Source organism: Streptomyces chisholmiae (assembly GCF_031845445.1).
Lineage (GTDB): Bacteria > Actinomycetota > Actinomycetes > Streptomycetales > Streptomycetaceae > Streptomyces > Streptomyces chisholmiae.
The window spans coordinates 115,344-173,014 of sequence record NZ_JAVREO010000003.1 but is presented as its reverse complement, the minus strand read 5'-3'; the positions used below and the strand labels follow the sequence as shown (position 1 = coordinate 173,014).

General features: G+C 75.0%; 24 protein-coding genes (2 of these 24 cut by a window edge). 8 read left to right on the top strand and 16 right to left on the bottom strand.

Annotated features, from left to right (window positions below; translation table 11 throughout):
- Positions 1–42 carry the beginning of a hypothetical protein gene (locus RM844_RS05835; RefSeq protein WP_311665529.1) on the bottom strand. It extends 456 nt beyond the left edge of the window, so only the first 42 of its 498 coding nucleotides appear in the window; it begins with the start codon at positions 40–42; the stop codon falls past the left edge of the window.
- A gap of 85 nt (positions 43–127) precedes the next feature.
- Positions 128–556, bottom strand: coding sequence for a Rid family hydrolase (locus RM844_RS05830; RefSeq protein ID WP_311665527.1), 429 nt, complete (start codon positions 554–556; stop codon positions 128–130).
- 158 nt (positions 557–714) lie between these two features.
- On the opposite strand from RM844_RS05830, the gene RM844_RS05825 reads away from it, so the two are divergent.
- The 5 genes from RM844_RS05825 (at position 715) to RM844_RS05805 (ending at position 4,421) form a co-directional block, all read left to right on the top strand.
- Positions 715–1,203, top strand: coding sequence for a MarR family winged helix-turn-helix transcriptional regulator (locus RM844_RS05825; RefSeq protein WP_311665525.1), 489 nt, complete (start codon positions 715–717; stop codon positions 1,201–1,203).
- A gap of 175 nt (positions 1,204–1,378) precedes the next feature.
- The gene (locus RM844_RS05820; RefSeq protein ID WP_311665523.1) at positions 1,379–2,215 is read left to right on the top strand and encodes a helix-turn-helix domain-containing protein; all 837 of its coding nucleotides are present in this window, start codon (positions 1,379–1,381) and stop codon (positions 2,213–2,215) included.
- Between the two features lie 88 nt (positions 2,216–2,303).
- Positions 2,304–2,777, top strand: a complete 474-nt coding sequence (locus tag RM844_RS05815) for a cupin domain-containing protein (protein ID WP_311665521.1) — start codon at positions 2,304–2,306, stop codon at positions 2,775–2,777.
- Positions 2,774–3,493 (top strand): SGNH/GDSL hydrolase family protein, encoded by a 720-nt coding sequence (locus RM844_RS05810; protein WP_311665519.1) that lies wholly within the window; start codon positions 2,774–2,776, stop codon positions 3,491–3,493. The genes RM844_RS05815 and RM844_RS05810 overlap by 4 nt, the downstream gene beginning before the upstream one ends.
- A gap of 628 nt (positions 3,494–4,121) precedes the next feature.
- Positions 4,122–4,421, top strand: a complete 300-nt coding sequence (locus RM844_RS05805) for a DUF6087 family protein (RefSeq protein WP_311665517.1) — start codon at positions 4,122–4,124, stop codon at positions 4,419–4,421.
- 51 nt (positions 4,422–4,472) lie between these two features.
- Here the strand turns inward: RM844_RS05805 and RM844_RS05800 are convergent, their stop codons facing one another.
- From RM844_RS05800 to RM844_RS05785, 4 genes are all read right to left on the bottom strand, one after another.
- Positions 4,473–4,913, bottom strand: coding sequence for an NUDIX domain-containing protein (locus RM844_RS05800; protein ID WP_311665515.1), 441 nt, complete (start codon positions 4,911–4,913; stop codon positions 4,473–4,475).
- Between the two features lie 34 nt (positions 4,914–4,947).
- Entirely contained in the window at positions 4,948–5,328 is a 381-nt protein-coding gene (locus RM844_RS05795) for a DUF7848 domain-containing protein (RefSeq protein WP_311665513.1), read from the bottom strand.
- A 192-nt stretch (positions 5,329–5,520) separates the two neighbouring features.
- Entirely contained in the window at positions 5,521–5,907 is a 387-nt protein-coding gene (locus tag RM844_RS05790) for a hypothetical protein (protein WP_311665511.1), read from the bottom strand.
- Entirely contained in the window at positions 5,904–6,368 is a 465-nt protein-coding gene (locus tag RM844_RS05785; protein ID WP_311665509.1) for an ATP-binding protein, read from the bottom strand. Before RM844_RS05785 ends, RM844_RS05790 begins: the two co-directional genes overlap by 4 nt.
- A gap of 278 nt (positions 6,369–6,646) precedes the next feature.
- Here RM844_RS05785 and RM844_RS05780 point away from each other — a divergent pair, with 278 nt between their 5' ends.
- From RM844_RS05780 to RM844_RS05770, 3 genes are read left to right on the top strand one after another with little or no spacing between them, the layout of a single operon-like run.
- Positions 6,647–7,531: a helix-turn-helix domain-containing protein gene (locus tag RM844_RS05780; protein WP_311665507.1), complete on the top strand. Its 885-nt coding sequence runs from the start codon at positions 6,647–6,649 to the stop codon at positions 7,529–7,531.
- Positions 7,532–7,535: 4 nt separating this feature from the next.
- Complete coding sequence (locus tag RM844_RS05775; RefSeq protein WP_311665505.1) at positions 7,536–7,754, top strand: DUF397 domain-containing protein; 219 nt, start codon at positions 7,536–7,538, stop codon at positions 7,752–7,754.
- Positions 7,751–7,957 (top strand): DUF397 domain-containing protein, encoded by a 207-nt coding sequence (locus RM844_RS05770; RefSeq protein WP_311665503.1) that lies wholly within the window; start codon positions 7,751–7,753, stop codon positions 7,955–7,957. The genes RM844_RS05775 and RM844_RS05770 overlap by 4 nt, the downstream gene beginning before the upstream one ends.
- A gap of 78 nt (positions 7,958–8,035) precedes the next feature.
- On the opposite strand, the gene RM844_RS05765 is transcribed toward RM844_RS05770, so the two are convergent.
- The 10 genes from RM844_RS05765 to RM844_RS05720 form a co-directional block, all read right to left on the bottom strand.
- The gene (locus tag RM844_RS05765; RefSeq protein ID WP_311665501.1) at positions 8,036–8,995 is read right to left on the bottom strand and encodes a hypothetical protein; all 960 of its coding nucleotides are present in this window, start codon (positions 8,993–8,995) and stop codon (positions 8,036–8,038) included.
- A 14-nt stretch (positions 8,996–9,009) separates the two neighbouring features.
- Positions 9,010–9,474, bottom strand: a complete 465-nt coding sequence (locus tag RM844_RS05760; RefSeq protein ID WP_311665499.1) for an NUDIX domain-containing protein — start codon at positions 9,472–9,474, stop codon at positions 9,010–9,012.
- A 269-nt stretch (positions 9,475–9,743) separates the two neighbouring features.
- A complete protein-coding gene (locus RM844_RS05755) occupies positions 9,744–10,592 on the bottom strand; it encodes a helix-turn-helix domain-containing protein (protein ID WP_311665497.1) in 849 nt (282 codons plus the stop codon).
- Positions 10,593–10,606: 14 nt separating this feature from the next.
- A complete protein-coding gene (locus RM844_RS05750; RefSeq protein ID WP_311665495.1) occupies positions 10,607–11,131 on the bottom strand; it encodes a DUF6879 family protein in 525 nt (174 codons plus the stop codon).
- A complete protein-coding gene (locus tag RM844_RS05745; protein WP_311665493.1) occupies positions 11,103–11,345 on the bottom strand; it encodes a hypothetical protein in 243 nt (80 codons plus the stop codon). Before RM844_RS05745 ends, RM844_RS05750 begins: the two co-directional genes overlap by 29 nt.
- A gap of 198 nt (positions 11,346–11,543) precedes the next feature.
- A complete protein-coding gene (locus tag RM844_RS05740) occupies positions 11,544–12,314 on the bottom strand; it encodes a thioesterase II family protein (RefSeq protein WP_311665491.1) in 771 nt (256 codons plus the stop codon).
- A gap of 59 nt (positions 12,315–12,373) precedes the next feature.
- Positions 12,374–23,974, bottom strand: a complete 11,601-nt coding sequence (locus tag RM844_RS05735; RefSeq protein ID WP_311665489.1) for a type I polyketide synthase — start codon at positions 23,972–23,974, stop codon at positions 12,374–12,376.
- 85 nt (positions 23,975–24,059) lie between these two features.
- Positions 24,060–44,126: a type I polyketide synthase gene (locus tag RM844_RS05730; RefSeq protein WP_449657321.1), complete on the bottom strand. Its 20,067-nt coding sequence runs from the start codon at positions 44,124–44,126 to the stop codon at positions 24,060–24,062.
- A gap of 4 nt (positions 44,127–44,130) precedes the next feature.
- Positions 44,131–51,951: a type I polyketide synthase gene (locus RM844_RS05725; RefSeq protein WP_311665485.1), complete on the bottom strand. Its 7,821-nt coding sequence runs from the start codon at positions 51,949–51,951 to the stop codon at positions 44,131–44,133.
- A 60-nt stretch (positions 51,952–52,011) separates the two neighbouring features.
- Positions 52,012–57,671 carry the final stretch of a type I polyketide synthase gene (locus RM844_RS05720; protein WP_311666148.1) on the bottom strand. 23,653 nt of this gene lie beyond the right edge of the window, so 5,660 of the gene's 29,313 nt are visible here — the last part of the coding sequence; its start codon lies off the right edge, out of view — the gene reads right to left on this strand; the stop codon is at positions 52,012–52,014.

Sequence of the window (57,671 nt, the reverse complement as noted above, 5' to 3'; positions counted from 1 at the left end):
GGCCAGCGCCCGCCAGTCGACCGGTTCGTCGCGGCCTGTCACACACCCATGTTCGCAGCGCCTCAGGGCGCCGAGCAAGCGGTCACGTCTTGGTGGTGATCCGGGCCCGAACCCGGCCGCCCCCCGGTCAGTCGCCGGAACCGGCGATGGCGGTGACGCGGATCTCGACGCGCATGGCGGGGAGGCCGAGGACGGTGACGCCGGTCTCGGTCCAGACGGGGGCGCGGCCGCCGAGGCGGCGGCGGAACTGGTCGGCCATGACCGCGTTGTGGTCGTCGCCGATGGCGTCGTCGCCCGGGGCGACCTTGTGGTACGAGTTGACGTGGATCACGTCCTTCCAGGTCGCGCCGACCGTAGCGAGGGTGCGCTCGACGTTGTCGAAGGCCCGGACGATCTCGTCCTCCAGCGCGTCGGGGATGACCAGGTCGTCGTCCACCCCGGCCTGGCCCGAGATCTCGACCCGGTCGCCGACGCGGACGGCCCCGCTGTAGCCGAGGGCCGCGTGCAGCTTCTCGCCGTAGCCGGGGACGATGCCGAAGGTGACAGTGTCGCTCATGGTGTTACCGCTTCCTGTTCGTGAGGGGTTCCCCCCGCCATCACTTCATGCGTGAATTCACGCATGAAGTGACACTAGCAGGCGATGACTTCACATGTAAAGTGATAGCCGGCTTCGCCGGAGCGGCGGGCAGGTCCATCAGCGGCGACGGAGGGTCCATGAGCGGCACGGCGGAGCACGGGGGCGACGACGAGCCGCGCTGGCTCGACGAGCAGGAGAAGGCGGCGTGGACGGGGCTGATCTCGCTGGTCCTGCTGCTGCCCGGCAAGTTGGAGTCGCCGCTGCGGCAGGAGCACGGCCTCACCCTGTTCGAGTACCTGGTGCTCAGTCACCTCTCCGAGGCCCCCGGACGCACGCTGCGGATGGGCGAGCTGGCCTTCCTGGCCAGCGGCTCGCTCTCCCGCCTGTCCAACGTCGTCAAGCGCTGTGAGCAGCGCGGCTGGGTGGTGCGGAGCCCCGACCCGGCCGACGGCCGCTACACCCTCGCCGCCCTCACCGACGCGGGCTTCGAGCTGGTGCACGAGGCGGCGCCCACCCACCTGCGCTCGGTGCGCCACACCGTCCTCGACTCGCTCAACGCGACCGACCAGAAGGCGCTGGCCCGCATCGCCGAGAGAATGCGCATCGTGCCCGACGGCCTCGGCTGACCGGCCACCCCGGGCGGCGTTCAACGCGCGGCACGCGCGGCACCAGGTCGCGGTGCCCGCGCGGGGAGCGGCCGGAGACGGCCCCCCGCCCCGACACGCTCCCGAACACGGTGCCCCCGGAGGGGAGTTGAGCGACGGCGCCGGTTCGCACCGTGGCGTTCGTACACTGGCCAGGGTGGAAGACCATGCGGCCACCAGGATCGACGCGCGTCCGGCGCCCGCCTTGCGGCGGTACGTCGGCTCGTATGTGGGTTTCGACCTGCGCGGGTTTCCGGCGGGGGTGCACTGCGGTCCGCCGGGCCGCCTGCTGACCACGGTGATCAGCCTGTCCGACCCGTTGGAGATGGCGGCGGGCGTCGACGACGGGTCACCGGTCGCCCGGTTCGGCAGCGTGGCCGGCGGTCTGATGTGTCGGTCCGTCGCGATCCACCATGACGGACGCCAGCGAGGCGTGCAGGTGTCACTGACCCCGCTCGGGGCTCGGGCCGTCTACGGCATGCCGGCCGCCGGGCTCGCCCACCGACTGGTCCCGCTCGACGAGCTGCTCGGGGCGCTCGGCGTCGAGCTGGTCGACCGGGTCCGGGCGGCGACGACCTGGGCCGCGCGGTTCGCCGCGCTGGACGCGTTGCTGCTGCGAGCCGTCGGCCGCGGCGCCGGCGGCGACCGCGCCTCCCGGGTGCGCCCCGAGGTGGCCGAGGCCTGGCGGCGCCTCGTCGCCGCGCGGGGCCGTGTCCAGGTCGGGGCGGTCGCCGCGGATCTGGGCTGGAGCCGCCGGTACCTCACCGAGCGGTTTCGCGGTGAGGTGGGCCTGTCGCCGAAGACCTTCGCCCGGGTGCTGCGCTTCGAGCACGCGCACGAACTGGCGACGGCGCCCGAACCGCTCCCGTGGGCCGAGGTGGCGACCCTCTCCGGCTACGCCGACCAGGCCCATCTCGTCCGGGACTGGGGCGAGTTCACCGGCCGATCGCCCACGGCCTGGCGGCGCGGCGAAGTCCTCCTCGGGACCGGGTAGTCACCGGCCGACCGGCCGCCCCGTCGCGTCGGTTTCCGTTCCCTTTCCTTCAAGACCGCCCGATCCCCGTCGCGTGAGGATCGTCGGCATGAGACTCGTCAACGACACACGCGACGCCATCGACCTGCGGACCACCCCCGTGCACCTCGGGCTGGGATCGAGGGCGAAACCCGTCGAGGGCTTCGCCTGGGACCCGGAGGTGCTCCAGGCCTACAGCGCCGCGGTCGCGGCGGACGGCGCCGAGGGCCGGCTGGTGGCCATCTTCGACGGCGAGGGCCCCGGCGACCACTGGGAGCGCCACCCCGCCGGCGACGAACTGGTCGTCTGCCTCAGCGGGTCGGTGACGGTCACCCGTGACGGGGACGGGGACGGGGCGCCCGACCGGGTGGTGCTGGGGCCGGGCGAGGCCACCGTCAATCCGGCCGGGACGTGGCACGCGGTCGACATGGCGGGGCCGGCGACCATTCTGACCATCACCGCCGGCCTCGGCACCGACCACCGGCCCCGGACCGACCCCCGCCCGACCGAGCCCGCCGGCACGCCCGGCCGGCAAGCGCCGTGACCACGCGCGTCGCGTGCCTCGGCGACAGCCTCACCCGCGCGCAGCTCAGCGTCGACTACCTGGAGCTGCTCGCACGGCGCCGCCCTGCCGGCGACGTGCGGCTCGCCCGCTTCGGCGTCAACGGCGACTTCGCCCACAACCTCGCGCGGCGCCTCGACGCCGTCGTCGCGGACCCGCCCGACGCGATCACCGTGTTGATCGGGACCAACGACGCCCGGGCGAGCCTCGCCGGCTACCCCGTCGAGCGGGCCATGAAGCGCAAGCGGCTTCCCGAGCGCCCGTCGGCCGGCTGGTTCCAGCAGTGCCTGGGCGCCGTCGTCGAACGACTGCGAACGGAGACCGACGCGACGATCGGCCTGCTGTCGCTCCCGGTCCTCGGCCAACAACCCGACGGAGCGCCGGCGCGGGCATCGCGCGCGTACAGCGGGCTGATCGCCGAGGTCGCGACGGCCAACGGGGTGTCCTACCTCCCGCTGCACGAACGCCAGATCGAGGAGCTGCGCCAGGCGGACCCGCCGCCGATCCCGTACCGGGACCCGACGCCCGCGGCGGGCCTCGGCGTCCTCGTCCGGCACGCCGTGCTGCGCCGTGACCTCGACACCATCGCGCGGCGCCGGGGTCTGGTGCTCACGACCGACCACATCCACCAGAACAGCCGCGGCGCCGCCCTCATCGCCGAGGTCATCGACGCCTGGCTGCCGGCCAGGAGCGGGTAGCCGGTTCCGGCGGCGGCCCCTTCCGGTGTTAGGCGATTACCCCTCCTACCGGCGGAGGCGGGCCTGGAGCCGACACGCCGCCGGGGACCCCCATGGCCGCCGGAGCCCGCCGGGTGGAGAGCGCGGCGGCGCGCACCGCCGTGGGCTCCCGGGCGCAGCCGACGAGGGCAGGACGAACAGGCATGGACGACACGGCCTGCCGGCCCGGGTGTTGCGCGACGCGAGCGGCGCGGTGGTCGCCGGCACCGCGGAGGTGGCTGCGGGCCGTCGCCGCCGCGCGGGTGGACCGGGCCTGGCCCGGCACCCCGCCGACCGAGGGCGGGCGCACACCCGCTGGCCCGCCTACGCGCTGCCGCCGGGCTCGCCGCCGCGCTCCGCGCTGTTTTACGCGGCCCTTGCACACGGCCTGCGCCCGACACCGAAGGTCGCCGGCCCGTCGTACATCGGCAACTCCCTGGCGGGCCTGGGCATCCCGGCCACCGCCGGCTTCGGCGTCGAGTACGTGGGCCTGCACGCCGCCGAACGAACGGTGCCGGATCGACGGCCTGCCCACCGTCCAGGCCGTCTACCACTCCGCGCTGGCCACCCTCCTCCGTTGAACGCCCCCGCCCGGCCGGGGTCTGGGAGCATGGGTGGCATGGCAAAGCACCGCCGGCCTGGGCCGGTGGATCAACCGTCTCGGGCTGTTCCCCGAATCGACGCGGGTGATCCGCTCGCCGCGTACCGCCGGCGGCGGCGTCCTCCCCTGGACGGGTGGCGGCGGCACCGCCCCCTGCACGGCGGCGCCGGCCATCTGCGGCCCGGGGAGCCGCGGGTGCTGGAGGAGTGGGACGGCTTCGCCTACCAGGTCACCGGCGCGGCCCCGGATCTGGCCACGGCCCAGGCGTGGCTGGCCGAGGCCGAGACCAGGGACGATCCGGCCGGGTAGCGCGCCCCCGCCCCGGCCCGGCCGCCGGGCCGGGGCGGGGGCGCCCAGGCGTCAGTGGAAGGCGGCCTCGGGGCGGTCGTGGTTGATGAGGAGGGGGAGGGCGTGGCGGCGGCCGGCGGAGATGATGGCGTACTGGTAAAGGCCGGGCGGCTCGTGGAGCTCGCGGAGCGGGACCCAGCCGGCGCGCGGGCTCGGGTCGTGCGACGGGACCTCCGGGAGGACCTCGCCGTCCAGGACGTAGGTCAGCCCCGTGACATGCCCCCGCTGGTCGGTGGTGGTGGAGACGGCCAACACCTCCGTCAGCGCCCGGTCGTAGCCGGTGCTGGCCATCAGGTGCTCACGGGCGGTGGTGATCGGGCACTGCCCGGCCGGCACGGTGCCGTGCGGCAGCACCCACCCCTCGCCACTGCCGTCCGGCTTCTCGCCGCGCACCATCAGCGCGTGGTTGCACCTGGTGGTGGCCAGGATGTGGAAGCTGACGGGGAGGGTCATGCGAAGTCTCCTTGGTGATGCGGTGGTTGGCGGGTCAGCTGGTGAGGGTGGGCAACAGTCCGGAGAGGGCGGTCAGCAGGCACATCAGCCCGACGAACGCCGGTCCGGCGGCCCGGTCGAGAAAGGCCCCGACCGGCGAGGCCCGCCCGCCGCCGCCCTCGCCGGCGTCCGGCCGGCGCACCGCCCGCCAGTGCTGTTCGGTGCGGAACAGGAACCGGTCGTGGTCCGGGGCCTGTTGGGTGTGTTGGAGAGCCCAGACGGCGACGGGCAGCGCGTCGTTGTCGAAGAGCGGGGACCGCTGCCCGCAGGCCAGGCACTCGGCGTCGTGGATCGCCTCGGGCGCGCCGGCCGCGCGTTCCTCGCAGAGCACCCAGTCGGCGCCGAGGACGATGGAGTGGTGTCGCTGGTCGGTCACCAGGACCGCCCGCCCTTTATCAGCCAGTTCCGGCGGCTCATGGCGTTGATCTCCCTTACTCGGGCGCGCAGTTGGTCATGTGGATCGACGTGCGGTTTCGGGTCGGGCGGTGGCTCGGGCGGGGCCGGTCGGTCGCGCCCGGGGTGGGTCCACATCGGTGGGGAGCACCCTTCGTGTTGGTCGGGGAGAAGCTCAGTTGGTGGTCGCGCGGGCCCGGTTGAGGCGGGCGCCGAACGGGGTGCGGGGCCGTCGGTGCCGGCCACGGTGCACGGTGGGCGCCGGTGGCGGCTGCGGGCCGAGCGCCGGGTAGAGCGGGAGGGCGCGCCCTGTGGCGTCGGTCGGCGTCGACCAGCTGGCCTCGGTGAAGTCCCAGACCATGGCGTGGAGTCGCTCCAGGCACGGCCCGCAGGCGTAGAGCGGCGCGCTGGCCCCCGCGGTGCTGACCGCGCCGAGCCAGGCCACGGCGGTGACGCGGTGCCCGCAGAAGAACCAGCACGGCCCCAGCACCCAACCCGCCTCGGGGTCCGCCGAGTCGGGCCCCGGCTCCGGCGCCAGGAACTCCCAGCCGACGCCCGTCACGCGACCACCGCCGGCCGGAACGCCCCCCGGCAGACGAACCACACCGTCTTGGCCATCCGCAGCCCGTCGTCACCACAGGCGCACCCCGACGCGGCCGAGCAGTAGCCGAAGTCGTCGGCCATCTCGCGCAACAGCCAGAGCCCGCGCCCGTGTTCGGCGGTCCAGTCCGGCGCGAGCCCCACCCGGGGGGCGCGCGCGGAGCGGTCCGAGACGGCAACGCGCAACTCCGCTCCCCCGCAGCTGAGTCGGAGCCGGCATCTGGGGTCGGGAACGTGCCGGTGAACATTGACGAGCAGTTCCATGACGCCCTGTAGTGTCAACTCGGCGGTCTCCCGGGTCACCCGCCAATTCCCCAGCACCTCGGATACCGCTTTTCGCCATGTTTCCAGGTCCTCGGGCCGCACCCGCAGCGTCCACTGATGCTCGATTCGCCCCACGACCAAGTTCCGCGTGATAGCCATGGGGTGGTTCTCCCAGTTCAGAGCGGACAGCAATGGACGCGGCCACGCAATACCCCACTGTCGATTCCCACCGCAGTGAGTGAGCGGCCATGTTCAGAATGTCAGTCAGGCGCTAGGTTGAGAACCACAACATCAGAACTCGACAATCAAAATTCGGTACAACATGCCGCGAAATTGGCGAGTTACCACAGAAGAACAGGGCTCTACCGGAGAAACGCAGAACGTTGCTTGAACCAGCAGAACGTTCCACGTCACACTGGTAGGAGAAGGGACGAAGGATGATCACGGACATCGAGTCGGCGACCCCGGCGCTGTGCCGGTTGCAACTGGGCAGCGAGCTGGGCCGGTTGCGCGGCGTGGCGGGCCTGACGGGCAGCCAGGTATCGCGGAAGCTGATTTGGAGCCCGTCGAAGTTGACGCGACTCGAAACCGGCGAGAACGCGACCGTCGAGCAGTCGGACGTGCGGGCGCTGTGCGAGATGTACGAGGCCAACGAGGAGACCATGAATCTCCTGTTGGGATACGCGGCGGTCACCAAGACCAAGCGGGACTGGTGGCAGTCGAGCAAGTTCCGGCCGGTGATCACGCCGGTCTTCCGAGCCTTTCTCGGACTGGAGGCGACGGCCGCCTCGCTCTGTGCCTACGAGCAGGAGTTCGTCCCCGGGCTGCTACAGACCGAGGGCTATATGCGGGTCATTCACCAGAGCGCGTACATCGGGAAGACCCCCGACGAGGTGACGCGAATCATCGCGGTCCGGCTGGCGCGGCAGGAGGTGCTGCGCCGGAAGCAGGCGGCCCTGAAGTACACGGCGATCCTCAACGAGGCGGTGCTCCGCCGCCGAGTGGGGGACGGCGAGTTGATGAAGGAGCAGCTCAGCCACATCGTGGAGGTGGCCGAGGAGCTGCCCAACGTCCGTATCCAAGTCGTCCCGTTCGAGGCCGGCGACCACCCTGGGATGAACGGCAAGTTCGCAGTGTTGCGGTTCCCGGAGGGGGCCGCGCTGCGGTCCATCGTCTACCTGGAACACCTGACGGACGCCTTCGTCGGACGCCGACAGGAAGACGTGACCCGGTACGAGGAAGCGTTCAGCGATCTCCAGGCGCTCTCCCCCAGCCACAGGGATAGCCTGGCCATGATCAGGAAAGCGATCAAGGAGTTCTGACCCCATGAGCACCCAGCACCCCCAAGAGCTGGACCAGGCCGACTGGTTCACCTCCAGCTACAGCAACAACCAGGGCGGGGACTGCGTGGAGGGCGCGCGGCTGAGCGCCGACGCGATGGCCATCCGCGACACCAAGGACCGCACCCGCGCCACGTTCGTCTTCCCCACCCCCACGTGGACGACCTTCGTGACCGCCGTACGGTCCGGGGATCTCCCGCAATGAACCAACTCCTGTCCCGGGCCGACTGGTTCACCTCCAGCTACAGCAACAACCAGGGCGGCGCCTGCGTGGAGGGCGCGCGGCTGAACGCCGACGCGATGGCCATCCGCGACACCAAGGACCGCACCCGCGCCACGTTCGTCTTCCCCACCCCCACGTGGACGACCTTCGTCGCCGCCGTACGGTCCGGGGATCTCCCCCGCTGACCCGCGTGGGCCGGGGACGGCATGACCACCGCCCCCGGCCCATCCACACCTCACCCGGATCGACCGGACCCGCTGCGGCTACAGGGTCCGGGGCGGGGCGAAGTAGCCGGCCGCCAGGAACGCCCCGGAGAAGGCTCCCGGCCCGTGCCGTTCGTCCAGCCACTCACTGAGTCCCGCCGTTCTCCCGCTGATCACCGCGCGCAGTACGAGCCCGTGCAACTCGTCCTCCTCGCCGGGGGCGAACTCCGCGAGAAAGGCGGCGTAGCGCTGGTTCACGCCGCGCTCGTACCGGGCGAGGGAGACCAGGTACGTTCCTTCCTCCCCTTCGCCTTCCCCGGGGTCGGTCGCCACGTCCGCGGGTGAAATGCACCCGGTGAAATCACGGAAGGCGAGCCGGCGCGAGGGGGCCTCGGGCTCCGTCACCCCGGAGCGTGCCGCTGCCGCCCGGGTGAGTCGGCGCGCTTCGCGGTCGCAGGCACCTTCCATGACGACCCCGAGATTCCGGGTGTGCGGGGCGTTCGCCGCGTCGGCGGCGGAGTACGAAGCACCGTTCGCGCGACGGTAGTTGATGCCGTACTGGACCCGGGTCGGCACACCGGCCACGTCCACGTACCTGCGGCGCGACCCGTAGTGCAACGAGTCGTGTGCCCAGGCGCGCAGGAGGTCCAGCAGTGCGAGTTTCGGGTGAGCGGGGGCGTCTCCCTCCATCGGCCCGTACATGGTGAGCACGGACACCGCTTGCAGGTGCCGGTATCCCTGGTCGGGGTGGTGGAAGCCACCGAATGCTCCGGGCCTGGTGGACTCGGCCCCGACCAGTGTCCGCGAGAGCGGCAGGGGGCGCGTGAGGCCGAGTTCGGCGAAGCGCTCGCGCACGATCTGCTGCCCGGAGCGGAACAGCCCCGGGTTCACGCCGGACGCCTCCCAGCGGGCCAGTCGCTCGTCGGCGGTACGGAAGGTGTGGTGGGGGTGGCGTCGGGTGAGGGTCGCCGGGTCGGCGCGCAGCGCGGCGAGGGAGGCCGCCACCGCGCCGCTGCTCACGGTTTCGTTGGGGGTCAGGAAGGGGTGTTGCCCCCAATGAGCTGCCGGTGTGTTTCCTGAATCCCCGGCGGCAGCGAGTTGGGTTCGAACCACTGTGCCTCCAGAATCTCGAATGAGTCGATCTTGAGAGTTCCGCCGACGTAGTGCGCCTCGTAGGCGACTTCCACGCGGAGCTTGAACCCGCTGTGCAGTCGGACCAGGACACCGGGCTTGACGTCGAGTCCGGTCTCCTCCTTGACCTCCCGGACGATGGTCGCGGTGAACTCCTCACCGGCCACGGCGTAGCCGGTGGGGAGTCCCCACGGAGTCTCCGGAGGCCACATCCGGTGGCGAAGCAGCAGGACCCGTCCCGCGTCGTCCCGGACAACTCCCGTGACGCCCACCATGAATTTGGCGTGGCTCAGCCACAGCACCCGCCATTGCAGGGGGCCGCGGATGAGCCGCCAGAGGCCGGCGACGATGCGCTTGACAGGGTTCATCGGGTTCCTTTCGCTGCTTGCGACGGGCCGCGGAGGATGGACCCGTGACACACTGCTCAACCTTGTCAGCGCGGGTGCGTCACGCCCGCGACTCGACATCTCGTGTCGCCCTACCGTGGCGGCGCCGATTGGCCGTCCTTCGAGCCCGGCAGGGTGGGAGGTTCGGTGCGGTCCTGCTCACGAGCTGCCCCCTTACGCGGTGCGATGGAGGACACGCTAGGGAGGGACGGCTACTGCGAGCCAGCCAGTTCTACGGAGTTCCACGGCAGTCAGGCGAGCGCGTCTATGGCAGATGTGATCAATGCGCGGGCACGAGCACCGTGGACAGCGAGCTTCGCGAAGTGCCCGAATGCCTTGACGTACTGCTCCACCTCTGAGGGGGCGGTGATATTCACCTGCGCTGTCAGCGTTTCCACCTGTGCCTGCTGTTGATCGTAGATACTGAATGTCTCGATCATCCACATTCTGCGATCAGCCGCAAAGGGGATCACTCCGAGCGATACGGAAGGAACCGCCATCACGGACAGCAAGTGCCCCAGTTGTCCCGCCATCACCTCCGCGCCGCCAACGCGATGCCGCAGGACCGACTCCTCAACCAGAAACGCGAACCTGTGGTCTCCCTCGCGGATAACACGAGAACGCCGCATGCGGGCGGCCACCGCAGCGGACACATCATCCGGCGTGCCACGAAAAGCGGCGATCGAGCCCAACAGCGCGGCGGCGTACCCTTCCGTCTGGAGGAGCCCCGGCACGACGTTCGAGCAGTAGATGTGGGACGATCGCGTCCGCTCGAACAACGGGATATAGGACTCTTGCAGTCTCCGCAGTCCGGTGCGTTGCAACCTACGCCAGCCAATATAGGCATGGTTAGCCGAACGGGAGGCCGCGATGACGTCAGCGGCCATCTCGTCGGCTTCGCAAGCCGCACACCACGCGCGAACGTCATCATCAGAGGGCGGCGTGACGGCGTTCTCCAGCCGTGAGACCTTCGACTTGTACCAACCAGTCCGCTCAGCGACGTCCCTGGCTGTCAGATTCGCGTCTCGGCGGATCTCCTTCAAGCGATCCGCGACGGCTTGGCGTGCAGCTTGAACGCTTGACGAGGGAGAAGCGGCCATGTTTCCTCGTGCCGTCAGATCCTGTACTCGTCGTGCGGTGTCGCCGCGTTCCACACGGCTTCGAAAGCTGTGGCACAAAGCTCCGCCACGTCGGGCTGGTCGGTCACCTCATCCCCCAGATAGGCACCCCCACCCGAAAAGTATCCAAACCGGACGAGGTTTCCGTCAAAGAGCCAGAAATCATTACCTGGTAGCGCGATCACTGATGCCTTTTTGCGGGGGAGCCAACGGATCTGCTCGCCAGCTGCGATATTGGCGAAGGTCCCGTCGTAGAGATAGTGCGTGTACCGGCTGACCGGTTCGGAAACGATTCGCGCACGACGCATCTCTACGCCACGAGCGACCGTCTCCGAGACCATTTCGAGCCAGGGGCGCCACCAGGAATCGCGGTCGTCAGGGTCCGGACGGTATCCGGATTCCCACGCGGCGACGCGTGGCGCCTCATCCGGATCGTCATAGTGATCACGCATCTCAAGGTGAAGTGCGGACCGCTGACACCCCGCCAGCAGTTCACTGAACGGTGGAGCGGTCCGCCACATCACAAGCCTCCCGAATCGCTGCCACCATGCGCATGGGCAGCCGCACGATCTCTTCACTGTCCGGAATCGGGCCGGCTGTCAGGCAGGCAAGGCGGGTATCCCCACCCACCTTCCAGCCCTGGAACACCAACTCCTGCCGGGTCTCGTCCACCCACACGGTCGGGCAGTTCGCCCCGTCCGTGTTGGGGTCCTTCGCGATGAACCTTAGCGCCATGACAGCTCCCCGTTCGCGGTGTGTTCTACGTCGTTCCACGAACACTGAGGGTGAGGTGACGTGGCGTCAAGGGCGACTGCCGGGCGCACGGTTTCCCCGCCCTATGGCGGGCCGAGGTGGGCGGTTACGCGGGCACCCCGGGGTGAGCGGATGCCCGGGGGCGGCCGCACCGGCCGCCCCCGGCCCCGCCGGCCGGTGTCAGGGGCGGGAGGGCTCCCGGGTGGCGGCCCGGAGGGCCTCCTTGACGACGGCGATCACCTCGGCGCCGCGCGGGCTGAGGTAGAAGTGACCGCCCGGGAAGACGTGGAGTTGGAAGGCGCCGGTGGTGTGGGCGCGCCAGGCCTCCGCCTCCTCGGTCGTCGTCTTCGGGTCCGCGTCGCCGACCAGCGCGGTGATCGGGCAGTCCACGGCGGCGCGCACCGGGTGGTACGTCTCGATCGCCGTGTAGTCGGCGCGGAGCGCCGGCAGCACCATCCGCAGCAGCTCCTCGTCGCCGAGGACCTTCGCGTCGGTGCCGCTCATCATCTTCATCTCGGCGACGATGCCGTCGTCGTCCCGCTGGTGGACGTTCTCCGCCCGGCGGGTGGAGGGGGCGCGGCGGCCGGAAGCGAACAGGGTGGCGGGCGTGTGGCCGCCCGACTCCCGTAGCCGGCGGGCGACTTCGAAGGCGAGGATGGCGCCCATGCTGTGCCCGAAGAAGACCACGGGCCGGTCGAAGAGGGGCGCCACCCGCGGCGTGATGTGGTCGGCCAGCTCGCCGAGGTCGGTCAGGTTGGGCTCGTGCCGCCGGTCCTGCCGGCCCGGGTACTGGAGCGCGACCACGTCGCAGTCGCCGGTGAGCGCGGCCGACACCGGGTGGTAGAAGCTGGCCGAGCCGCCCGCGTGCGGGAAGCAGACCAGCCGGACGGGGGCGTGCGGCGCGGGGTGGTACCGGCGGAGCCAGAGGGCGCTGTCCGCGGAAACTGTCATCTCGTTCGTTCGTCCGTTCTCCGCCGTCGGGCGGTGGCGCGGTCGGTGGGGGTCGGCCGTCAGTCGGTGGCGGTGTCGAACTCGCCGGCGGCGAGCCAGGTTTGGACGGCCTGGGCGGTGGTCTCGGAGTGCTCCTCCATGATGGTGAAGTGGTCGCCCGGAACAAAGGCCTCCTCGTGCGGGAACGGCCAGGTCGGCTGCCAGTCCTCCGCGACCTCGACCGCCGCCGACTCGCCCGGTGGGAACGCGGCGTGCACGTAGAGGGTGGGCGCGGCGACCGGCTCCGGCTCCCAGTCGTCGAAGATCCGCAGGTAGCCGCCCTGCGCGGTGAGTGTCACGCCGGTGATCAGGTCAAGTGCGTTGGTGGTTCTGGTGCGTTCGCGCATCGCCGTCTCCAGGCGGGACTCGAACGAGGTGGTCGCGGTGTAGGGGTCGAGGAGCAGCACGCCGGCCGGCGGGCAGCCCTGCCGCTCCAGCTCGGCGGCGACCGCGTTGGTCAGCCAGCCGCCGGAGGAGTAGCCGGCGAGCAGGAACGGGCGGCCGGCGGCCTGCCGGCGGGCCGCCGCGGCCTGGAAGGCGACGGCCAGCTCCCGGGTGGCGGGCAGCGGCTCGCCGGTCGCGAAGCCGGGGTGCGGCAGCACCGTCACCTCGCGGACGCCGGCGAAGACCGGCGCGAAGCGGGCGTAGTAGCTCCAGCCGGAGGGGGCCATCGGGGGCGGGAAGCAGAGCAGCGGGATGCCGGGGCCGGTGGCGAGGGTGACCGGCGGGGCGGCGACGCCCGCGTCCAGCGTGTCGAAGAGCGGCCGGACCGCCGCGGCGGTCTTCATCAGCTGCCAGCCGGCGTCCCAGAGGCCGGCCCGGCAGGCCGCCCGGTAGAGGCCGGCGACCGAGTCCTCCGCCTCCGGCGCGCCGGCCGACGCCGTGGTCTCCCCCGCCAGGCCCTGGGCGCGGGCGGCGAGTTCGCGGCGCAGGAAGCCGGCGAGGGCCGGGCCGGTCGGCTCGTCGAAGACGACGGTGGTGGGCAGCCGCAGTCCGGTGGCGGCGCCGAGCCGGTTGCGCAGCTCGACGGCGGTGAGGGAGTCCAGGCCCAGCTGGGTCAGCGGGCCGGTGACGTCCAGCTCGTCGGGGGCGTAGCCGAGGACGGCGGCGGTCTGGTCGCGGACCAGCCGCAGCAGCTCCCGTTGTTGTTCCTCGGCGTCGAGGCCGGCGAGGCGGCGGGCCAGTGGCTCGGCGCCGCCGGCGGCGGCCCGGGTGGCGCGCTGCCGGACCAGGCCGCGCAGCAGCGGCGGCACCGCGCCCGGCTGGCCGCGGAGGGCGGCGACGTCCAGCCGCATCGGGACGGTGACGGGGTCGCCGGCGGCCCGGCCGAGGTCGAAGAGGGCCAGGCCCTCGTCCTCGGTGAGGCCGACGACGCCGGACCGGGAGAGCCGGGCCACGTCGGCGTCCGTCATGTCGCCGGTCATCGCGCCGGCGGTCTGCCACAGGCCCCAGGCGAGGGAGGTGGCGGGCAGGCCGGCGGCGTGCCGGTGCTGGGCGAGGGCGTCGAGGAAGGCGTTGGCCGCCGCGTAGTTGCCCTGCCCGGGGCCGCCGAGGACGCCGGCGGCGGAGGAGAAGAGCACGAAGGCGGCCAAGTCCAGGTCCTTGGTCTGCTGGTGCAGGTGCCAGGCGGCGTCCACCTTGGGGCGGAAGACGGCGTCCAGCTGGTCGGCGGTGAGGGAGGTGACGACGCCGTCGGCCAGCACGCCGGCCGAGTGCACCACGCCGGTCAGCGGGTGGTCGGCCGGCACGGCGGCGAGCAGCTCGGCGAGCGCGGCCGGGTCGGTGACGTCGGCGGCGGCCAGGGTGACCTGGGCGCCCAACTCAGCCAGCTCGGCGTGGAGTTCGGCGGCGCCGGGAGCGGCCGGGCCGCGCCGGCTGACCAGCAGCAGGTGGCGGACGCCGTGCCCGGTGACCAGATGGCGGGCGACGAGCCGGCCGATCATGCCGGTGGCACCGGTGAGCAGGACGGTGCCACCTGGGGTGAAGCCCGGCTCGGACGCCTCAGCTGGCTGGGCGGGGTCGGGCCCTTGGGCGGGGTCGGGTGTCTGGGCGGGTTCGGCGGGTGGGCGGGCGCGGGTGAGGCGGGGTAGCAGCGGCTCGCCGGCGCGCAGCGCGGCCTGCGGCTCGGCGCCGGCCAGCAGCGCGGGCAGCGCCGCCCAGGACGCGTCGTGCCCGTCCACGTCCACCAGCGTGAAGCGGTCCGGGTTCTCCGACTGGGCCGCCCGGATCAGGCCCCACACGGTGGCGGCGGCCGGCTCCGGCACGTCCTCGCCGGGGGCGGTGGCGACCGCCCGTTGGGTGACGAAGACCAGCCGGGCGTCCCGAAACCGGTCCTCGGCCAGCCACTCCTGGGCCAGCGTCAGCGCGCGCAGCGCGGCGGCCCGGGCGGCCGCCGGGGCGGCCGGGTCCGGGTCGGCGGCGCACGGCACGAGGACCAGCTCCGGCACGTCGGCCGCGGCGAGCGTGCCCAGGTCGCGGTGGTCCACGACGGGCACGCCGGCCGCGGCGAGACCCGCGGCGACCTTCAGGTCGTCCGGGCCGACCACCGCGCAGCCGCCGGCCGGCACGTGGGTGGCCGTGCCGGTCGGCACGGCCACCCACTCCAGCCGGAACAGCGAATCGCGGTGGCGCGCACCCCCCTGGTCAGCGGCGATCGGCCGCAGCGCGAGGGATGCCACCGACGCGAGGGGTCGCCCCTGGGCGTCGGTGAGTTCGAGGGACACGGCGTCCTGGCCGGCCGGCGCGAGGCGCACCCGCGCCACGGTGGCGCCGGTCGCGTGCCAGCGGACGCCGCTCCAGGAGAAGGGCAGCAGGGGGCGGCCGGCGTCCTCGACCAGGCCGCCGAGCGCGCAGGCGTGCAGCGCGGCGTCCAGCAGCGCCGGGTGGACGCCGAACGCGGCGGCCTCGGCCCGCTGGTCCTCGTCCAGCTCCAGCTCGGCGAAGAGCTGGCCGTCGCCGCGCCAGGCCGCCTTGAGGCCCTGGAACGCCGGCCCGTACTCGAAGCCGGCGACGGCCAGGCCGTCGTAGAGGCCGGCGAGATCGACGGGTTCGGCGTCGGGGGGCGGCCAGGCGGTGGTCGCCGACGCGTCGGGCGCGTCGGCTTCGGCCGCTACCGGAGTGGCTTCGCCGGCTACCGGGGTGGCTGCGGCGGCTTCGGCCGTGGTGAGGGTGCCGGTGGCGTGGCGGGTCCAGGCGGCGTCGGCCAGCTCGTCGGCGGCCGGGTCGTCGGGGCGGGAGTCGACGGTCAGCTGGTGGTGCCCCGTGCCGTCGTCGGCGCCCAGCGAGACCCGCAGCCGCACCCCGCCGCGCTCCGGCAGCACCAGCGGCGCGGCCAGCGTCAGCTCCGCCACCTCGGCGAGGCCGAGCCGGTCGCCGGCGGCGAGCGCCAGCTCGGCGAAGGCCGTGCCGGGCAGCAGCGGCACGCCGGAGACGGCGTGGTCGGCGAGCCACGGGTGGGTGTCCAGGCCGAGCCGGCCGACGCACACCAGGCCCTGGTCGTCGGCGAGTTCGACGGCGGCGCCGAGCAGCGGGTGGTCGGCGCCGGCGAGGCCCAGGCCGCCGGCCGCCTCCTCGAAGCTCAGCCCGCGCGGCGCGTCGAGCCAGTAGCGGCGGCGCTGGAACGGGTAGGTGGGCAGCTCGACGGGGCGCGGCCGGTGCGGGCCGGTCGCGGCCGGCCAGGTGACGGGCGTGCCGTGCACGTGGACGGCGGCCATGGCGGCCAGCACCCGGCGGAGGGTGCCCTGGTCCCGCTGGAGGGAGCCGACGGCCAGCACGTCGGCGCCCACGGCGTCGGCGGTCTGGCCGATGCCGGGCACCATCACCGGGTGCGGGCCGCACTCGACGAAGACGGTGTGCCCGTCGCGCAGCAGGGCCCGGGTGGCGCGCTCGAACTCGACGGTGGAGCGCAGGTTGCGGTACCAGTAGGCGGCGTCCAGCTCGGTCCCGTCGATCGGCTCGCCGGTCACCGTGGAGTAGAGCGGCACCGTGGCCGGGACGGGGGCGACCCCGGCGAGCAGCCTGGCCAACTCGTCCTGGATGGCCTCGACATGGGGTGAGTGGGAGGCGTAGTCGACGGGGACGCGGCGGGCCCGGATCTCGTCCGCCGCGCAGCGTGCCATGAGCGCGTCGAGAGCGTCGGCGTCGCCGGCCACCACCACGGAGCCGGGCCCGTTGACGGCGGCGACCGAAATCCGGCCGTCCCACGCCGCCAGCAACTCCCGCGCCCGGTCGGCCGACACGGCCAGGGAGACCATGCCGCCCTGCCCGGACAGCGCCAGGATCGCCCGGCTGCGCAACGCCACCACCCGCGCGGCGTCCCCCAGGGACAGCGCGCCGGCCACATGCGCGGCGGCGATCTCGCCCTGCGAGTGGCCGACGACGGCGTCCGGCTCGACGCCGTGGGCGCGCCACACGGCGGCCAGCGACACCATCACGGCGAACAGCGCCGGCTGCACCACGTCCACCCGCTCCAGCGAGGCCGCGCCGGGCGCCTGCCGCAGCACGTCCAGGAGCGACCAGTCGGTGAAGGGCGCCAGCGCGGCGTGGCAGTCCTCGACGGCGCGGGCGAAGGCGGGTGACTCGGTGAGCAGGTCGGCGGCCATCGCCGGCCACTGGGAGCCCTGCCCGCCGAAGACGAAGACGGTGCCGCCCGGGGTGCCGGGCGGGCCGGTGACGACGGTCGCGTGCGCGCCGACGGTCGTGGTGATGTCCTGCTGGGCGGCGTCGGGCTCGGGGGGTGTGGTGGCGGCGAGTTGGGCGAGGCCGTCGAGGAAGCCGGGCAGGTCGTCGGCGAGAACCACCGCCCGGTGGTCGAAGCGGGTCCTGGTGGTGACGAGGGCGTGCGCGACGTCGGCGGGGCGGAGGTCCTCGGGGTGGTCTTGCAGGAGGCGGTGCAGGCGGGCGGCCTGGTCGCGGACGGCCGGGGCGGAGCGGGCGGAGAGCGGCCAGGCGAGGGGGGACCGTGCGGCGTCGGTCTCCGGTGCCTCGCCGGTTTCGGTGGGGACCTCGGCCGGGGTCTCGGCGGGGGCCTCGATGATCAGGTGGGCGTTGGTGCCGCTGACGCCGAAGGAGGAGACGCCGGCCCGGCGGGGGCGCCCGGTCTCCGGCCAGTCGGTGTGCTCGGTGAGCACCGAGACCGCGCCGGCCGACCAGTCCACGTGCGGCGATGGCTCGTCCACGTGCAGGGTGCGCGGCAGTTGGCCGTGCCGCATGGCCAGCACCATCTTGATGACGCCGCCGACGCCGGCCGCCGCCTGGGTGTGGCCGACGTTCGACTTCAACGAGCCGAGCCAGAGCGGCTGTTCGGCGTCCCGGTCCTGGCCGTAGGTGGCCAGCAGGGCCTGCGCCTCGATGGGGTCGCCCAGCGTGGTGCCGGTGCCGTGTGCCTCGACCGCGTCCACGTCTGCGGCTCGCAGTCCGGCGGCGGCCAACGCCTGTCGGATGACGCGCTGTTGGGAGGGGCCGTTGGGGGCGGTCAGGCCGTTGGAGGCGCCGTCCTGGTTGATCGCCGAGCCGCGGATCACGGCGAGGACGGGGTGCCCGTTGCGCCGGGCGTCGGAGAGGCGTTCGACCAGCAGCATGCCGGCGCCCTCGCCCCAGCCGGTGCCGTCGGCGGCGGCGGCGAACGCCTTGCAGCGGCCGTCGGGGGCCAGCCCGCGCTGCCGGCTGAACTCGATGAAGGTCGCCGGGCTGGACATCACCGTCACGCCGCCGGCCAGCGCCAGCTCGCACTCCCCCGAGCGGAGCGCCTGGGCCGCCCAGTGCAGGGCGACCAGCGAGGAGGAGCAGGCGGTGTCCACGCTGACCGCCGGGCCCTCCAGGCCCAGCACGTAGGAGACCCGGCCGGAGGCGACGCTGCCCGAACTGCCCACCCCGATCTGGCCCTCGAAGCCGTCGGGGGCGCGGCCGAGCCGGGAGGCGTAGTCGTTGTACATCACGCCCGCGAACACCCCGGTCCGGCTGCCCCGCAGCGTCCTGGGGTCGATGCCGGCGCGTTCCAGCGCCTCCCAGGCGGTCTCCAGCAGCAGCCGCTGCTGCGGGTCCACGGTAAGCGCCTCGCGCGGGGACATGCCGAAGAACGCCGGGTCGAAGTCGGCGGCGTCGTGCAGGAAGCCGCCGTGTCGGACGGTGCTGGTGCCGGTGTGCGCCGGGTCCGGGTCGTAGAGCGAGGCGACGTCCCAGCCCCGGTTGTCGGGGAAGTCGGAGATGGCGTCCCGGCCCTGGGCGACCAGCCGCCACAGCTCCTCGGGGGACGCGACGCCGCCGGGGAAGCGGCAGGCCATGCCGACGATGGCGATCGGCTCGTCGGTACTGCCGGGGGTGGGGGCTCCGGTCGTGGCCGGACGGGCGCCGGCGGCGGTCTCGGCGTCGCCGATGAGGGTGGTGCGGAGGTGGGTGGCGAGGACCAGGGGGGTGGGGTAGTCGAAGACCAGGGTGGCGGGCAGCCGCAGGCCGCTCGCCGTGTCCAGCCGGTTGCGCAGCTCGACGGCGGTGAGCGAGTCGAAGCCCAGCTCGGTGAAGGACCGTTCGGCCTCGACGGCGGCGGCCGAGGCGTGGCCGAGCACGGCGGCGACGGCGGTCCGCACCAGGTCGAGGAGGGTGGGCAGGCGCTTCTCGGCCGGCAGCGCCAGCAGTTGGGCCGCCAGGCCGCCGTGCTGGCCGCCGGTGTCCTCGGTGCCGGCCGCGTCGGGGGTGGCGGCGGTGGGGCGGGTCGGGCGGACCAGGGCGCGCAGCAGCGCGGGGACGGGACCGGGGTGGGCGCGCAGCGGCGCCAGGTCGAGGCGCATCGGCAGCACGACGGGGTCGGTGCCGAGCGCGGCGGCGTCGAAGAGCGCCAGGCCCTCGTCCGGCGCCAGCCCCGCCGCACCGGTGCCGGCGAGCTTGGCGCCCATGCCGTCCTCGCCGGCCCACAGACCCCAGGCCAGCGAGGTCGCCGGCAGCCCGGCCGCCCGGCGGTGCTGGGCCAACCCGTCCAGGAAGGCGTTGGCCGCCGCGTAGTTACCCTGCCCCGCGTTGCCGAAGGTGCCGGCGGCCGAGGAGAACAACACGAACGCGGACAGCTCCAAGTCGGCCGTCAACTCGTGCAGATGCCGGGCCGCGTCCACCTTGGGACGGAAGACGGTCGCCAGCTGATCATCCGTCAACGAGGTGATCGTCGCGTCGTCCAGCACGCCGGCCGCGTGCACCACCGCCGTCACCGGGTGCGCGGCCAACAACGCGGCCACCGCGTCCCGGTCACCCAGGTCACAGGCCACGGCGGTCACCTCGACACCCGACGCCGTCAACTCGTCATGCAGCTGCCCGAACTGGCCACGCCGGCTGACCAACACCAGCCGCCGCACCCCGTGTTCGGCCACCAACCGGCGAGCCACCAGACCACCCAACAGCCCGGAGGCACCCGTCACCAACACCGGACCCGCACCAAAGCCGGCACCCGCCCGGGGCTCGGCCTGGGCCCGCGCCAGCCGGGGAGCGAGTGGTGCGCCGTCCCGCAGGGCCAGTTGGGGTTCGTCGGTGGCGAGGGCGGAGGGCAGGGCGGCGGCCGAGCGCGGGGCGTCGTCGAGGTCGAGCAGGGTGAACCGGCCCGGGTGTTCGGCCTGCGCGGCACGCACCAGGCCCCACAGTGGGGCGTTGGCCAGGTCCGGCACCCCCTCGTCCGCGCCGGTCGCGACCGCGCCCCGGGTGACGAACACCAGCCGGGCGTCGGCCAGTCGCTCCTCGGCCAGCCAGGCGCGGAGCAGCGCCAGCGCCCAGCGGGTGGCGGCAGCCGGGTCGGCGGCCGGCGGCACGGGCGCCAGCACCACGTCGGGAACCTCGGGTTCGGGCCCTTCCGCCAGCAGCGCGGGCAGGTCCGGGTAGGCCGGCGCCTGCTGGTCGGCGAGCCCGTCGCCCAGCACCACCGTGCGCCGGCCGGTCGCCCGCGTCGCCGGCCGCAGCCGGGTCCACTCGACACGGAAGAGCGCGTCCGAGCGGTCGCCGCCCAGTCCGTCCGTGGTCAACGGGCGCAGGGCGAGGGCCTCGACGGTGGCGACGGGCGCGCCGGCGGCGTCGGTCAGGGCGAGGGCGACGCCGGCCGGGCCGGCCGGCGACAGCCGGGCCCGCAGCACGGCGGCGCCGGCCCGGTGCAGCCGCACCCCGCGCCAGGAGTAGGGCAGGTGCAGCCGCTCGGCGTCGGCGACGAAGTCGCCCAGGCCGACGGCGTGCAACACCGAGTCCAGCAGCGCCGGGTGCAGCCCGAACGAGCCGGCGGCGGCCGGGTCGGGCAGCGCGACCTCGGCGTGGACCTCCTGGCCGAGCCGCCAGGCGGCGCGCAGGCCGCGGAAGGCCGGCCCGTAGCCGAGGCCGGCGGCGGCCAGCGCGTCGTAGCGGCCGGCCAGGTCGAGCGGCTCGGCGCCGGCGGGCGGCCAGGTCGCGTCGCTCGCCGTCTCCGTGCGGTCCGCCGCGCCGTCCGCCGGGGCGGCGGTGAGGGTGCCGAAGGCGTGCCGGGTCCAGGCGGGGTCGGCCGCCGGGTCGTCGGGGGTGGCGTGCACGGTCAGCGGGCGGCGGCCGGCCGGGTCCGGCGGGCCCACCGCCACCTGGAGGCGCACCGATCCGTCCGCCGGCAGCACCAGCGGCGCGGCCAGCGTCAACTCCTCGACCAGGTCGAGGCCGAGCTGGTCGCCGGCCCGCACCGCCAGCTCCAGCAGCGCGGTGCCCGGGACCAGCACCACGCCGCCCACCGTGTGGTCGGCCAGCCACGGGTGGGTGGCCAGGGAGAGCCGGCCGGTGAGCAGCGCGCCCTCCTCGTCGGCCAGGGTGACGGCGGCGCCCAGCAGCGGGTGGTCGGCCGGCCACAGCCCGACCGAGGCCACGTCGCCGGCGGCCGTGCCCGCGTCCAGCCAGTAGCGGGCCCGCTGGAACGGGTAGGTGGGCAGGTCGATCCGGTGCGCGTCGCGGCCGGCGAAGAAGGCCGGCCAGTCGACGGCGACGCCCGCGGTGTGCAGCGCGGCGACGGCGGCGGTCAGGGTGGCGCCCTCCGGCCGGTCGGCGCGGGCCGCCGGCACCAGCAGGGCGTCGGCGTCGAGGCAGTCCCGGCCCATCGCGGTCAGCACCGCGTCCGGGCCCAGCTCCAGGAAGTGGCTGACGCCCTGTTCGCGCAGGCGGCGCACGCCGTCCAGGAAGCGCACCGCCTCGCGGGCGTGGCGCACCCAGTGCTCCGGGTCGGTGGCCTGCTCCGGGGTGAGGAGGGCGCCGGTCAGCGTGGAGACCAGCGGGATGGTGGGCGCCGCGTAGTCGACGGTGCGGGCGACGGCGCGGAACTCGGCCAACACGGCGTCCACGTGCGGGGAGTGGAAGGCGTGGCTGACCCGCAGGTAGCGGGTGCGGCCGCCGCGGGCCCGCCAGGCGGCGTCGATGGCGGCCACCGGTGCGGCGTCGCCGGCCACCACGGTGGACTCGGGGCCGTTGACCGCCGCCAGGTCCACCGCGCCGGCGCCGTGCTCGTCCAGCAGGGCGCGGGCGGTGGCCTCGTCGGCGCGCAGCGACAGCATCGCGCCGCCCTCGGGCAGCGCCCCCATCAGCCGGCCCCTGGCGGCGACCAGCCGGGCCGCGTCGGCGAGCGGGAAGACGCCGGCCACGTGGGCCGCCGCCAGCTCGCCGACGGAGTGGCCGGCGAGGAAGCGGGGCGTGACGCCCCAGGCGGTGACCAGCCGGTGGAGCGCCACCTCGATGGCGAAGAGCGCGGGCTGGGTGTAGGTGGTGTGGTCCAGCAGCGCGGCGGCTTCGGGGTCATCCTCGGCGAAGAGGAGTGCGCGCAGCGGCCGGTCCAGGTGCGGGTCGAGCGCGGCGCACACCTCGTCCAGCGCGCGGGCGAACACCGGGAACTCCAGGTACAGTTCGCGGCCCATGCCGAGGCGCTGGCTGCCCTGCCCGCTGAACAGGAAGGCCAGCTTGCCGCGGCTGCCGACGGTGCCGCGCAGCAGGTTGGCAGCCTCGCCCTCGGCGGCCAACGCGGCCAGCCCGTGCCGCAGTTCGGCCTGGTCGGCGCCGACCACGGCGGCCCGGTGTGGCAGTGCGGCGCGGCTGGTGGCGAGCGCGTAGCCGACATCCACCGGCGTCTCGTCCCGCCCGTCCAGGTGGGCCAGCAGCTCGGCGGCGCGGGCGCGCAGCGCGGCCCGGTCGTTGCCGGAGAGCACCCAGGGGACGGCGTCGGCCAGCACCGGGTCGGCGGGCTCGGCCGGCTCGCCCCATTCCTCGTCGGGCTCCGGGACGGGGGCCTGTTCGAGGACCACGTGGGCGTTGGTGCCGCTGATGCCGAACGAGGAGACGGCCGCCCGGCGCGGCCGGCTGGTCGCCGGCCAGGGGCGGGCCTCGGCCAGCAGCTCGACCTGGCCGGCCGACCAGTCGACGTGCCGGGACGGCTGGTCCAGGTGCAGGGTGCGGGGCAGCAGGCCGTGTCGGATGGCGAGGACCATCTTGATGACGCCGGCGGCGCCGGCGGCGGCCTGGGTGTGCCCGATGTTGGACTTCACTGAGCCCAACCACAGCGGCTCGCCCGACCGTTGCCGGCCGTAGGTGGCCAGCAGGGCCTGCGCCTCGATGGGGTCGCCGAGGGTGGTGCCGGTGCCGTGCGCCTCCACCGCGTCCACGTCGCCGGCCTGGAGCCCGGCGCTCTCCAACGCCTGCCGGATGACGCGCTGTTGGGACGGGCCGTTGGGGGCGGTGAGGCCGTTGGAGGCGCCGTCCTGGTTGACCGCCGAGCCGCGGACCACGGCCAGGATCGGGTGGCCGTTGCGGCGGGCGTCGGAGAGCCGCTCCAGCAGCAGCATGCCGGCGCCCTCGCCCCAGCCGGTGCCGTCCGCGCTGTCGGAGAACGACTTGCAGCGGCCGTCGGCGGCCAGGCCGCGCTGTTTGCTGAAGCCTATGAAGGTGTCGGGGGTGGCCATCACGGTGACCCCGCCGGCCAGCGCCAGCTCGCACTCGCCGGCGCGGAGCGCCTGGGCCGCCAGGTGGAGCGTCACCAGCGAGGACGAGCAGGCGGTGTCCACGGTGACCGCCGGCCCCTCCAAGCCGAAGGTGTAGGAGACCCGGCCGGAGGCGACGCTGCCGAAGCTGCCGGTGCCGAGGAAGCCGGCCACCTCCTCGGGCACGGCGCGCAGCCGCGCCGCGTAGTCGTGGTACATCACCCCGGCGAACACCCCGGTCCGGCTGCCGCGCAGCGTCGTGACATCCAGCCCGGCCCGTTCGAACGCCTCCCACGAGGTCTCCAGCAGCAGCCGCTGCTGCGGGTCCATGGCGAGCGCCTCGCGCGGCGAGATGCCGAAGAGGCCGGGGTCGAACTCGGCGGCGTCGTGCAGGAAGCCGCCCTCGGTGCGGAAGACCCGGTCCGGGTCCTCCGGGTCGGCCAGCGCGACCTCGCCCCAGCCCCGGTCGGTGGGGAACGCCGTCACTCCGTCCCGGCCCTCGGCGACCAGCTCCCACAGCTCCTCGGGCGAGCCGACCCCGCCCGGGTAGCGGCAGCTCATCCCGACGATGGCGACCGGCTCCTGCTCGCCCTCCTCGACCCGGCGCAGCCGCCGACGGGTCTCGCGCAGGTCGGCGGTGACCCGCTTCAGGAAGTACCGGAGCTTGTCCTCGTTGTCCATGCCGTCTCAACTCCAGGGAAACGTCGAGCAAGTGGGGTGGCGGCGCCGCGTCGGGCCGGGCGTTCGGTGGGGTGTCGGGGCCGGGTCAGGAGATGCCGAACTCCTTGCCGAGCAGGTCGAACATCTCGTCGTCGGTGGCGTCGTCGAGGTCGTCCGACGCCCCCTCGGCGGCGCCGGCCGTCCGCTCCCGCCAGGCGGCCAGCAGGGCCGCCAGTCGGGCGCCGACCAGGTCGTCCACGTCGTCGCCGGGCCGGACGGCGGCCAGGCCGGCCTCGATGCGGCCCAACTCGGCGAGCAGCGGCGCCACCCCGTCGGCCGGCTCGTCCACGACGAGGCCGTCGGCGAGCCGGGCCACCAGGTCCAGCGGTGTCGGGTGGTCGAAGACCAGGGTGGCCGGCAGCCGCAGCCCGGTGGCCGCGTTGAGCCGGTTCCGCAGGTCGATGGCGGTCAGCGAGTCGAAGCCCAGCTCGGTGAAGGCGCGTTGCTCGTCCACCGCCGCCGCGCCGGGCAGCGCCAGCACCGCGGCGACCTGCGCGCACACCAGGTCCACCAGGGCCGAGGTCCGCTCGGTCGGCGGCAGCGCGGCCAGCCGCTCGCGGAGCGCGGCGGCCGGGTCGATCCCGGTCTCCGCCGCCCGGCGGGTCGGCGTCCGCACCAGGCCGCTGAAGAGCGGGGGCACCACCGGGAGTTGGCGCACCGCCCGCAGGTCGAGGCGCATCGGCAGCACCACGGGGTCGGTGCCGAGCGCGGCGGCGTCGAAGAGCGCCAGGCCCTCGTCCGGCGCGAGTCCTGTGGCGCCGGTGCCGGCGAGCTTGGCGCCCATGCCGTCCTCGCCGGCCCACAGACCCCAGGCCAGCGAGGTCGCCGGCAGCCCGGCCGCCCGCCGGTGCTGGGCCAGCGCGTCCAGGAACGCGTTGGCCGCCGCGTAGTTGCCCTGCCCCGCGTTACCGAAGGTACCGGCGGCCGAGGAGAACAACACGAACGCGGACAGCTCCAACTTCGCCGTCAGCTCGTGCAGATGCCGGGCCGCGTCCACCTTGGGACGGAAGACGGTCGCCAGCTGATCATCCGTCAACGAGGTGATCGTCGCGTCGTCCAGCACGCCGGCGGCGTGCACCACCGCCGTCACCGGGTGCGCGGCCAACAACGCGGCCACCGCGTCCCGGTCACCCAGGTCACAGGCCACGGCGGTCACCTCGACACCCGACGCCGTCAACTCGTCATGCAGCTGCCCGAACTGGCCACGCCGGCTGACCAACACCAGCCGCCGCACCCCGTGTTCGGCCACCAACCGGCGAGCCACCAGACCACCCAACAGCCCGGAGGCACCCGTCACCAACACCGGACCCGCACCAAAGCCGGCACCCGCCCGGGGCTCGGCCTGGGCCCGCGCCAGCCGCGGCACCCACACCTCGCCGTCCCGCACCGCCAGCTCGGGCTCCGCGCTGACCACGGCCGGCTTCCAGCCGTCCTCGCCGTCCACGTCCAGCAGCACCAGCCGGTCCGGGTGCTCCGACCTGGCCGACCGCACCAGCCCCCACACGGCGGCGCCCGCCAGGTCCGGCACCCCCTCGTCCGCGCCGACCGCGACCGCGCCCCGGGTGACCAGCACCAGCCGGGACCCCTCGCACCGCTCGTCGGCCAGCCAGCCGCGCAGCAACTCCAGGACGTCCAGCGTCCGTTGCCGGGCCGCCGCCGGCTCCGGGTCGCCGGTGCAGCGCACCACGACCTGCTCCGGCAGCGACTCCCCCGCCGCCAGCGCCGCCCGGACCGCCGCCCAGTCGGCGAACTCCGCCACCGAGCCCGGGCCACCGGCCGACGCCACCGCCGGGCGCGGCGTCGGGGCCGGCACCCAGTCCACCCGGAACAGCGACTCCGAGCGGCGCGCCGCGCCCAGCGCCTCCGGCGCCACCGGCCGCAACACCAGCCCGGCCACGCTGGCCACCGGGGCGCCCGTGCCGTCCGCGACGGCCAGCGACACCGCGCCGCCGCCCGCCGGGGCCAGCCGCACCCGCAGCGCCGTCGCGCCGGCCGCGTGCAGCCGCACCCCGGCCCAGGAGAACGGCAGGCCCTGCTGGGCGCCGGCGGTCAGGCCGATCGCGTGCAGCGCCGCGTCCAGCAGCGCCGGATGCAGCCCGAAGCCGTCAACCGCGACGTCCTCGTCCAGGGCGACCTCGGCGAACACCTCGTCGCCGCGCCGCCAGGCGGCCCGCAGGCCCCGGAAGAGCGGCCCGTAGCCGAAGCCGCCGTCCGCCATCCCGTCGTAGAACCCGGCCAGCTCCACCGGCTCGGCCCCGGCCGGCGGCCAGGCCGCCGGCTCGGCGGGCCCGGCGGGGGCGCCGTCGCCGGCGGCCAGCAGGCCGCTGGCGTGCCGGACCCAGGCCGGGTCGCCGTCCTCGTCCCTGGCGTGCACGGCCAGCGGGCGGCGCCCCGCCGCGTCCGGCGCGCCCACCCGCACCTGGAGCTGCACCGCGCCGCGCTCCGACAGCACCAGCGGCGACTCCAGCGTCAACTCCTCGACCAGGTCGAGCCCCACCTGGTCGCCGGCCCGCACCGCCAGCTCGACGAACGCCGTGCCCGGCAGCAGCGCCGCGCCCATGATGCGGTGCCCGGCCAGCCACGGGTGGGTCCGCAGCGACAACCGGCCGGTGAACAGGACGGTGTCCTCGTCGGCCAGCGGGACCGCGGCGCCCAGCAGCGCGTGGTCGGCCGAGCCGAGGCCAAGCCCGGTCGCGTCGCCGGCCGGCAGGGCCGCGTCCGGCCAGTACCGCTGGTACTGGAAGGCGTAGGTGGGCAGCTCCACACCGGGGCCCTCGGCGGCGTAGTACGCCGCCCAGTCCACCGGCACCCCCAGCACGTGCAGCTCGGCGAGCGCGGTGCGCAGCGCGCCGTCCTCCGGCCGGTCGGCGCGCAGCGCCGGCACGAAGACCGCGTCGGGCGCGGACTCCTGGCCGAGCGCGGCGAGCGTGCCGCCGGGGCCGACCTCGACCAGCACGTCGGCGCCGAGAGCGACGACGGCGTCGGCGAAGCGGACCGCCTCGCGGGCGTGCCGCACCCAGTAGTCGGGGTCGGCGAGTTCCTCGGCGGAGACGGGCTGGCCGGTGAGGGTGGAGACCAGGGGGAGGGTGGTCGGCTGGTAGCTGACGCTGTCGAGTACCTGGCGGAAGTCGGCCAGCATGGGGTCCATCAGCGGGGAGTGGAACGCGTGGCTGACCCGCAGGTGGGTGACCTTGCGACCGGCCGCCCGCCAGTGGTCGGCGACCGCCTCGACGTCCCGGGCGGGGCCGGAAACAACCACGGAGCCGGGGCCGTTGACGGCGGCGATGGACACCGTGTCGGTGAGGGTGGGCGTGATCTCGGCCTCGGTGGCGCGGATCGCGGCCATCGCGCCGCCGGCCGGCAGGGCCTGCATCAGGCCGGCCCGGGCGGCCACCACCCTGGCGGCGTCGGCCAGGGACCACAGGCCCGCGACGTGGGCGGCGGCCAGCTCGCCGATGGAGTGGCCGGCCAGCACGTCGGGGCGCACGCCCCAGGACTCCAGGAGCCGGAAGAGCGCGACCTCGACGGCGAAGAGCGCCGGCTGGGTGACCCCGGTCTGATGCAGCGCCTCCTCGTCGTCACCGTGGAGCGTCGCACGGACCGCCGGGTCGAAGTGCGCCAGCGCCTCGTCGAGCGCCGACGCGAACACGGGGTAGGCGGCGGCCAGTTCGCGGCCCATGCCGAGCCGCTGCGAGCCCTGGCCGGAGAAGAGGAACCCGACCCGGTGTTCGCCGGCGACCCCGCGCAGCACCAGGCCGTCGCCCAGCCGCCCCTCGGCGGCGTCGGTGAGGCCGGCGACCAGGTCCGTCAGGTCGCGGCCGACCACGGCGAGCCGGTGCTCGAAGCCGGCGCGGGAGGTCGCCAACGCGCGGGCCACGGCGGCCGGTTCGAGGTCCGGGTGGGCCGCCAGGTGGTCCCGGAGCCGCACCGCCTGGTCGCGGAGCGCCCCCTCGGTGCGGCCGGAGACCAGCCACGGGCCGAGCGGCGCGGCCACCGCCGGCGCCGGGGCCGGCTCGGCGGGCGCCTCGATGATGACGTGCGCGTTGGTGCCGCTGAACCCGAACGAGGAGACGCCCGCCCGCCGGGGCCGGCCGGTCGCCGGCCAGGGCCGGGCCTCGGTCAACAGCTCCACCGCGCCCGCCGACCAGTCGATGTGCGGCGACGGCTCCCCGACGTGCAGCGTCTTCGGCAGCAGGCCGTGCCGCATGGCCTGCACCATCTTGATCACCCCGCCCACCCCGGCGGCGGCCTGGGTGTGGCCGATGTTGGACTTCAACGAGCCCAGCCACAGCGGCTCGTCGCCTGACCGGTCCGGACCGTAGGTGGCCAGCAGCGCCTGCGCCTCGATCGGGTCACCGAGCCGGGTGCCGGTGCCGTGCGCCTCCACCGCGTCCACCTCCGCCGCCCGCAACCCGGCCGACGCCAACGCCTGCCGAATCACCCGCTGCTGGGAGGGACCGTTCGGGGCCGTCAGGCCGTTCGAGGCACCGTCCTGGTTGACCGCCGAGCCGCGCACCACCGCGAGGACCTGGTGCCCGTTGCGGCGCGCGTCGGAGAGCCGCTCCAGCACCAGCATCCCGACGCCCTCGGCCCAGCCGGTGCCGTTGGCGTCGGCCGAGAACGAGCGGCACCGGCCGTCCGGCGACAGGCCCTGCTGGCGGCTGAAGTCGATGAACGCGCCCGGCGTCGACATCACCGTCACGCCGCCGGCCAGCGCCAACCCGCACTCCCCGGCCCGCAGCGCCCGCGCCGCCAGGTGCAGCGCCACCAGCGAGGAGGAGCACGCCGTGTCCACCGTCATGGCCGGCCCCTCCAGGCCGAAGGTGTAGGAGACCCGGCCGGAGGCGACGCTGCCCGCGTTGCCGGTGCCGAGGTAGCCCTCGACGCTCTTCGGCACGCCGTGCAGCTGGGAGGCGTAGTCGTGGTACATCACCCCCGCGAAGACGCCGGTCGCGCTGCCGCGCACCGTGTGCGGGTCGATCCCGGCGCGTTCGAACGCCTCCCAGGAGGTCTCCAGCAGCAGCCGGTGCTGCGGGTCCATGGCGAGCGCCTCGCGCGGCGAGATCCCGAAGAACGCCGGGTCGAACTGGTCCGCGTCGTGCAGGAAGCCGCCCTCGCGGGTGGTGGAGCTGCCGACCCGCTCGCCCGACGGGTCGTAGAGCGCGTCCAGGTCCCAGCCGCGCTCGGTCGGGAAGAGCGTGACGCCTTCCGCGCCGTCCGCGACCAGCCGCCACAGGTCCTCAGGGGAACGCACCCCGCCCGGGTAGCGGCAGGCCATGCCGACGATGGCGATCGGCTCGTCCGTCTCGGTCGCCGGCACCCGGCTCGGCTCGGCGACGGCGGGTGCGGCGCCCGCGAACTCGCCCTCGACAAAGCCGGCCAGCGCGGCGGGCGTCGGGTAGTCGAAGACCAGGGTGGCCGGCAGCCGCAGCCCGGTCGCCGCGTTGAGCCGGTTCCGTAGATCGACCGCGGTCAGCGAGTCGAAGCCCAGCTCGGTGAACGCCTGCCCGGCCGGCACCGCCTCCGGGCCGGCGTGGCCGAGCACCAACGCCACCTGGGTGCGGACCAGTTCGAGGAGCAGCCGGGCCCGCTCCGGCTCGGTCAGCGGCGCCAGCCGGTCGCGGAGCGCGCCGGCCGGGTCGGCCCCGCCGGCTACGGCCCGGCGGCCGGTGGTGCGCACCAGGCCGGCGAAGACCGGTGGCACCGCGGGAAGTTGACGCACGGCGCGCAGGTCGAGGCGCATCGGCAGCAGCACCGGGTCGGGCGCGCCGGTGGCGAGGTCGAAGAGCGCCGCGCCCTCCGCCCCGGCGAGACCGTGCTCGGCGGCGTTCGCCACCCGGGCCCCCATGCCGTCCGCCCACAGGCCCCAGGCGAGGGAGGTGGCCGGCAGGCCGGCGGCGCGCCGGTAGTGGGCCAGCGCGTCGAGGAACGCGTTGGCCGCCGCGTAGTTGGCCTGTCCCGGGGCGCCCAGCGTGCCCGCCACCGAGGAGAACAGCACGAACGCCGACAGGTCCAGGTCACGGGTCAACTCGTGCAGGTGCCAGGCCGCGTCCACCTTCGGCCGGAACACCGCGTCCAGCTGATCGGCCGTCAGCGAACCGACGGTGCCGTCCGCCAGCACGCCGGCGGTGTGCACCACGGCCGTCACCGGGTGCGCGGCCAGCAGCGCGGCGACCGCGTACCGGTCGGCCACATCGCAGGCCACCGCCGCCACTTCGGCGCCGGCCGCCGTCAACTCGTCGTGCAGCTCGCCGACCTGACCGCGCCGGCTGGCCAACACGAGCCGTCGCACGCCGTGTTCGGCCACCAGGTGGCGGGCGATGTGGCCACCGAGCGCGCCCGTGGCGCCGGTCACCAGCACCACGCTGTCCGGGCCGAACGCCGGCGCCCGGTCGGCCTCCGGCCGCACCCGCGCCAGCCGGGCCACGAACGTCCGCCCGTCCCGCACCGCCAACTGTGGCTCGTCGACCGCCAGCGCGGACCGCCAGCCGTCGTCCGTGTCGCTGTCCACCAGGACGAAGCGGTCCGGGTGCTCGGCCTGCGCGGTGCGCACCAGGCCCCACACCGCCGCCAGCGCCAGGTCCGGCACGTCGTCCGCCGCGCCAACCGCGACCGCGCCCCGGGTCACCAGCACCAGCCGGGAGTCATCGCACCGCTCGTCGGCCAGCCAGTCGCGCACCAACTCCAGGACGTCCAGCGTCCGTTGACGCACCGACGCGACGCCGTGCGACTCGGCGAAGCGCAGCACCACCCGGTCCGGCGGCGCCTCCCCCGTGGCCAGCGCCGCCCGGAGCGCCGCCGTGTCGGTGAACTCCGCCACCGCGCCGGCGTCGCCCGTCGAGGCCGAGGCCGGCGCCCAGTCCAGTCGGAACAGCGAGTCCCAGCCCTGCCGGGCCACCGCCGTCGACACCGGCCGCAGCACCAGCGACCCGATGTCGGCCACCGGGGCGCCCGCCCCGTCCGCCACCGCCAGCGCCACCCGGTCCGGCCCGGCCAGCGTCAACCGCACCCGCAGCACGGTCGCGCCGGCCGCGTGCAGCCGCACCCCGGCCCAGGAGAACGGCAGGCCGCCCGGGGCGTCCGCCGCCCCCACCAGGCCGATCGCGTGCAGCGCCGCGTCCAGCAGCGCCGGATGCAGCCCGAAGCCGTCAACCCCCACGCCCTCGTCCAGCGCGACCTCGGCGAACACCTCGTCGCCGCGCCGCCAGGCGGCCCGCAGGCCCTGGAAGACCGGCCCGTAGCCGAAGCCACCGTCCGCCATCCGGTCATACACCCCGGCCAGCCCGACCGGCTCCGCGCCGGCTGGCGGCCAGGCCGCCAGCTCGGCGCCGGCCGGCCGCGCGGGCCCGGCGGTCGTCAGCACGCCGCTGGCGTGCCGCACCCAGGGGTCCGCCTCGTCGTCACGGGCGTGCACGGTCACCGGCCGGCGCCCGGCCGCGTCCGGCTCGCCGACCCGCACCTGCACCCGGACGCCGCCCCGCTCGGGCACCACCAGCGGCGCCTCCAGGGTCAACTCCTCGACCAGGTCGGCCGCCACCTGGTCGCCGGCCCGGACCACCAGGTCCAGCAGCGCCGTGCCCGGCAGCAGCACCGCGCCCTGGATCACGTGGTCGGCCAGCCACGGGTGGGACTCCACCGACAGCCGGCCGGTGAGAATCCGCCCGTCCCCGTCGGCCGGCTCGACCAGCGCGCCCAGCAGCGGATGACCGGCCGCGCCGAGCCCCGCCGCGTCCAGATCGCCGGCACCCACCCCGGTGTCCAGCCAGTAACGGCGGTGCTGGAAGGCATAGGTGGGCAGCTCGACCCGGGCGGCGCGGGCGGTGTCGAGGACGGTCGGCCAGTCGACGCCGATGCCTCGGGTGTGGGCCTGGGCGAGGGCGGCGAGCAGCGCCGGCTCCTCGTCGCGGTCGGCGCGCAGCGCGGGAATGAAGGCAACGTCGGGGGCATCCGGAGTGGCCTCCTGGCCGAGCGTCTCCTGGCCGAGGGCGGTGAGGGTGCCGCCGGGGCCGATCTCGACGAAGGTGACCACGCCCTCCGCCGCCAGCAGCCTGACGGCGTCGGCGAAGCGGACCGTCTCCCGGACATGCCGCACCCAGTAGTCGGGGTCGGCGAGTTCCTCGGGGGCGGCGGGGCGGCCGGTGAGGGTGGAGACGAGAGGGAGGGTGGTCGGCTGGTAGCTGACGCTGTCGAGTACCTGACGGAAGTCGGCCAGCATCGGGTCCATCAGCGGCGAGTGGAAGGCGTGGCTGACCCGCAGGTGCATGACCTTGCGACCGGCCGCCCGCCAGTGGTCGGCGATGGGCGCGACCTGGTCGGCGGGGCCCGAAATCACCGTGGACGTCGGCCCGTTGACGGCGGCGATGCCGACGGTGTCGGTTAGGGCCTCCGCGATCTCGGCCTCGGTGGCGCGGATGGCGACCATCGCGCCGCCGGCCGGCAACGCCTGCATCAGGCCAGCGCGGGCGGCCACCACCTTGGCGGCGTCCGCCAGGGACCAGAGGCCCGCGACGTGGGCGGCGGCCAGCTCGCCGATGGAGTGGCCGGCGAGGACGTCGGGGTGGACGCCCCAGGATGCGAGGAGCCGGAAGAGCGCGACCTCGATGGCGAAGAGGGCGGGCTGGGTGAAGCCGGTCTGGTTCAGCGCTTCTTGGTCGTCACCGTGCAGCGTCGCGCGGACCGCCGGGTCGAAGTGCGCCAGCGCCTCGTCGAGGGCCTGGGCGAACACCGGGTAGCGGGCGGCGAGTTGGCGGCCCATGCCGAGCCGTTGCGAGCCCTGCCCGGAGAAGAGGAAGCCGACGCCACCGGTGGCAACGGAGCCGCTGAAGACGCCCGTTGACGGCCGGCCCTCGGCCAGCGCGGCCAGCCCGTCCAGCAGCGCCGCCCGGTCCTGGCCGAGCACCACCGCCCGGTGGTCGAAGGCCGTGCGCGCGGTGGCCAGCGAGTGGGCGACATCCGCAGGCGCCAACTCGTCATGGCGGTCCAGGTGTTCGCGCAGTCGGGCGGCCTGCGCACGGAGCGCCTCGGGGCCGCGGGCGGAGACCAGCCACGGCACCAGCCCGTCGCTCGACCGCGGAGCGTACTCCGGCTCCGGGACCTGCTCGATAATGGTGTGCGCGTTGGTACCACTGATACCGAAGGACGAGACGGCCGCCCGGCGGGGGCGCCCGGTCTCCGGCCACGGCCGGGCCTCCGAGAGCAGCTCCACCGCGCCGGCCGACCAGTCCACATTGCTGGACGGCTCCCCCACGTGCAGCGTCTTCGGCACCACGCCGTGTCGCATCGCCATCACCATCTTGATCAGGCCCGCGACGCCGGCGGCGGCCTGGGTGTGGCCGATGTTCGACTTGATGGAGCCCAGCCACAGCGGCTCGTCCCCCGACCGGTCCTGACCGTAGGTCGCCAGCAGCGCCTGCGCCTCGATCGGGTCACCCAGGGTGGTGCCGGTGCCGTGCGCCTCCACCGCGTCCACATCCGCAGCCCGCAACCCGGCCGAGGCCAACGCCTGCCGAATCACCCGCTGTTGGGACGGGCCGTTCGGGGCCGTCAGGCCGTTGGACGCGCCGTCCTGGTTGATCGCCGAGCCGCGGATCACGGCGAGGATCGGGTGCCCGTTGCGTTGGGCGTCCGAAAGCCGCTCGACCAGCAGCATCCCGACGCCCTCGCCCCAGCCGGTGCCGTCCGCGTCGTCGGAGAACGACTTGCAGCGGCCGTCGGCGGCCAGGCCCCGCTGGCGACTGAAGTCGACAAAGGTACTTGGCGTGGCCATCACGGTGACGCCGCCGGCCAGCGCCATCCGGCACTCGCCCTGGCGGAGCGCCTGGGCCGCCCAGTGCAGCGCGACCAGCGAGGAAGAGCAGGCCGTGTCGATGGTCACGGCGGGACCTTCGAGGCCCAGCGCGTACGCGACCCGGCCGGACGCCACGCTGCCGGACCCGCCGGTGCCGAGGTAGCCCTCGACCTCCTCGGAGACAGAGCGCAGTCGGGCGACGTAGTCGTGGTACATCACGCCGGCGAACACCCCGACCGCGCTGCCGCGCACCGACTCGGGGTCGATGCCGGCGCGTTCGAACGCCTCCCAGGAGGTCTCCAGCAGCAGCCGCTGCTGCGGGTCCATCGCGAGCGCCTCACGCGGCGAGATCCCGAAGAACGCCGGGTCGAACTGGTCGGCCTCATAGAGGAAGCCGCCCTCGCGGGCATAGGAGCTGCCGGTGTGCTCCGGGTCCGGGTGGTAGAGCGCGTCGAGGTCCCAGCCCCGGTTGGTGGGGAACTCGCTGATCGCGTCCACACCGTCGAGCACCAACCGCCACAACTCCTCGGGGGAGTTGACGCCGCCCGGGTAGCGGCAGGCCATGCCGACGATGGCGATCGGCTCGTCCGTCACGGTCGCGGTCACCGGGGTGGGCTCGGCGACGGCGGGCGCGCCGGCGAACTCCGATCCGATGAATGCGGCCAACGCGGCGGGGGTCGGGTAGTCGAAGACCAGGGTCGCGGGCAGCCGCAGTTCGGTCGCGGCGTTGAGGTGGTTGCGCAGCTCGACCGAGCTGAGCGAGTCGAACCCCAACTCCCGGAACGCCCGCTCAGGCGCCACGGCATGGACGGAGCTGTGACCGAGCACCGTCGCGGCATGCGTGCGCACCAGCTCCAGCAGCGTCTTCTCCCGCTCGGTGGCGGTCAGGGCGGCAAGCGACTGGGCCAGCGCCGAGCCGGCAGCTGCCGAACCGGCGGCGGCCGTCCGGCGGGCCGGGGCGCGGACCAGGCCGCGCAACAGCGGCACGACCGGCTGGGTGCGCGCCTGCCGCTGCAAGGTCGGCAGGTCCAGCGGGACCGGTGCCAACAGCGCCCGGCCGGTGGTGGCCGCCGCGTCGAAGAGCGCCAGGCCTTGGGCTGGGGCGATGGGGACCAGACCGCCGCCGGTGATCCGCCGGGTGTCCCCCGCGTCCAGGCTGCCCGCCATGCCACCCTCGGTGTCCCACAGCCCCCAGGCCAGCGAGGTGGCCGGCAGGCCCAGCGCGTGCCGGTGCTGGGCGAGGGCGTCGAGGAAGGCGTTGGCCGCCGCGTAGTTGCCCTGCCCGGGACCGCCGAGGACACCGGCCACCGAGGAGAACAACACGAAGGCGGCCAGGTCCAGGTCGCGGGTCGCGTCATGCAGGTGCCAGGCCGCGTCCACCTTCGGGCGGAAGACCGCGTCGATGCGCTCGGGGGTAAGCGAACCGATCGTGCCGTCGTCCAACACGCCGGCGGTGTGCACCACCGCGGATATCTCCCGGCCGGCCAGCAGCTCGGCCACCGCGTCCCGGTCGGCGACATCGCAGGCCGCGAAGGTCACCTCGGCACCCAACGCTTCGAGATCAGCGCCCAGTTCGGCAGCGCCCTCAGCATCGGCACCACGCCGGCTCACCAACAACAGGCTCCGCACGCCCCGTTCGGCCACCAAATGCCGAGCCACCAAACCACCCAGCGTGCCCGTCGCACCCGTCACCAACACCGTCCCCGCGCCGAAGCCCGGGTCCGCCACCGCCTGGCGGGCCACCCGGGCCAGCCTCGGCACCCGTATCTCGCCGCCACGGATGGCCAGTTGGGGCTCACCGGTGGCGAGCGCGGCCGGCAGCGCCGCGACGGAGGCGGCGTCGTCATAGAGATCGAGCAGCACGATCCGGCCCGGGTTCTCCGACTGCGCCGACCGCACCAACCCCCACACCGCCGCCTGCGCCACGTCGCGCACCGTCTCGCCGGCGGTGGCGGGGATCGCGCCGCGCGTCACCAGGGCCAGTCGGGTGTCGTCGTACCGGGCGTCGGCGAGCCAGCTCTGCACGGTGCCCAGCGCCCAGTGCGCCACCGCGTGCGCCTCGGCGACGGGGTCGGCCCCCGAGCCGACCGGGCAGGAGAGGACCGCGACGTCCGGCAGCTCGGTCGCCGAGGCCAGCGTGTCGAGGTCGGTCCACTCGACCACCGGGTGGTCCTCGTCGCCGGTCGGCAGCGGCAGCGGCACCCAGTCGATGCCGAACAGGCCCTCGACGCCCGGCTGCTCGAGCGTGGCCGGCCGCAGCACCAGGGTGTCCACGGTGGCGACCGGCGCGCCGGTGCCGTCCGCCACCACCAGCGACACCCCACCGGTGGCCAGCGAGGCCAGCCGGACCCGCAGCCCCGTCGCCCCGGCCGCGTGTAGCCGCACACCCGACCAGGCGAACGGCAGCCGGCCGGTGCCGTCCGCGTCCGGCAGCAGCCCAACCGCGTGCAGCGCGGCATCCAGCAGCGCCGGATGCAGCCCGAAGCCCGCTGCCTTCACCCCGTCTGGGAGGGCTACCTCGGCGAACACCTCACCGCCGGCACGCCAGGCGGCCCGCAGACCCCGGAAGACCGGACCGTAGCCGAAGCCGCCGGCGGCCATCCGCTCGTAGAACCCGTCCAGGTCGAGCGCCTCGGCCCCGGCCGGCGGCCACTCCGCCAACGTGCCCGCCGCCGACCGGCCACCAGCCCGCAACACACCCGTCGCATGCCGAGTCCACGCCCGCCCATCATCGTCCGACTCGGCATCGCTGGAGTAGAGGGTCAGCTCGCGCCGCCCCGAGCCGTCCTCGGCACCGACCCACACCTGCACCCGCACCGCGCCACTCGCCGGCAGGACCAGCGGCGTCTCCAACGTCAACTCCTCCACCAGATCACACCCGACCTGGTCACCCGCCCGCACCGCCAACTCAACAAACGCCGTACCCGGCAGCAGAACCTGACCCTGGACCGCGTGATCAGCCAGCCACGGGTGCGTCCGCACCGACAACCGCCCCGTCAGCAACGTGCCATCCGTGCCGCCGAGCGTGATGGCCGCGCCCAGCAGCGGATGCTCGGCCGGGCCGAGCCCGGCCGCCGCGACATTGCCGATCAGCGGCAGCGCGTCGGGCCAGAACCGCTCCCGCTGGAAGGCATAGGTCGGCAGGTCGACACGTCGGGCGCCGGTACCGGCGAAGAACGCCGACCAGACCACGGGGACGCCACGCACGTGGAGTTGCCCGGCGGCCGTGGTGACGGCCGCCGGCTCCGGCCGGTCGGCGCGCAGCGCCGGCAGGAAGGCGGCGTCGGGGGCGGTCTCCTGGCCGAGGGTGGTGAGGGTGCCGCCGGGGCCGATCTCGACGAAGGTGCGGATGCCCTGGTCGGTGAGGGTGGCGATGGCGTCGGCGAAACGGACCGTCTCGCGGACGTGCCGCACCCAGTAGTCGGGGGTGGCCAGTTCCTCGGCGGAGACGGGCTGGCCGGTGAGGGTGGAGACCAGGGGGAGGGTGGTCGGCTGGTAGCTGACGCTGTCCAGCACGTGGCGGAAGTCGGCCAGCATGGGGTCCATCAGCGGGGAGTGGAACGCGTGGCTGACCCGCAACCTGGTGACCTTCCGGCCCTCGGCCTCCCAGTGGGCGGCGACCGTGGCGATATCGTCCCCGGTCCCGGAAACGACCACGGACGACGGCCCGTTGACCGCGGCGATACCCACATGGCCCGTCAGGGTCGGCGCGACCTCGGCCTCGGTGGCCCGGATCGCCACCATCGCGCCGCCGGCCGGCAACGCCTGCATCAGGCCGGCGCGGGCGGCGACCACCTTGGCGGCGTCGGCCAGGGACCAGAGCCCGGCGACATGGGCGGCGGCCAGTTCGCCGATGGAGTGGCCGGCGAGGACGTCGGGCCGGACACCCCAGGACTCCAGCAGCCGGAAGAGCGCCACCTCGACGGCGAAGAGGGCGGGCTGAGTGACCCCGGTCTGGTTCAGCGCTTCTTGGTCGTCACCGTGGAGCGTCGCGCGGACCGCCGAGTCGAAGTGCGCCAAAGCATCATGGAGGGCCTCGGCGAACACCGGGTAGGCGGCGGCGAGTTGACGGCCCATGCCGAGCCGCTGCGAACCCTGCCCGGAGAAGAGGAAGGCCACTCGACCGGGCGCGTCCGCGACGCCACTGGTCACCGCGCCGCTGGGCCGGCCCTCGGCCAGTGCGGTCAGCGCCTCCCGGAAGGTCGCCAGGTCGTCGGCCACAAGCACCGCCCGGTGCTCCAACGCCGACCGGGATGTCGCCAACGAGAACCCGATGTCAGCCGGCGCGTGCTCGTCCACCACCGCGAGCAGCCGCGCCGCCTGACCGCGCAGGGCCGCCGCGTCCCGGGCGGAGAGCAGCCAGGGCAACACCGCCGGAGCCACATCGGCCACCGGAGCCGGCGCCACCTCCGCCACGGCGGGGGCCTGCTCGATGATGGTGTGCGCGTTGGTGCCACTGAACCCGAAGGACGAGACGCCGGCCCGCCAGGGACGGTCCACGGCCGGCCAGGCCCGCTCGTCGGTGAGCAGCCGCACGGCGCCGGCCGACCAGTCCACGTGCGGCGAGGGCTCGTCCACGTGCAGCGTGCGGGGCAGCACGCCGTGCTTCATGGCCAGCACCATCTTGATCACGCCCGCGACGCCAGCCGCCGCCTGGGTGTGCCCGATGTTGGACTTGATGGAGCCCAACCACAGCGGCTCGCCCGGTCGTTGCTGCCCATAGGTGGCGAGAAGGGCGTGCGCCTCGATCGGGTCACCGAGCGTGGTGCCGGTGCCGTGCGCCTCGACCACGTCCACGTCCCCGGCCTGAAGTCCGGCCGACGCCAACGCCTGGCGAATGACGCGCTGTTGGGACGGGCCGTTGGGGGCGGTCAGCCCGTTGGACGCGCCGTCCTGGTTGACCGCCGAACCCCGGACGACAGCCAGCACCTGGTGCCCGTTGCGCCGCGCGTCCGAGAGCCGTTCGACGAAGAGCATGCCGACGCCCTCGCCCCAGCCGGTGCCGTCCGCGGCGCCGGCGAAGGCCTTGCACCGGCCGTCGACGGCCAGCCCGCGCTGCCGGCTGAACTCGACGAACGAGGTCGGCGTGGACATCACCGTCACGCCGCCGGCCAGCGCCAGCTCGCACTCGCCGGAGCGGAGCGCCTGGACGGCCAGGTGGAGGGCTACCAGCGACGAGGAGCAGGCGGTGTCCACGGTGACCGCCGGGCCCTCGAAGCCGAAGGTGTAGGCGAGCCGGCCGGAGGCCACGCTGGCGGCGTTGCCGGTCGCGGCATAGCCGCCGAAGTCCTCGGCGGCGGCGCCCAACACCCAGCCGTAGTCCTGCATGTTGGAGCCCACGAAGACGCCGACCCGCTCACCGCGCAGCGCCTCCGGATCGATGCCGGCGCGCTCCAACGCCTCCCAGGAGGTCTCCAGCAGCAGCCGCTGCTGCGGGTCCATGGCCAGCGCCTCGCGCGGCGAGATACCGAAGAAGGCGGGGTCGAAGTCGGCGACGCGGTCGAGGAAGGCGCCGCGCCGGCTGTAGCTGGTGCCGGGGTGGCCGGGCTCCGGGTGGTACAGCGCCGCCAGGTCCCAGCCCCGGTCGGTGGGGAACTCGGCGACCGCGTCGCCGTCCGCGAGGAGCATCCGCCACAGGTCCTCGGGGGACTCGACGCCGCCGGGGAAACGGCAGGCCATGCCGACGATGGCGATCGGCTCGTCCGTGACGCCGACGACGGCGGCCGGGGCGCTGGGGGTCGCGGCGCTCACCCCGGCGAGTTCGGTGCGCAGATAGCCGGCGAGGGCGGCGGCCGTCGGGTAGTCGAAGACCAGGGTGGCGGGCAGCGCCACGCCGGTGGTCTCGCTCAGCCGGCCGCGCAACTCCATCGCGGTGAGCGAGTCGAAGCCCAGCTCACGGAAGGCACGGGTGGCGGAGAACGCGTCCCCGGAGACGTGTCCGAGGACCGTCGCCGCCTCGTACCGCACCAGCTCGGTCAGCTGCCGCTCCTGCTCGGCCGGGTCCAACCCAGCCAGCCGCGCCGCCAACGCGGAGATACCGGCATCCGTCGTGTCGGTCGCGAACGCGGCCTGCACGTCCGGGAGTTCGCCAAGCAGCGGGCTGGGGCGCTGGGCCATGAAGGTGCCGGCGAACCGGCCCCAGTCCACGTCGGCGATCACCAGGTTGCCGTCGCCGCGCTCCAAGGCGGTGGCCAGCCCGGCCATGGCCACGGCCGGCGCCATGGTGGGCAGGCCCAGCCTCCGCAGTCGGCCGGCCGCGTCGCCGCCGGCGTTGGCCACCATGCCGCCGCCGTCCCACGGGCCCCAGGCGATGGCGGTCGCCGGCAGGCCAACGGCCCTGCGGTGCTCGGCGAGGGCGTCCAGGTAGGCGTTGGCCGCCGCATAGGCGGCCTGCCCGCCGCTGCCCCAGATACCGGCGATGGAGGAGAAGAGCACGAAGGCATCCAGCGGGCGATCAGCCAGCAGCTCGTGCAGATGCCGCGCCCCATCGACCTTGGCGGCCAACACCTCGGCGAACTCGCCCAGGTCGCCGGGGTCCACCTCGGCCAGCAGGCCGGACCGCTCGATGCCCGCCGCATGGACCACGGCGGTCAACGAAGGGATGCCGTCGAGGAGTTCAGCGACCGCGCCACGGTCCGTGATGTCGCACGCGGCGAACGAGACGTCGGCGCCCAACGCGGTCAGTTCGTCGTGCAGCTCCTCGGCACCGGTCGTGGCCCGGCCCCGACGGCCGACCAGCACCAGGTGCTCGGCGCCATGCTCGGCCAGCCAACGGGCCACCTGGCCGCCGAGCGCGCCCAGGCCGCCGGTCACCAGCACCGTGCCCCATGGGACCCAACCGGGCTGCGCGGGGGCTGCGTTGACCGGTGACGGAACCAACCGGCGGGCCAGCAGCCCGCTGGGGCGCACCGCCACCTGGTCCTCGCCGCTGCCGCCAGCGAGGGTCGCGGCCAGCAACTCCCCGGCACGGTTGTCGCACTCCGCCGGCAGGTCGATCAGGCCGCCCCAGCGCTCGGCGTGCTCCAACGCGGCGACCCGGCCCAGGCCCCACACCATCGCCTGCTCGAAACCGGCCACCGTATCGCTCGACGCGGCCGCCACCGCGCCCGAAGTCACCGACCACAGCGGCGCCGACACGCCCGCAACGCCCAGCGCCCGCAATGCGGCGACGGTGTCCCCCAGATCCAACAGCGAAACGACGCCGGCCAGTTCCGGCAGCTCGGCGGTGAGGTCGTCCACGGTGCCGAGCTGAACCTCCGCGCCCTGCGCGGCCAACGCGTCCCGCACCCAAGCGGCGCGCTCATCACCAGCGGGCGCGACCACCAACCAGACACCCGACAGCCCCCCGGGCTGCACCGCCACCGGCCACCACTCCACCCGGTACCGCCAGCCCTCGGCCGCCGACCGATCCCGCTGGCCGCTGCGCCAGCTGGCGAGCCTGGGCAGCACGGCGCTCAACGGCTCGTCGGGCGACACGTCCAGCAGGCGGGCGAACTCGGCGAAGTCGTTGCCCTCCACCACGTCCCAGAATCCGGCCTCGGCCGGCGACATCGGATCGGTGGTGGTGCTCGGGTAACCGGCGGGCGCGTCCAGCCAGTACCGCTCCCGTTGGAACGCGTACGTCGGCAACTCGACCCGCCGGGCACCAGCGCCGGCGAAGAACGCCGACCAGTCCAATGCCACGCCTCGGACGTGGAGTTGGCCCACCGCCGTCAACGCGGCCACCGGCTCCGGCCGATCCGACCGCAACACCGGCACGAACACCGCCTCCGGCGCCGACTCCGCCCCCAACGCCGCCAACGTCCCACCAGGACCCACCTCGACGAAGGTCCCGACACCCTCACCGACCAGCGTGGCCACCGCGTCGGCGAACCGCACCGCCTCCCGCACATGCCGCACCCAGTACTCCGCCGACCCCAACTCCTCAGCCGACGCCAACCGCCCCGTCAACGTGGAGACGATCGGCAGGGTCGGCGCCCCGTACGACACCGACTCCAACACCCGCCGGAACCCATCCAACATCGGCTCCATAAGCGGCGAATGGAACGCGTGACTGACCCGGAGCCGGGTCACCTTCCGGCCCTCCGCCCGCCAGTGCTCTGCCACCACCTCGACATCCTGGGCCGCGCCCGAAACGACCACCGACGACGGCCCGTTGACCGCCGCGATACCGACCGTCTCCGACAGCCCGGCCGCCACCTCCGCCTCACTCGCCCGGATCGCCACCATCGCCCCACCCGCCGGCAACGCCTGCATCAACGCACCCCGCGCCGCCACCACCCGCGCCGCATCCGCCAACGACCACACCCCCGCCACATGCGCGGCCGCCAACTCACCAATCGAGTGCCCGGCCAACACATCCGCCCGCACCCCCCACGACTCCAACAACCGGAACAACGCCACCTCGACCGCGAACAACGCCGGCTGCGTCACCCCCGTCTCGTTCAACACCCCCTCATCCGCACCAAACAACGCCCCCCTCACCGCCGGGTCGAACTCCCCCAACACCTCATCCAACGCCGCACCGAACACCGGGAACCGAGCAGCCAACTCCCGCCCCATCCCCAACCGCTGCGAACCCTGACCCGAAAACAGGAAACCCAACCGACCCGGCTCGTCGGCAACTCCGGTAACCACCGAGCCGCTGCTCCGGCCCTCGGCCAGGGCCGCCAACCCGGCCTGGAACTCCGCCCGTTCGCCGGCCACCAGCACCGCCCGGTGATCCAACGTCGCACGCGAAGTCACCAACGCGTGCCCGACATCGACCGGCTCGACCGCGTCGAGGTCGGCAACGGCGGCGGCCAACCGGGCCGCCTGCGCCCGCAACGCCGCCGCGCTGCGGGCCGACAGCACCCAGGGCAGGACGGTCCCGAGCGGCAACTCGACCGGCCGGTCAGCGGTTTGGGACGCCTCGGGGGCCTGTTCGACGATGACGTGCGCGTTGGTGCCACTGACACCGAAGGAGGAGACGCCGGCGCGGCGGGGCTGACCGGTCGCCGGCCACGGGCGGTGTTCGGTGAGCAGCTCGACGGCGCCGGCCGACCAGTCCACGTGGCTGGACGGCTGGTCGACGTGCAGGGTGCGGGGCAGTTCGCCGTGCCGCATGGCCAGGACCATCTTCATCACGCCGACCACGCCGGCGGCGGCCTGGGTGTGCCCGATGTTGGACTTCACCGAGCCCAACCACAGCGGCCGGTCGGCGGGCCGGCCCTGGCCGTAGGTGGCGAGCAGGGCCTGCGCCTCGATCGGGTCGCCGAGCCGGGTGCCGGTGCCGTGCGCCTCGACCGCGTCCACCTGCGCCGGGGTGAGCCCGGCGGCGGCCAACGCCTGCCGGATGACGCGCTGTTGGGACGGGCCGTTGGGGGCGGTCAGGCCGTTGGACGCGCCGTCCTGGTTGACGGCCGAGCCGCGGATCACGGCGAGCACCTGGTGGCCGTTGCGCTGGGCGTCGGAGAGGCGTTCCAGGAGCAGCAGGCCGGCGCCCTCGCCCCAGGCGGTGCCGTCGGCGCCGTCGGCGAAGGCCTTGCAGCGGCCGTCGAGGGCGAGGCCGCGTTGCCGGCTGAAGTCGATGAAGACGCCGGGGGTGGACATCACGGTGACGCCGCCCGCGATGGCCAGGGGGCACTCACCGTGCCGCAGGGCGTGCACGGCGAGGTGCAGGGCGACGAGGGAGGAGGAGCAGGCGGTGTCGATGGTGAGGGCGGGGCCCTCGAAGCCGAGGGTGTAGGCGACGCGGCCGGAGATGATGCTGGCCGCGTTGCCGGTGCCGAGGTAGCCCTCGTAGCCCTCGGGGGCGCCGTTGGCCAGGCGGACGGCGTAGTCCTGGCCGTTGGTGCCGACGAAGACGCCGGCCCGGCTGCCGCGCAGGGTGTGCGGGTCGATGCCGGCGCGCTCCAGCACCTCCCAGGAGGTTTCCAGCAGCAGCCGCTGCTGGGGGTCCATGGCGGCGGCCTCCCGGGGGGAGATGCCGAAGAAGGCGGGGTCGAAGTCGGGCACGTCGTGGACGAACGCGCCGTGCCGGCTGTAGCTGGTGCCCTGGCGGTCCGGGTCGTCGTCGAAGAGGGCCGCCAGGTCCCAGCCGCGGTCGGTGGGGAACTCGGTGACGGCGTCCCGGCCGTCGGCGAGCAGCCGCCACAGGTCCTCGGGCGAGGTGACGCCGCCGGGGAAGCGGCAGCTCATGCCGACGACGGCGATCGGTTCGGCCTCGCGTTCCTCGGCCTCGCGGAGCTTGCCGCGCATCTCCTGGAGGTCCACGGTGGCCCGCCGGAGGTAGTCGAGGTACTTCTCCTCGTTCGACATGTGTTGCGACCCTTCAGGCGTGTTCATGGCGTCAGGACCTACCGAGTTCGTCGTCGAGCAGCGCGAGCAGTTCGTCGGCGGAGGCGGTGCGCGCGTCCGGGCCGGCGTCGGTGGTTTCGGGGCGGGAGTGGGTCTCGTCCCAGCGGGTGAGCAGGGCGCGGAGGCGGGCGCCGATGTCGGCGCGCTGGGTGTCGTCCGGGGTGAGGACGGACAGCGCGGACTCCAGGCGGTCCAGCTCGGTGTCGATGGACGGGCTCTGGCCGCCGGGGAGTTGGGTGAGGACGTGGTCGGCGAGGGCGGCCGGGGTGGGGTGGTCGAAGACGAGGGTGGCGGGCAGGTTGAGTCCGGTGGTGGCGTTGAGGATGTTGCGGTACTCGACGGCGGTGAGGGAGTCGAACCCGAGGTCCTGGAAGGCCCGTTCGGGTTCGATGGTGCGGCCGCCCGGGTGGCCGAGGACGGCGGCGGCCTGTTCGCGGACCAGGTCGAGGACGGCACGGGCGCGGTCCTCCGCGGGGAGGCTGGCGAGGGTGGCGGCCAGGTCGGCGGGTTGGGTGGTCTCGGCGGTGGAGTCGGTTGGGGCGCCGGGGAGTTCGCGGAGCAGCGGGCTGGGGCGGACGGCGGTGAAGCCGGGGGTGAACACCGCCCAGTCGACGTCGGCGACCAGTTCGGTCGGGGCGCCGTGCCGGATGGCCCGGTCGAGGGCGGCGACGGCCCGTTCGGGGCTGAGCGGCGGCAGGCCGCGGCGGCGCAGCGCTTCGCCGAGCGGCCCTTCGGCCATGCCGCCGCCGTCCCACGGGCCCCAGGCGACGGCGGTGGCGGGCAGCCCCTCGGCGGCGCGCTGTTCGGCGAGCGCGTCGAGGTAGGCGTTGGCGGCGGCGTAGTTGGCCTGGCCGGGTGCGCCGAAGGTGGCGGCGACGGAGGAGAAGAGGACGAACGCGGTCAGTTCGTGGTCGCGGGTGAGTTCGTGCAGGTTGACGGCGGCGTCGATCTTGGGGCGGAGCACGGTGTCGAACCGGTCGGGGGTGAGGGAGGTGAGGACGCCGTCGTCGAGGACGCCGGCGGCGTGCACGACGGTGCTGAGTGGCTGGTCGGTGGGGAGGGTGGCGAGCAGGGCGGCCAGCGCGTCCCGGTCGGCGGCGTCGCAGGCGGCGATGGTGACGTGGGCGCCGCGGGCGGTGAGTTCGGCGGCGAGTTCGGCGGCGCCTGGCGCTTCGGGGCCGCGCCGGCTGGTGAGCAGCAGGTGGTCGGCGCCGCGGTCGAGTAGCCAGTGGGCGATGTGCCGGCCGAGGGAGCCGGTGCCGCCGGTGACGAGGGCGGTGCCGGTGGGCCGCCAGTCGGTGGCGGGGCCGGTGGGGGCGGGCAGCAGCCGTCGGGCGTAGGTACCGGCGGGGCGGAGGGCGACCTGGTCCTCGGCCGGCTGGCCGGTCAGGATGCCGGCGAGGCGGGCGGCGGCGGCCTCGTCGAGGCGTTCGGGCAGGTCGATCAGGCCGCCCCAGCCGGCCGGGCGTTCCAGGGCGGCGACCCGGCCGAGGCCCCAGAGGGTGGCCTGGTCGGGCCTGGCGGGCGGGTCGGCGGCGCCGACGGTGACGGCGCCGCTGGTCGCGCACCACAGGGGGGCGGCCAGGTCGGTGTCGGCGGCGGCCTGGACGAGGGCGAGGGTGGCGGGCAGGCCGCCGGCCGGCTGGGCGGGGTCGAGGGCGAGGAGCGAGAGGACGCCGGCGGCCGGCCCGGCGGCGGTGAGCAGGGCGGTCAGCGAGGCCCGGTCGGGGGTGTCGCCGGTGTGGAGGGGGATGACGTGGGCGCCGTGCCGGGTGAGGGCGTCGGCGACGGGGGCGGTGCCGGTGCCGTCGCGGCTGACCAGCAGCCAGTCCCCGGTGAGGGTGGCCGGGGCGTCGTCCACGGCTTGCCAGGTGGCGCGGTAGCGCCAGCTGTCGGCGGCTGCGTGGGCGGCCTGTTCGCGGCGCCATTGGGACAGCCGGGGCAGCACGGCGGCGATGGGCTCGTCCGGGGCGATGGTGAGGGTGTCGGCGAGGCCGGTGAGGTCGCCGTCGGCGACGGCGGTCCAGAACCGTTCGTCGACGGCGGAGCCGGGGCCGGTGGGCCGGCCGGTGGGGGGCTTGGGCCAGAACCGTTGGCGGCGGAAGGCGTAGGTGGGCAGGTCGATGTGGCGGCCGCCGGGGGTGAGCACCGACCAGTCGACGGCGACGCCTCGGGTGTGCAGGCTGGCGACGGCGGTGGTGAGGGCGAGTGGCTCGCTCCGGTCGGGGGTGGGCAGGGTGGGTAGGAAGGTGGCGTCGGGGGTGGTCTCCCGGCCGAGGGCGGTGAGGGTGGTGCCGGGCCCGATCTCCAGGAAGAGGTCGGTGTCCTCGTGGCCGAGGGTGTCGACGGCGTCGGCGAAGCGGACGGGTTGCCGCGCGTGCCGGACCCAGTAGTCGGGGTCGGCCAGTTCCTCGGGGGTGGCCCGTTTGCCGGTGAGGGTGGAGACCAGGGGGAGGGTGGTCGGCTGCGGGCTGACGCTGTCGAGTACCCGGCGGAAGTCGGCCAGCATCGGGTCCATCAGGGGTGAGTGGAAGGCGTGGCTGACCTTGAGGTGGGTGACCTTGCGACCTGCCGTCCGCCAGTGGTCGGCGACCGCCTCGACGTCCTGGGCGGGGCCTGAGATGACCACGGCGGAGGGGCCGTTGATGGCGGCGATGGCGACGGTCTCGGTGAGGGTGGGGGTGATCTCGGCCTCGGTGGCGCGGATCGCGGCCATCGCGCCGCCGGCGGGCAACGCCTGCATCAGGCCGGCGCGGGCCGCGACCACCCTGGCGGCGTCGGCCAGGGACCACAGCCCCGCGACGTGGGCGGCGGCCAGCTCGCCGATGGAGTGGCCGGCCAGTACGTCGGGCCGGACGCCCCAGGACTCCAGGAGCCGGAAGAGCGCGACCTCGACGGCGAAGAGCACCGGCTGGGTGACCCCGGTCCGGTGCAGCGCCTCCTCGTCGTCGCCGTGCAGCGTCGCACGGACCGCCGGGTCGAAGTGCGCCAGCGCCTCGTCGAGCGCCGACGCGAACACGGGGTAGGCGGCGGCCAGTTCACGGCCCATGCCGAGTCGCTGCGCGCCCTGACCGGAGAAGAGGAAGCCCAGCCGGTGCCCGGCGGCGGTGCCGGTCACCAGTCCGTCGGCGGTGCGGCCGGCGGCGAGGGCGGCGAGCCCGGCCAGCAGGCCGGCGCGGTCCTGGCCGAGGACGACCGCGCGGTGGTCGAGGGCGGCGCGGGTGTCGGCCAGGGTGCGGGCCACGTCCAGTGGGCGCAGCTCGGGGTGGGCCGTCAGGTGGGCGTGCAGCCGGGCGGCCTGGGCGGGCAGCGCGTCGGTGCCGCGGGCGGCGAGTGGCAGCGGCAGCACGGGCGGTTCGGGCGGCTCCGGCGCGGTCGGGGCCGGTTCCTCGACGTCCGGGGCCTGTTCGATGACGGCGTGCGCGTTGGTGCCGCTGAACCCGAAGGACGAGATGCCGAACCGGCGCGGCCGGTCGCCCGCCGGCCAGGGGCGGGCCTCGGTGAGCAGCTCGACGCCGCCGGCGGACCAGTCGACCCGCGGGGTCGGTTCGGTGACGTGCAGGGTGCGGGGCAGCACCCCGTGGCGCATGGCCTGCACCATCTTGATGACGCCGGCGACGCCGGCGGCGGCCTGGGTGTGGCCGATGTTGGACTTCAACGAGCCGAGCCAGAGCGGGTGTTCGGCGTCCCGGTCGCGGCCGTAGGTGGCGAGCAGGGCCTGCGCCTCGATGGGGTCGCCGAGGGTGGTGCCGGTGCCGTGCGCCTCGACCGCGTCCACGTCGGCGGCCTGGAGCCCGGCGGCGGCCAACGCCTGCCGGATGACGCGCTGTTGGGAGGGGCCGTTGGGGGCGGTCAGCCCGTTGGACGCGCCGTCCTGGTTGACGGCCGAGCCCCGCACGACGGCGAGCACCCGGTGGCCGGCGCGGCGGGCGTCGGAGAGCCGCTGGAGCACCAGCACGCCGACGCCCTCGCCCCAGCCGGTGCCGTCCGCGCTGTCGGAGAACGACTTGCAGCGGCCGTCGGCGGCCAGGCCGCGCTGCCGGCTGAAGTCGATGAAAGAGTCCGGGGTCGACATCACCGCGACGCCGCCGACCAGCGCCAGCGAGCACTCCCCCGCCCGGAGCGCCTGGGCGGCCCAGTGCAGGGCGACCAGCGAGGACGAGCAGGCGGTGTCCACGGTGACCGCCGGGCCGGTGAGGCCGAAGGTGTAGGAGACCCGGCCGGAGACGACGCTGGCCGCGTTGCCGGTGCCGATGTAGCCCTCGACGCTCTCCCCGCTGGCGGCCAACAGGGTGCCGTAGTCCTGCATGTTGGTGCCGGTGAAGACGCCGATGTCGCGCCCGTGGGCCGCCGTCGGGTCGATGCCGGCGCGTTCGAACGCCTCCCAGGAGGTCTCCAGCAGCAGCCGCTGCTGCGGGTCCATGGTGAGCGCCTCGCGCGGCGAGATGCCGAAGAACTCCGGGTCGAAGCGGTCGGCGTCGGGCAGGAAGCCGCCGGAGCGGGTGTAGGTGGTGCCCTGGTGGTCGGGGTCCGGGTGGTAGAGGGCGGCCAGGTCCCAGCCCCGGTTGGCGGGGAACTCGGTGACGGCGTCCACCTCGTCGCGCACCAGCCGCCACAGGTCGTCGGGCGAGTTGACGCCGCCGGGGTAGCGGCAGCTCATGCCGACGATGGCGATTGGCTCGTCGGCGGCCACCGGGCCGGCCTGGCGGTGCGCGGAATCGGTCGCTCCGGTCAGCTCGGCGTCGAGGAACGCGGCCAGCGCGGCCGGTGTCGGGTAGTCGAAGACCAGGGTGGCGGGCAGCGTCAACTCGGTCGCCCCGGTCAGCTGGTTGCGCAGCTCGACGGCGGTCAGCGAGTCGAAGCCCAGTTCCTTGAACGGGCGGTCGGCGGCGACCGGGTGGGCGGTGCCGTGGCCGAGGACGAGGGCGGCGTGGGTGCGGACCAGTTCGCCGAGGGTCCGCGCCCGGTCGGCGTCGGTCAGGCCGGCCAGCGAGCGGGCCAGCGCGGAGCCGGCGGCGGCCAGCGCCTCGGCGGCTGCGGTGCGGCGGGGCGCTTCGGAGGGGGCGCCGGTGTCGGGTGGGGCGCCGCCGACCAGGGCGGCGCCCTCGGGCCAGTACCGGGTCCGCTGGAAGGCGTAGGTCGGCAGTTCGACGCGGTTGGCGCGCGGGGCGCCGAGGATGGCCGGCCAGTCCACCGGAACGCCCCGGACGTGGGCCCTGGCCAGCGCGGTCAGCACCGCCGTCGGCTCGGGTCGGTCGCCGCGCAGGGTGGGGACGAACGCGGCCTCGGGGGCGGTCTCCTGGCCGAGTGCGGAGAGGGTGCCACCGGGGCCGACCTCGACGAAGGTGGTCACGCCCTCGGCGGCGAGGGTGGCGACGGCGTCGGCGAACCGCACCGGCTCGCGTACCTGCCGCACCCAGTAGTCGGGGTCGGCCAGTTCCTCGGGGGTGGCGGGCCGGCCGGTGAGGGTGGAGACCAGGGGCAGGGTGGGCGGCTGGTAGCTGACGCTGTCGAGCACGTGCCGGTAGTCGGCCAGCATCGGGTCCAGCAGCGGGGAGTGGAAGGCGTGGCTGACCCGCAGCCGAGTGACCTTCCGACCTGCCGCCCGCCAGTGCTCGGCGACCGCCTCGACGTCCCCGGCCGGGCCCGAAACGACCACGGCGGACGGGCCGTTGACGGCGGCGATGCCGACGCCGTCGGTCAGGGTCGGCGTGATCTCGGCCTCGGTGGCCCGGATCGCGGCCATCGCGCCGCCGGCCGGCAACGCCTGCATCAGGCCGGCCCGGGCCGCCACCACCCTGGCGGCGTCGGCCAGGGACCACAGCCCCGCGACGTGGGCGGCGGCCAGCTCGCCGACGGAGTGGCCGGCCAGCACCTCGGGCCGCAGTCCGAAGGACAGCAGCAGCCGGTGCAGCGCCACCTCGACGGCGAAGAGCGCCGGCTGGGTGACGCCCGTCTCGTGCAGCGGCGCCTCGTCCGCGCCGTGCAGCGCGGCCCGGACGGCCGGGTCGAAGTGCGCCAGCGCCTCGTCCAACGCCGACGCGAACACCGGGAAGTGGTCGGCCAGTTCGCGGCCCATGCCGAGCCGCTGCGCACCCTGCCCGGCGAAGAGGAAGGCGAGCGAGCCGGGGCCGGCCGTCCCGGTCACCACGTCCGGCGTGGGCCGGCCGTCGGCCAGCGCGTCGAGGGCGGCCAGCCGGGCCTCCTGGCTGTCGGCGAGGACCACCGCGCGGCTGACCAGCGCCGCCCGGCTGGTGGCCAGCGCCAACGCGGCGGCCACCGGGTCGGGTTGGGCGAGCGCGGGGCGCAGCCGGCCGGCCTGGGCGCGCAGCGCCGCCGGGCCGTGCGCCGACAGCGGCCAGGGCAGCACGGCGCCGGCGGGCGACGCGGTCGGCGACTCGGCTCGCTGGTCGGGCTCCTGGGGCGCTTCGGGGGCCTGTTCGACGATGACGTGCGCGTTGGTGCCGCTCACCCCGAAGGAGGAGATCCCGGCCCGGCGCGGCCGGTCGGTCGCCGGCCAGGGGCGGGCCTCGGTGAGCAGCTCGACCCGGCCGGCCGACCAGTCGACGTGCCGGGAGGGCTCGTCCACGTGCAGGGTGGGCGGCAACTCCCCGTGCCGCAGGGCGAGGACCATCTTGATCACGCCGACCACGCCGGCGGCGGCCTGGGTGTGCCCGATGTTGGACTTGACCGAGCCGAGCCACAGCGGCTCGCCGTCGGGCCGGCCCTGGCCGTAGGTGGCCAGCAGCGCCTGTGCCTCGATCGGGTCGCCGAGCCGGGTGCCGGTGCCGTGCGCCTCGACCGCGTCCACGTCCGCGGTGGTCAGGCCCGCGCTGGCCAACGCCTGCCGGATGACGCGCTGTTGGGACGGGCCGTTGGGGGCGGTCAGGCCGTTGGACGCGCCGTCCTGGTTGACCGCCGAACCCCGGACGACGGCGAGGACCTGGTGGCCGTTGCGGCGCGCGTCGGAGAGCCGCTCCACCAGCAGCAGGCCGACGCCCTCGCCCCAGCCGGTGCCGTCGGCGGCGTCCGCGAACGCCTTGCAGCGGCCGTCCGTCGCCAGCCCGCGCTGCCGGCTGAACTCCACGAAGACGCCCGGCGTGGACATCACCGTCACCCCACCGGCCAACGCCAACTCGCACTCCCCCGAGCGGAGCGCCGCCACCGCCTGGTGGAGCGCCACCAGCGAGGACGAGCAGGCCGTGTCCACCGTGACGGCCGGGCCCTCCAGGCCGAAGGTGTAGGAGATCCGGCCGGAGATGACGCTGGCCGCGCTGCCGGTGCCGACATAGCCGTCCACCTGCTCCCGGGCGGCCGTCAACAGCGGCGCGTAGTCCTGGCCGTTGGTGCCGACGAAGACGCCGGCCCGGCTGCCGCGCAGGGTGTCCGGGTCGATGCCGGCCCGTTCGAACGCCTCCCAGGAGGTCTCCAGCAGCAGCCGCTGCTGCGGGTCCATGGCCAGCGCCTCGCGCGGCGAGATCCCGAAGAAGTCGGCGTCGAAGCCGCCCACGTCCGTCAGGAACGCGCCGTGCCGGCTGTAGGTGGTGCCGGGGTGCGCCGGGTCCGGGTCGTAGAGCGCCGCCACGTCCCAGCCGCGGTCGGTGGGGAACTCGGTGACGGCGTCCCGGCCGTCGGCGAGCAGCCGCCACAGGTCCTCGGGCGAGTCGACGCCGCCGGGGAAGCGGCAGGCCATGCCGACGACGGCGATCGGCTCGGCGGCCCGCTCCTCGACGTCGCGCAGCCGTTGCCTGGTCTGCCGCAGGTCGGCGGTCAGGCGCTTCAGGTAGTCGAGGACCTTGTCGTCGTGCGACATGTGCGTGCTACCCCTCTTGGTGGAGTCCGTGGTCGTCCGGGTCGGCGTCCGCGGCGCGGGTCAGGAGTCGAGTTCGCCGTCGATGATCTGGAAGACGTCGTCGAGCGTCGCCGCGCCGCTCAGGTCGTCGGCCGGCCCGGCCGGCTCCCGGCCGTCGGCCGCCCGGCCGTCCCAGGCGGTCAGCAGCGACCGCAGGCGCAGCCGGATGTCGCCGGCCAGCGCGTCGTCCGGGTCGAGCTTGGCGATGGACACGGTCAGCCGGTTCAGCTCGCCGAGGACCTCGGCGGCCGGCGTGGCCGACCCGGCCAGCAGCGTGGTCCGCAGGTGCGCGGCGAGCGCCGCCGGGCTCGGATGGTCGAAGACCAGCGTCGCCGGCAGCCGCACCCCGGCCTCCGCGTCCAGCCGGTTGCGCAGCTCGACGGCGGTCAGCGAGTCGAAGCCCAGCTCCTTGAACGCCCGGTCGGGGTCCACGGCCGCCGGCCCGGCGAAGCCGAGGACCGCCGCCGTGTGGCCGCGGACCAGCCGCACCAGCGCCCGGTCCTGCTCGGCCTCGGTCAGGCCGGCGAGCCGCTGGGCCAGCGGCACCGCGCCGGCGTCGCCGCCGACGCTGGCGGCCCGGCGGGCCGGCGCCGGCACCAGGCCGCGCAGCAGCGGCGGCACCCGGTCCGGGTGGGCCCGCAGCGCCGCCAGGTCCAGCGCGGCGGGCACCGCCGTCGCGGCGCCGGTGGCGCGGGCCGCGTCGAACAGCGCCATGCCGTCCTCGGCGGCCAGCGGCAGCATGCCGCCGCGCGCCAGCCGCCGCAGGTCGGCGTCGGCCAGGTGCTCGGTGAGGCCGCTGGCCGCCGCCCACAGGCCCCAGGCCAGCGAGGTGGCGGGCAGCCCCGCCGCCCGGCGGTGCTGGGCCAGCGCGTCGAGATAGGCGTTGGCCGCCGCGTAGTTGCCCTGCCCTGGACCGCCGAAGGTGCCGGCAGCCGCCGAGAACAGCACGAACGCGGACAGGTCCAACTCGGCGGTCAGCTCGTGCAGATGGCGGGCTGCCTCGACCTTGGGGCGGAAGACGGTGGCCAGCTGATCGCCCGTCAGGGAGGTGATCGTGGCGTCGTCCAGCACGCCGGCCGTGTGCACCACCGCCGTCACCGGATGCTCGGCCAGCAGCGCGGCGACCGCGTCCCGGTCGGCCAGGTCGCAGGCCACCGCGGTGACCCTGGCGCCCAGCTCGGTCAGCTCCCGGCACAGCGCGTCGGCGCCCGGCGTCGCCGGCCCGCGCCGGCCGACCAGCACCAGCTCCCGCACCCCGTGCCGGGCCACCAGGTGTCGGGCGGTCAGCGCGCCCAGCGTGCCCAGGCCGCCCGTCACCAGCACCGCGCCGGCCGGCGCGAACGCCGCCGGCGCCCCGGCCGGCGCCGCCAGCCGGGCCAGCCTCGGCACCGAGACGACGCCGCCACGGACCGCGGCCTGCGGCTCGCCGGCCGCCACCACGGTGGGCAGCGCCCGCGCCGATCGGTCGGCGCCGTCCACGTCGACCAGCGTGAACCGGTCCGGATGCTCCGACTGGGCGGACCGCACCAGCCCCCAGACGGGGGCCCGCACCAGGTCCGGCACGTCCTCGTCCGGCCCGGCCGCCACCGCCCCGCCGGTCACCAGCACCAGCCGGGACGCGGCGAACCGGCCGTCGGCCAGCCACCCCTGGAGCAGGTCGAGGGTCTGCCGGGCGGCGTCCACCGGGGTGGTGGCGCCAGCCGCCACCGGCACCGCCACCCAGCGCGGCGCCGGCGCGCCACCGTCGAGGGCGGCCGACAGCCCGGCCAGATCGGGGTGTTGGTCGACCGGCGCGCCGGCCGCGGCGAGCGCGCCCGCCAGCCGCCCCGACGGGTCGCCCAGCACCGCCCACGCCCCGGGGTCGGGCGCGGCGTCCGCCATCGGCACCCACTCCACCCCGAACAGCGCGTCCCGGTGCGCCGACCTGGCCAGGTCCAGCTGCTCGGCGGAGACCGGCCGGACGCTCAACTCGTCCACGGCTGCGACCGGTTGGCCGGCCCCGTCGGCGACGAGCAGCGCGACCGCCGACACCCCGACCGGGGTCAGCCGGACCCGCAGCGCGGTCGCCCCGGTCGCCACCAGCCGCACCCCGGTCCAGGAGAACGGCAGCCCGTCCACCGGCGTCAGCTGCCCGGCGGCGGCGTGCAGCGCCGCGTCCAGCAGCGTCGGGTGCAGGTGGTAGCCGTCCTCGGCAAGGCCGTCCGCCACCTCCACCTCGGCGTACAGCTCGTCGCCCTTCCGCCAGGCGGCACGCAGCCCGCGGAACGCCGGGCCGTGGTCCAGCCCGGCGGCGGCGACGGCCGGATAGTGGTCGGCCAGCTCGACCGGCTCCGCCTCGGCCGGCGGCCAGGCCACCAACTCCCCGGTCACCGGCGCCGCGTCGGCCGCCAGCCGGCCGGTGGCATGCCGGGTCCAGCCGCCGCCCCGATCACCCCGGGAGTCCACGGTGAACGCCCGCCGGCCCGCCGCGTCCGGCCCGGCCAGGCTCAGCCGCAGCCGCACCCCGTCCCGCTCGGGCAACACCAGCGGCGCCTCCAACACCAGCTCGTCCAGCGCCGCGCAGCCCACCTGGTCGCCGGCGCGCAGCGCCAGGTCCACATAGGCGGCGCCGGGCAGCACCGTCGAACCCAGCACCCGGTAGTCCGTCAGCCACGGGTGGCTGCGCGCGGACAGCCGCCCGCTGAACACCAGCCCCTCGGAGTCGGCGAGTTCGGTGACGGCGCCCAGCACCGGGTGCGCCACCCGGCCAAGACCGGCCGCGGTCACGTCCCCGGCGGCGGTCGGCGCCGCCGTGGGCCAGAACCGCTGCCGCTGGAACGGGTAGGTCGGCAGCACCACCCGCCGCGCGGCGGGCAGCGGCCACGCCACCCGACCGCCTCGGGTGAACAGACCGCCGGCGGAGAGCAGCAGCCGGTGCAGGCTGCCGTCGCCCCGGCGCAGCGATCCCGCCACCACGCCGTCCGCGCCGAGCAGTTCACCCAGCCCGGCCACCAGCACCGAGTGCGGGCTCACCTCGACGAAGGTCCGGTGGCCGGCCGCCGCCAGCGCGGAGACCGCGTCGGCGAACTCCACCGTCCGGCGCAGGCTCCGGTACCAGTAGTCGGCGTCCAGCTCGGCGGTGTCCAGCCAGTCGCCGGCCAGCGGCGAGTAGTACGGCACGTCGCCGGAGCGCGGCGCCACCCCGGCCAGCCCGGCCAGCAACTCCGCCTCCACCGAAGCCACCTGGTGCGAGTGCGGGGCGTAGTCCGCCTTGACCCGCCGCGCCCACACGCCGCGCTCGGCGCACTCCGCCACCAGCTCGTCCAGCGCGTCCACATCGCCGGACACCACCACCGACGCCGGCCCGTTGACCACGCCGACCGCGAGCCGCCCCTCCCAGCGGGTCAGCAACTCCCGTACGGCGGCCACGTCCAGCGCGACGGAGACCATGCCGCCCCGGCCGGCCAGCGAGGCCAGCGCGCGGCTGCGCAGCACCACCAGCCGCGCCGCGTCGCGCAGCGACAGGGCGCCGGCGACACAGGCCGCCGCGATCTCGCCCTGCGAGTGCCCGAGCACGGCGGCCGGTTCGACGCCCCAGGACCGCCAGGTGGCGGCCAGCGACACCATCACCGCGAACAGCGCCGGCTGGACCACGTCCAGACGCTCCATCAGGTCCGGGTCCACGATGGCGTCCAGCAGCGACCAGTCCACGAACTCGGCCAGCGCCGCCGCGCACTCGGCCATCCGGTCGCGGAACACCGGTGACTGGGCGAGCAGTTCGCCGGCCATGCCGAGCCACTGGGTGCCGTGCCCGGGGAAGACGAAGACCACGCCGGCACCCCGGCCACGGGCCACGCCGGTCACCAGGTTGGGCGCCTCGCGCCCCTCGGCCAGCGCGGCCAGCCCGGCCCGCAGCTCGGCCCGGTCCCGGCCGACCAGCACGGCCCGGTGGTCGAAGACCGTCCTGGCACGCAACGCCTGGGCGATGTCGGTGAGTTCGAGGTCGGGGACGTCCGGGGTCGCGGGTTCGGGGGCGGTCGCGGCCAGCAGCCGGGCGGCCTGCGCGCGCAGCGCCTCGACGGAGCGCGCCGACAGCACCCACGGCACGGCCGCCGGCGGCGCGTCGGTCGCGGGCTGGGTCGTGGTCCCGGACTCGGTCCCGGTCCCGGACTCGGACTCGGACTCGGTCGAGGGCTCGGGCTCGGGGGCCAACTCCGCTACGGCCGGCGCCTGTTCGATGATGGTGTGCGCGTTGGTGCCGCTGAACCCGAAGGACGAGACCCCGGCCCGGCGGGGCCGGTCCACGGCCGGCCAGGCCCGCTCGTCGGTGAGCAGCTCCAGCGCCCCGGCGGACCAGTCGACGTGCGGCGACGGCTCGTCCACGTGCAGCGTGCGGGGCAGCACCCCGTGCCGCATGGCCAGCACCATCTTGATGACCCCGGCGACGCCGGCCGCCGCCTGGGTGTGGCCGATGTTGGACTTCACCGAGCCCAGCCACAGCGGTTCGCCCGCACGCCCCTGACCGTAGGTGGCCAGCAGCGCCTGCGCCTCGATCGGGTCACCCAACGTGGTGCCGGTACCGTGCGCCTCGACCACGTCCACGTCCGCCGTGCCGAGACCCGCGCTGGCCAACGCCTGCCGGATCACCCGCTGTTGGGACGGACCGTTGGGCGCGGTCAGCCCGTTGGACGCGCCGTCCTGGTTCACGGCCGAACCGCGGACCAGGGCGAGCACCTGGTGCCCGTTGCGGCGCGCGTCGGAGAGCCGCTCCACCAGCAGCATCCCGATGCCCTCGCCCCAGCCGGTGCCGTCCGCGGCGGCGGCGAACGCCTTGCACCGGCCGTCCACGGCCAGCCCGCGCTGCCGGCTGAACTCGATGAACGCGCCCGGCGTGGACATCACCGTCACCCCGCCGGCCAGCGCCAGCTCACACTCGCCGGAGCGGAGCGCCGCCACCGCCTGGTGCAGCGCCACCAGCGAGGACGAGCAGGCCGTGTCGACCGTGACGGCCGGGCCCTCCAGACCGAAGGTGTAGGAGAGCCGGCCCGACATCACGCTCGCCGAGCTGCCGGTCGCCGCATACCCTCCGACGTCCTCGGCCGCGCCGCCCAACACCGTCGCGTAGTCCTGCATGTTGGAGCCGACGAACACGCCGACCCGCTCGCCGCGCAGGGCGTCCGGGTCGATCCCGGCCCGCTCGAACACCTCCCAGGAGGTCTCCAGCAGCAACCGCTGCTGCGGGTCCATCGCGAGCGCCTCCCGGGGCGACAGCCCGAAGAAGCCCGCGTCGAACTCCGCCACCCGGTCCAGGAAGGCGCCCACTCGGGCGTACGAGGTCCCGACCGCCGCCGGGTCCGGGTCGTAGAGCCCCGCCAGGTCCCAGCCCCGGTCGGTGGGGAACTCGGCGACCGCGTCGCCGCCCTCGACCAGCAGCCGCCACAGGTCCTCCGGCGAGGCGACCCCACCGGGGAACCGGCAGCCCATCGACACGATCGCGATCGGGTCGTCCGCCACGCCGCTCGTCCCTGGGGCGACGGCCGGCGCCGGGGCCGCGCCGTCGGGCACCCCGTCCAGCAGCGCCGACAGCAGGTGGTCGGCCAGCGCCGCCGCGCTCGGGTAGTCGAAGACCACCGTCGCCGGCAACGCCAGCCCGGACGCCGCCACCAGCCGGTTCCGCAGCTCCACCGCCGTCAGCGAGTCGA

Excerpts from the sequence above, each read along its gene's own strand:
- RM844_RS05745 (WP_311665493.1), bottom strand. The coding sequence starts at position 11,345 with ATGGCGCTAAGGTTCATCGCGAAGGACCCCAACACGGACGGGGCGAAC.
- RM844_RS05770 (WP_311665503.1), top strand. The coding sequence starts at position 7,751 with ATGAACCAACTCCTGTCCCGGGCCGACTGGTTCACCTCCAGCTACAGC.
- RM844_RS05730 (WP_449657321.1), bottom strand. The coding sequence starts at position 44,126 with ATGAACACGCCTGAAGGGTCGCAACACATGTCGAACGAGGAGAAGTAC.
- RM844_RS05775 (WP_311665505.1), top strand. The coding sequence starts at position 7,536 with ATGAGCACCCAGCACCCCCAAGAGCTGGACCAGGCCGACTGGTTCACC.
- RM844_RS05825 (WP_311665525.1), top strand. The coding sequence starts at position 715 with ATGAGCGGCACGGCGGAGCACGGGGGCGACGACGAGCCGCGCTGGCTC.
- RM844_RS05830 (WP_311665527.1), bottom strand. The coding sequence starts at position 556 with ATGAGCGACACTGTCACCTTCGGCATCGTCCCCGGCTACGGCGAGAAG.
- RM844_RS05760 (WP_311665499.1), bottom strand. The coding sequence starts at position 9,474 with ATGAACCCTGTCAAGCGCATCGTCGCCGGCCTCTGGCGGCTCATCCGC.
- RM844_RS05800 (WP_311665515.1), bottom strand. The coding sequence starts at position 4,913 with ATGACCCTCCCCGTCAGCTTCCACATCCTGGCCACCACCAGGTGCAAC.
- RM844_RS05735 (WP_311665489.1), bottom strand. The coding sequence starts at position 23,974 with ATGGACAACGAGGACAAGCTCCGGTACTTCCTGAAGCGGGTCACCGCC.
- RM844_RS05755 (WP_311665497.1), bottom strand. The coding sequence starts at position 10,592 with ATGGCCGCTTCTCCCTCGTCAAGCGTTCAAGCTGCACGCCAAGCCGTC.
- RM844_RS05725 (WP_311665485.1), bottom strand. The coding sequence starts at position 51,951 with ATGTCGCACGACGACAAGGTCCTCGACTACCTGAAGCGCCTGACCGCC.
- RM844_RS05780 (WP_311665507.1), top strand. The coding sequence starts at position 6,647 with ATGATCACGGACATCGAGTCGGCGACCCCGGCGCTGTGCCGGTTGCAA.
- RM844_RS05740 (WP_311665491.1), bottom strand. The coding sequence starts at position 12,314 with ATGACAGTTTCCGCGGACAGCGCCCTCTGGCTCCGCCGGTACCACCCC.
- RM844_RS05815 (WP_311665521.1), top strand. The coding sequence starts at position 2,304 with ATGAGACTCGTCAACGACACACGCGACGCCATCGACCTGCGGACCACC.
- RM844_RS05805 (WP_311665517.1), top strand. The coding sequence starts at position 4,122 with ATGGGTGGCATGGCAAAGCACCGCCGGCCTGGGCCGGTGGATCAACCG.
- RM844_RS05785 (WP_311665509.1), bottom strand. The coding sequence starts at position 6,368 with ATGGCTATCACGCGGAACTTGGTCGTGGGGCGAATCGAGCATCAGTGG.
- RM844_RS05750 (WP_311665495.1), bottom strand. The coding sequence starts at position 11,131 with ATGTGGCGGACCGCTCCACCGTTCAGTGAACTGCTGGCGGGGTGTCAG.